Origin of the sequence: Sphaerobacter sp. (assembly GCF_019683595.1) — a bacterium.
Lineage (GTDB): Bacteria > Chloroflexota > Chloroflexia > Thermomicrobiales > Thermomicrobiaceae > Sphaerobacter.
This window is the reverse complement of record NZ_JADGHZ010000004.1, coordinates 1-56,155: the sequence shown is the minus strand read 5'-3', so window position 1 is coordinate 56,155 and position 56,155 is coordinate 1. Positions and strand designations below refer to the sequence as shown.

At 67.4% G+C, this 56,155-nt stretch carries 51 protein-coding genes, 5 tRNA genes, 1 pseudogene and 1 other annotated feature; of the genes and pseudogenes, 34 read left to right on the top strand and 23 right to left on the bottom strand.

The genetic code is table 11. From position 1 onward, the window contains the following. Both IRZ30_RS01095 and ruvX read left to right on the top strand, forming a co-directional pair. Positions 1–790, top strand: a pseudogene (locus IRZ30_RS01095) (hypothetical protein); the annotation flags it as partial. Next, entirely contained in the window at positions 762–1,193 is a 432-nt protein-coding gene (gene ruvX, locus IRZ30_RS01090; RefSeq protein ID WP_294082015.1) for a Holliday junction resolvase RuvX, read from the top strand. The pseudogene IRZ30_RS01095 and the gene ruvX, both read left to right, overlap by 29 nt. 58 nt (positions 1,194–1,251) lie before the next feature. Here the strand turns inward: ruvX and IRZ30_RS01085 are convergent, their stop codons facing one another. Beyond that, positions 1,252–3,045, bottom strand: coding sequence for a DUF262 domain-containing protein (locus IRZ30_RS01085; protein WP_294082014.1), 1,794 nt, complete (start codon positions 3,043–3,045; stop codon positions 1,252–1,254). A 458-nt stretch (positions 3,046–3,503) separates the two neighbouring features. Between IRZ30_RS01085 and IRZ30_RS01080 the strand changes: the two genes are divergently transcribed. The 11 genes from IRZ30_RS01080 (at position 3,504) to purH (ending at position 13,392) form a co-directional block, all read left to right on the top strand. Continuing rightward, the gene (locus IRZ30_RS01080; protein ID WP_012872044.1) at positions 3,504–3,788 is read left to right on the top strand and encodes a cyclic-di-AMP receptor; all 285 of its coding nucleotides are present in this window, start codon (positions 3,504–3,506) and stop codon (positions 3,786–3,788) included. 76 nt (positions 3,789–3,864) lie between these two features. After that, positions 3,865–5,007, top strand: coding sequence for a site-2 protease family protein (locus tag IRZ30_RS01075; RefSeq protein WP_294082007.1), 1,143 nt, complete (start codon positions 3,865–3,867; stop codon positions 5,005–5,007). A 154-nt stretch (positions 5,008–5,161) separates the two neighbouring features. Further along, the gene (gene hflX / locus IRZ30_RS01070) at positions 5,162–6,421 is read left to right on the top strand and encodes a GTPase HflX (protein WP_294082005.1); all 1,260 of its coding nucleotides are present in this window, start codon (positions 5,162–5,164) and stop codon (positions 6,419–6,421) included. A 202-nt stretch (positions 6,422–6,623) separates the two neighbouring features. After that, entirely contained in the window at positions 6,624–6,989 is a 366-nt protein-coding gene (locus IRZ30_RS01065; protein WP_294082002.1) for a roadblock/LC7 domain-containing protein, read from the top strand. A gap of 29 nt (positions 6,990–7,018) precedes the next feature. Then, on the top strand, positions 7,019–8,110 hold the full coding sequence (gene purM / locus IRZ30_RS01060) for a phosphoribosylformylglycinamidine cyclo-ligase (protein ID WP_294082000.1): 1,092 nt from the start codon (positions 7,019–7,021) through the stop codon (positions 8,108–8,110). Between the two features lie 35 nt (positions 8,111–8,145). Beyond that, positions 8,146–8,685, top strand: a complete 540-nt coding sequence (locus IRZ30_RS01055) for a roadblock/LC7 domain-containing protein (protein WP_294081997.1) — start codon at positions 8,146–8,148, stop codon at positions 8,683–8,685. 22 nt (positions 8,686–8,707) lie between these two features. Continuing rightward, complete coding sequence (locus tag IRZ30_RS01050; protein ID WP_294081995.1) at positions 8,708–9,283, top strand: ADP-ribosylation factor-like protein; 576 nt, start codon at positions 8,708–8,710, stop codon at positions 9,281–9,283. Positions 9,284–9,425: 142 nt separating this feature from the next. Further along, entirely contained in the window at positions 9,426–9,683 is a 258-nt protein-coding gene (locus tag IRZ30_RS01045) for a MoaD/ThiS family protein (RefSeq protein ID WP_294081993.1), read from the top strand. Positions 9,684–9,715: 32 nt separating this feature from the next. After that, positions 9,716–11,029, top strand: a complete 1,314-nt coding sequence (locus IRZ30_RS01040; RefSeq protein ID WP_294081991.1) for an acetamidase/formamidase family protein — start codon at positions 9,716–9,718, stop codon at positions 11,027–11,029. A 155-nt stretch (positions 11,030–11,184) separates the two neighbouring features. Then, a complete protein-coding gene (locus IRZ30_RS01035; protein WP_294081989.1) occupies positions 11,185–11,835 on the top strand; it encodes an HD domain-containing protein in 651 nt (216 codons plus the stop codon). A 27-nt stretch (positions 11,836–11,862) separates the two neighbouring features. Next, a complete protein-coding gene (gene purH / locus IRZ30_RS01030; protein WP_294081988.1) occupies positions 11,863–13,392 on the top strand; it encodes a bifunctional phosphoribosylaminoimidazolecarboxamide formyltransferase/IMP cyclohydrolase in 1,530 nt (509 codons plus the stop codon). Between the two features lie 598 nt (positions 13,393–13,990). On the opposite strand, the gene IRZ30_RS01025 is transcribed toward purH, so the two are convergent. From IRZ30_RS01025 to IRZ30_RS01000, 6 genes are all read right to left on the bottom strand, one after another. After that, the gene (locus tag IRZ30_RS01025) at positions 13,991–14,611 is read right to left on the bottom strand and encodes a hypothetical protein (RefSeq protein ID WP_294081987.1); all 621 of its coding nucleotides are present in this window, start codon (positions 14,609–14,611) and stop codon (positions 13,991–13,993) included. Continuing rightward, the gene (locus IRZ30_RS01020; RefSeq protein ID WP_294081986.1) at positions 14,595–15,776 is read right to left on the bottom strand and encodes a DNA double-strand break repair nuclease NurA; all 1,182 of its coding nucleotides are present in this window, start codon (positions 15,774–15,776) and stop codon (positions 14,595–14,597) included. Before IRZ30_RS01020 ends, IRZ30_RS01025 begins: the two co-directional genes overlap by 17 nt. A gap of 53 nt (positions 15,777–15,829) precedes the next feature. Next, positions 15,830–16,039, bottom strand: coding sequence for a DNA-binding protein (locus IRZ30_RS01015; RefSeq protein WP_294081985.1), 210 nt, complete (start codon positions 16,037–16,039; stop codon positions 15,830–15,832). A gap of 32 nt (positions 16,040–16,071) precedes the next feature. Next, the gene (locus tag IRZ30_RS01010) at positions 16,072–17,304 is read right to left on the bottom strand and encodes a zinc-dependent metalloprotease (protein WP_294081983.1); all 1,233 of its coding nucleotides are present in this window, start codon (positions 17,302–17,304) and stop codon (positions 16,072–16,074) included. Between the two features lie 149 nt (positions 17,305–17,453). Beyond that, a complete protein-coding gene (locus tag IRZ30_RS01005; protein WP_294081981.1) occupies positions 17,454–19,673 on the bottom strand; it encodes a peptidoglycan binding domain-containing protein in 2,220 nt (739 codons plus the stop codon). Between the two features lie 121 nt (positions 19,674–19,794). Continuing rightward, positions 19,795–20,832 carry a glycosyltransferase family 2 protein gene (locus IRZ30_RS01000; RefSeq protein WP_294081979.1) on the bottom strand — a complete coding sequence of 346 codons (1,038 nt, stop codon included), beginning with the start codon at positions 20,830–20,832 and terminating at the stop codon, positions 19,795–19,797. 193 nt (positions 20,833–21,025) lie between these two features. On the opposite strand from IRZ30_RS01000, the gene IRZ30_RS00995 reads away from it, so the two are divergent. The 4 genes from IRZ30_RS00995 (at position 21,026) to IRZ30_RS00980 (ending at position 21,828) form a co-directional block, all read left to right on the top strand. Further along, the gene (locus IRZ30_RS00995) at positions 21,026–21,409 is read left to right on the top strand and encodes a RidA family protein (RefSeq protein WP_294081977.1); all 384 of its coding nucleotides are present in this window, start codon (positions 21,026–21,028) and stop codon (positions 21,407–21,409) included. Between the two features lie 141 nt (positions 21,410–21,550). Next, positions 21,551–21,638 (top strand) — tRNA-Leu (locus IRZ30_RS00990). Between the two features lie 14 nt (positions 21,639–21,652). After that, positions 21,653–21,725: transfer RNA gene (locus IRZ30_RS00985), tRNA-Val, on the top strand. A 30-nt stretch (positions 21,726–21,755) separates the two neighbouring features. After that, positions 21,756–21,828: transfer RNA gene (locus IRZ30_RS00980), tRNA-Phe, on the top strand. A gap of 145 nt (positions 21,829–21,973) precedes the next feature. Here IRZ30_RS00980 and IRZ30_RS00975 read toward each other — a convergent pair. Beyond that, positions 21,974–22,222, bottom strand: a complete 249-nt coding sequence (locus tag IRZ30_RS00975) for a hypothetical protein (RefSeq protein WP_294081975.1) — start codon at positions 22,220–22,222, stop codon at positions 21,974–21,976. A 192-nt stretch (positions 22,223–22,414) separates the two neighbouring features. Further along, a complete protein-coding gene (gene acs / locus IRZ30_RS00970) occupies positions 22,415–24,394 on the bottom strand; it encodes an acetate--CoA ligase (protein WP_294081974.1) in 1,980 nt (659 codons plus the stop codon). 410 nt (positions 24,395–24,804) lie between these two features. Here acs and coxB point away from each other — a divergent pair, with 410 nt between their 5' ends. The 6 genes from coxB (at position 24,805) to IRZ30_RS00940 (ending at position 32,585) form a co-directional block, all read left to right on the top strand. Then, complete coding sequence (gene coxB / locus IRZ30_RS00965) at positions 24,805–25,839, top strand: cytochrome c oxidase subunit II (protein WP_294081973.1); 1,035 nt, start codon at positions 24,805–24,807, stop codon at positions 25,837–25,839. Positions 25,840–25,930: 91 nt separating this feature from the next. Then, positions 25,931–27,766 (top strand): cytochrome c oxidase subunit I, encoded by a 1,836-nt coding sequence (gene ctaD / locus IRZ30_RS00960; protein WP_294081972.1) that lies wholly within the window; start codon positions 25,931–25,933, stop codon positions 27,764–27,766. Between the two features lie 14 nt (positions 27,767–27,780). Beyond that, positions 27,781–28,407: a cytochrome c oxidase subunit 3 gene (locus tag IRZ30_RS00955; protein ID WP_366945299.1), complete on the top strand. Its 627-nt coding sequence runs from the start codon at positions 27,781–27,783 to the stop codon at positions 28,405–28,407. A gap of 93 nt (positions 28,408–28,500) precedes the next feature. Next, positions 28,501–28,803 carry a cytochrome C oxidase subunit IV family protein gene (locus tag IRZ30_RS00950; protein ID WP_294081970.1) on the top strand — a complete coding sequence of 101 codons (303 nt, stop codon included), beginning with the start codon at positions 28,501–28,503 and terminating at the stop codon, positions 28,801–28,803. Between the two features lie 233 nt (positions 28,804–29,036). After that, positions 29,037–31,100 (top strand): sodium-translocating pyrophosphatase, encoded by a 2,064-nt coding sequence (locus tag IRZ30_RS00945; RefSeq protein WP_294081969.1) that lies wholly within the window; start codon positions 29,037–29,039, stop codon positions 31,098–31,100. A 396-nt stretch (positions 31,101–31,496) separates the two neighbouring features. Then, on the top strand, positions 31,497–32,585 hold the full coding sequence (locus IRZ30_RS00940; protein WP_294081967.1) for a hypothetical protein: 1,089 nt from the start codon (positions 31,497–31,499) through the stop codon (positions 32,583–32,585). A 19-nt stretch (positions 32,586–32,604) separates the two neighbouring features. Here IRZ30_RS00940 and IRZ30_RS00935 read toward each other — a convergent pair whose 3' ends face one another. Genes IRZ30_RS00935 through IRZ30_RS00925 form a run of 3 tightly spaced genes read right to left on the bottom strand, consistent with a single transcriptional unit; the run spans position 32,605 to position 37,565 of the window. Continuing rightward, the gene (locus IRZ30_RS00935; RefSeq protein ID WP_294081965.1) at positions 32,605–35,226 is read right to left on the bottom strand and encodes a transglutaminase domain-containing protein; all 2,622 of its coding nucleotides are present in this window, start codon (positions 35,224–35,226) and stop codon (positions 32,605–32,607) included. Between the two features lie 39 nt (positions 35,227–35,265). After that, complete coding sequence (locus tag IRZ30_RS00930; RefSeq protein WP_294081963.1) at positions 35,266–36,552, bottom strand: DUF58 domain-containing protein; 1,287 nt, start codon at positions 36,550–36,552, stop codon at positions 35,266–35,268. Continuing rightward, on the bottom strand, positions 36,549–37,565 hold the full coding sequence (locus IRZ30_RS00925) for a MoxR family ATPase (RefSeq protein WP_294081961.1): 1,017 nt from the start codon (positions 37,563–37,565) through the stop codon (positions 36,549–36,551). The genes IRZ30_RS00930 and IRZ30_RS00925 overlap by 4 nt, the downstream gene beginning before the upstream one ends. 382 nt (positions 37,566–37,947) lie before the next feature. Between IRZ30_RS00925 and polA the strand changes: the two genes are divergently transcribed. The 11 genes from polA to IRZ30_RS00870 all read left to right on the top strand — a co-directional run bounded on the left by polA (position 37,948) and on the right by IRZ30_RS00870 (position 50,832). Further along, the gene (gene polA / locus IRZ30_RS00920; RefSeq protein WP_294081959.1) at positions 37,948–40,695 is read left to right on the top strand and encodes a DNA polymerase I; all 2,748 of its coding nucleotides are present in this window, start codon (positions 37,948–37,950) and stop codon (positions 40,693–40,695) included. Between the two features lie 94 nt (positions 40,696–40,789). Next, positions 40,790–41,041: an FmdB family zinc ribbon protein gene (locus IRZ30_RS00915; RefSeq protein ID WP_294081957.1), complete on the top strand. Its 252-nt coding sequence runs from the start codon at positions 40,790–40,792 to the stop codon at positions 41,039–41,041. 298 nt (positions 41,042–41,339) lie between these two features. Then, positions 41,340–42,743, top strand: coding sequence for a cysteine--tRNA ligase (gene cysS / locus IRZ30_RS00910; protein ID WP_294081955.1), 1,404 nt, complete (start codon positions 41,340–41,342; stop codon positions 42,741–42,743). A 2-nt stretch (positions 42,744–42,745) separates the two neighbouring features. Further along, entirely contained in the window at positions 42,746–43,504 is a 759-nt protein-coding gene (gene rlmB, locus IRZ30_RS00905; RefSeq protein WP_294081953.1) for a 23S rRNA (guanosine(2251)-2'-O)-methyltransferase RlmB, read from the top strand. A 265-nt stretch (positions 43,505–43,769) separates the two neighbouring features. Continuing rightward, on the top strand, positions 43,770–44,321 hold the full coding sequence (gene rplI, locus IRZ30_RS00900) for a 50S ribosomal protein L9 (RefSeq protein ID WP_294081951.1): 552 nt from the start codon (positions 43,770–43,772) through the stop codon (positions 44,319–44,321). Positions 44,322–44,342: 21 nt separating this feature from the next. After that, complete coding sequence (gene dnaB, locus IRZ30_RS00895; RefSeq protein ID WP_294081950.1) at positions 44,343–45,686, top strand: replicative DNA helicase; 1,344 nt, start codon at positions 44,343–44,345, stop codon at positions 45,684–45,686. Positions 45,687–45,709: 23 nt separating this feature from the next. Then, on the top strand, positions 45,710–46,444 hold the full coding sequence (locus IRZ30_RS00890; RefSeq protein WP_294081948.1) for a DnaD domain protein: 735 nt from the start codon (positions 45,710–45,712) through the stop codon (positions 46,442–46,444). Continuing rightward, positions 46,347–47,141, top strand: coding sequence for an ATP-binding protein (locus IRZ30_RS00885; protein WP_294081946.1), 795 nt, complete (start codon positions 46,347–46,349; stop codon positions 47,139–47,141). Before IRZ30_RS00890 ends, IRZ30_RS00885 begins: the two co-directional genes overlap by 98 nt. A 136-nt stretch (positions 47,142–47,277) precedes the next feature. Further along, positions 47,278–49,431: a tetratricopeptide repeat protein gene (locus IRZ30_RS00880; protein WP_294081944.1), complete on the top strand. Its 2,154-nt coding sequence runs from the start codon at positions 47,278–47,280 to the stop codon at positions 49,429–49,431. Between the two features lie 101 nt (positions 49,432–49,532). Beyond that, positions 49,533–50,438: a diadenylate cyclase CdaA gene (gene cdaA / locus IRZ30_RS00875; RefSeq protein WP_294081943.1), complete on the top strand. Its 906-nt coding sequence runs from the start codon at positions 49,533–49,535 to the stop codon at positions 50,436–50,438. After that, the gene (locus tag IRZ30_RS00870) at positions 50,428–50,832 is read left to right on the top strand and encodes a CdaR family protein (RefSeq protein ID WP_294081942.1); all 405 of its coding nucleotides are present in this window, start codon (positions 50,428–50,430) and stop codon (positions 50,830–50,832) included. The genes cdaA and IRZ30_RS00870 overlap by 11 nt, the downstream gene beginning before the upstream one ends. A 459-nt stretch (positions 50,833–51,291) precedes the next feature. Here the strand turns inward: IRZ30_RS00870 and IRZ30_RS00865 are convergent, their stop codons facing one another. From IRZ30_RS00865 to IRZ30_RS00815, 11 genes are all read right to left on the bottom strand, one after another. Next, on the bottom strand, positions 51,292–51,894 hold the full coding sequence (locus IRZ30_RS00865; RefSeq protein ID WP_294081941.1) for a response regulator: 603 nt from the start codon (positions 51,892–51,894) through the stop codon (positions 51,292–51,294). Positions 51,895–51,975: 81 nt separating this feature from the next. Next, positions 51,976–52,052 (bottom strand) — tRNA-Pro (locus tag IRZ30_RS00860). Positions 52,053–52,168: 116 nt separating this feature from the next. Continuing rightward, the gene (gene rplL / locus IRZ30_RS00855) at positions 52,169–52,567 is read right to left on the bottom strand and encodes a 50S ribosomal protein L7/L12 (protein WP_294081940.1); all 399 of its coding nucleotides are present in this window, start codon (positions 52,565–52,567) and stop codon (positions 52,169–52,171) included. A gap of 54 nt (positions 52,568–52,621) precedes the next feature. Next, on the bottom strand, positions 52,622–53,158 hold the full coding sequence (gene rplJ / locus IRZ30_RS00850; protein ID WP_294081939.1) for a 50S ribosomal protein L10: 537 nt from the start codon (positions 53,156–53,158) through the stop codon (positions 52,622–52,624). A 49-nt stretch (positions 53,159–53,207) separates the two neighbouring features. Then, positions 53,208–53,362 (bottom strand) — a sequence feature (ribosomal protein L10 leader region). A gap of 30 nt (positions 53,363–53,392) precedes the next feature. Further along, positions 53,393–54,118 carry a 50S ribosomal protein L1 gene (gene rplA / locus IRZ30_RS00845; protein ID WP_294081938.1) on the bottom strand — a complete coding sequence of 242 codons (726 nt, stop codon included), beginning with the start codon at positions 54,116–54,118 and terminating at the stop codon, positions 53,393–53,395. Between the two features lie 75 nt (positions 54,119–54,193). Next, on the bottom strand, positions 54,194–54,619 hold the full coding sequence (rplK, locus tag IRZ30_RS00840; protein WP_012872088.1) for a 50S ribosomal protein L11: 426 nt from the start codon (positions 54,617–54,619) through the stop codon (positions 54,194–54,196). A gap of 93 nt (positions 54,620–54,712) precedes the next feature. After that, positions 54,713–55,261 (bottom strand): transcription termination/antitermination protein NusG, encoded by a 549-nt coding sequence (gene nusG / locus IRZ30_RS00835; RefSeq protein WP_041399813.1) that lies wholly within the window; start codon positions 55,259–55,261, stop codon positions 54,713–54,715. A gap of 64 nt (positions 55,262–55,325) precedes the next feature. Continuing rightward, positions 55,326–55,559, bottom strand: a complete 234-nt coding sequence (gene secE / locus IRZ30_RS00830) for a preprotein translocase subunit SecE (protein WP_273032579.1) — start codon at positions 55,557–55,559, stop codon at positions 55,326–55,328. A gap of 152 nt (positions 55,560–55,711) precedes the next feature. Beyond that, positions 55,712–55,784: transfer RNA gene (locus tag IRZ30_RS00825), tRNA-Trp, on the bottom strand. Between the two features lie 31 nt (positions 55,785–55,815). Further along, a complete protein-coding gene (rpmG, locus tag IRZ30_RS00820) occupies positions 55,816–55,986 on the bottom strand; it encodes a 50S ribosomal protein L33 (RefSeq protein WP_294081907.1) in 171 nt (56 codons plus the stop codon). A 69-nt stretch (positions 55,987–56,055) separates the two neighbouring features. Continuing rightward, positions 56,056–56,155: hypothetical protein (locus tag IRZ30_RS00815; RefSeq protein ID WP_294082019.1), on the bottom strand; the 100-nt coding region annotated here is incomplete at its 5' end.

Below are 56,155 nucleotides of genomic sequence, written 5' to 3'. Positions count from 1 at the left end.
CGTGACCGTCCCGGCCGCCGACCCCTTCGGGTCCCTGGCGCTCGGCACGGCAGGAGTCACCGTCATGGCGGCTGAACCGGGACCGGACGGCAACGCCGACGCCGGCACCATCGTCGGGCAGTTGGATAACGGCCTTTACTTCACCAACCGCGAGCCGATTCAGGGCGGCACCATGAAGCGGATCGCCACCGTCAGCGAGGCGGACATCGCCGCGCTCCGTGAGGCGGCCGAGGCCGACCTTGCCGCACGCGCCGAGGCGGAGTTCCGGGCGAAGATCGACCCCGAGCTCAAGCTCGTCCCCGGCTCCTTGCAGGTGGAGGATCCGGTGTTCGAGTTCAGCCACCAGGTCGGCCAGGACGCCGAGAAGGTCTCCGTCCACGCGAGCCAGACGGTCCGCGGCAAGCTCTACAACCCGGCACAGCTCGACGCCCAGGCCCGCGATGAAGTCGGCCGTCGGCTGGCGGCCCAGGCGGGCAACGGAGTGATCCTGCTCGGCCCGACGGTGACCGTGAGCGACCCCACTCCCCTCAACGAGGAGCAGACCGCCTTCCGCGTCCACGCCGAAGCGGTGGTACGCACCGTGATCACCACGGAGCAGCAACAGGCACTCATCGAACAGGTCACGGGCAAGAGCATCGAGGAAGCCGAGCAGACCCTGGAGGCCATGCCCGGCGTGGCCCAGTATCACATCGAGCAAGGCCCCGACTGGCTGCCGCGGCGCATGCCGCAGATTCCGTCACGTATACGGGTGGAAGTCACCAGTGGCGAGCAACTCCCAACCGGGTCGTAGACTGGTCGCACTCGACGTTGGGGAGCGTCGCGTCGGCGTCGCCGTCAGTGACGAGCTTTGGTTGGTCGCCAGCCCGGTCGAGTCGGTCGACATGAAACGTGACGGCATGGACCGCCTCGTCGCGTTGATCGAGCGCTACGACCCGGAACGCATCGTCATCGGCCTCCCGATCGGCATGTCCGGCCGGGAGGGCCCCCAGGCCGCCGCAACCCGTGCCTTCGCCCAGCAACTGAGGGACCGTATCGACCTCCCCATCGTCTTCTGGGACGAACGCCTGACCACCTTCATGGCGGATCAGAGCCTCATCGAAGCCGGCCACCGCCGCGCCCGCCGTAAGCAACACGTCGACGCCGTCGCCGCCGCTCTCATCCTCCAGAGCTACCTCGACTCGCAGCGGGGGTGAAGTGAAGTCGGGGCCGCCTCGACCACCTAGTCACCGGAGCAGGCGGCCGCGCGCTGATTCACAGACTCTCGAAGTACGACCGAATCTTCCGAGCCATCAGCTTGCGGCGCTCCGACAGGAATGCGGGGTAGTCCTCCACCGTCATATCCTCCACTCCCTCAGGAATGCAGTGCATCCGGAGGTTTTCGCGGAGCACGTCAGGGTCAGTGATGTTCCCGTAGCGTCTCGGCCCGCCCTGACACTGCTCTCGCAGCTCGCGGAAGTAGACACGCGGCTCCTTGCTGCCGATGGCGATATTGATCTCGCTTTGGGTGACCGCGTAGTTGGCGATCTGGTTGTACTGCCCACGGGACATTCCGTGACTCTTCAGGAAATGGCGCGGGAAGATGTGGTGCAGGTCCGACTTGACCTCGATCAGGTCGCGGACGCTGATGTCCTGGGAGAGGAATCCCCGATCGTTCATCTTGACTTGCGCCGCCTGGAACACACGGAAGTAGGGGCTCGACGCGACCGAGGTCGTCATCAACTGCGGCAGAAGCGACTCCCAAAAGGTGTCGGACAGCTCCGCGTGGATGACGTTCTCCGCGTAGGTGGCAATACCCTGCTCTTGGATCTGGCGAATATCGTAGTCGATGGCGGTCTCAGGTGCTGCAGAGTATCGGCCGGTCAGGATAGACATGATGAACCAACGGCGCACGTACCTCTCAATATCCGCATCTGGGATCCTCGCATCGCGGAGCGTGAGGTAGAGGATATAGGCAAAATTGAGCGTATTCTGCGAACTAACCATCGAGGAGTCGACGAACCCCGCCGAGCGGATGATCATGAGGAAACGCTTAAAGTGCGTTTCGTTCATGAAGCGCAAGATCCCTTTCTTCAGTTTGGCGAACGACTCCTCGACGATGGCCTCCTCGTACTGGCGCGTCTCAAAGTTTCGCCCGGAGAGCAGCGCCACGAGCTCTTCCAGGCGGCCGCGTCGGAACTCGGAGGTAAATGCGACCCGAAGCATGTCCGTATAGGACGGATCGTACAGATCATCATTCTCCTGTCGCAGCCAACTCAGGTGCGGGAAGAACTCGCTCCGGGCGAACTCGCGGTCGGCCTGAACCGTGTCGAAGAACTCGGGCGCAACAGCCAGGTGGCAGAAGTAGTCGATCGCCTTGCGCAGCATGTTCCCGCCGTATGTTTCATTGACAGCGATCTTCGACATCGCGAAGTCGGCCTGGCTAAGCGGGACGCCTTCTGAGTTCACGCGGATAAAGATCTCGGTGACAGTTTCGATGTCGAGGTCGTGATCGAGTTCAATCAGGCCGATCTGGTTGGCCGTGATCCCGAGCAGCGCCTCGATGCTGCGGAACACCTCGTCACGGCTGGTGCCCGGATTCCGGTCACAATAGGTGTTGACGAGGTCGAACAAGCTCGTCTGCGGGTCAAACACGACGGCGATGTCAGGGATCCAGGCAGCATTCTTCTGAATAGCAGGGTTACTAACCTCAAACTGCCGGCGTCCCGGGTGGAACGCGATGCGAAGGCGTACGCGCTGGTAGTTCTTGTCGATCACCTCGCGCCCAAGCAGCGCCGCCATGAGCGCCGTCACTCGCTGCTGACCGTCGATGAGGATGCGCCTCCCAGCGGATACGGTTCCGTCCTTGAGCTTCACATCCGGATTGCGCCAGGTGATGAGGTAGCCTACGGGATAGCCCTGGAACAGCGAGTCCAGCAGGTTTCGCACCTTAACTGCGTCCCAGACAAAGGGCCGCTGGATCTCAGGGATCGCGATGTCTCCCGACTCAATCCAGGTGAACAGGGAGCGTACCGCCGCCTGGGTGACGGAGTAGCGCATGTTTGCCATTCGTCCTCTTCCTCCACCTTACCGGATGCGGGCTCCGGTGCACTCAACGTCGGGCGCCGCCGCGTGCTCATCCGGGAGCAGATGGATACCGTCACGTCGGCCCCAGATATCCCTCCGACGGATATGGACAGTGTGCTCATCGCCCGTGCCCCCGTGCTCAAGCGGCCGCACCGCGTGTTGAACTGCGGCTCAGCATCGAGTCGGTTAGAAGGCTGCACCCAGGTCCTGCTGGGTTCTGGTGCGCTACCTGCTCATTGTTGCATAGCTACTGTCACTGCAACAATGGATCAGCCGCCGGAGGCACGGGGACGTGCAGATCGGACGTGCCGCTCATGCGGACAGGAACCCGCTGGCAACCGCCGCAAGGGCTGCACCAGGACCGCCTCCATTGACGCCCCTTCTCGTGTGAGCCTATAATCGCGGAGCGCGACGGGTCGTCGGAGCGGGGAGAGGAACGCATGAAGCTGATCATTGCTGTCGTTCAAAACGAGGACGCCGATGCGGTTATCGACGCCCTCTTAGAAACCGACTTCCGTGCGACCCGACTTGCCAGTACCGGCGGCTTCCTGCGGCGTGGCAACACCACCATCATGATCGGCGTGCAGGATCATCAGGTCGATCAGGTGCTCGACGTGATCCGGCACGAGGCCAGGGCTCGCGCCCAGCAGGGTGAGGGCACCGAGGTTCAGACCTCTGCTGCCACCGTGTTCGTGCTCAACCTCGAAGACTACCATCGGCTCTGATCGGCACTCCACGCCGCCCGAGCCGGGGTGACCGCCGTCCCGCGCGCCGTCGATCGCTGGCCAGGAGGGAGCGGGAATGCATCCCCGACTCGCCCTCGCCGTCCGCCTCCTCGGCTCCTCGCTCGCCATCCCGTTAGGGTGGCTGTTCGCCACGCTGGCCGCGGCAGGCTTCACCCTGACCGCCCTCAGACCGTCGGCAGACTCGTCCATCGGCGTACCGCACTGGTACATCGCCGGAACCCTGCTGGTTGCCGGCGCCTTGGGCTCGCTCCTGCTCCACGAGCTCGGGCACGCGGCGGTGGCGCGCCGGCTGGGCCATGATCCCGGCCGCCTGGCGCTCTACCCCTTCGGCGGAGCACGGGCCGGGTTCAACGATCCGGGGACTCCCCGCCAGAACACCCTCGTGGCCCTGGCCGGGCCGCTGACCTCGCTGTCGCTGGGCCTGATGCTCGCGCTGCTCTGGTGGGTGCTCCCGGCGGAGCCCGTGCTCCTACGGCGCGATGTCGGCTACCTGGCCGTTGTCAACGTCGCGCTGGCCGGGATCAACCTCCTCCCCGGGTATCCCCTCGATGGAGGTCAGGTCTTCCGTGCCCTGGTGTGGTACCTGCACGACGACTACACCATCGGCACCCGCGCCGCCGTCGTCTACGGGCAGTTGATCGCCTTTATGGCCTTCGCCGGAGGTCTGGCGCTCCTCAGCAGCGGGCGTGACCTCGCGGTCTGGGGCTTGTGGTTGATCCTGGTCGGCTGGGCCATGAGCCGGACTGCCCGCGAGGAGATGGCGCGCACGTTCTTTGTCGTCGCGGGCGCCGAGATTTCGGCCGGGGAGATCGTGGCCGGGATCAACCCGCGCGTCGACGCAGGGCAGTCGATCGATGCCGCGCTCGATGTTCTCCTGGCACAGGAGCCGAGCGGGCCTGCGCTCGTCGAAGAAGGCGGTCAGACCGTGGGGATCCTGCCGCTCGACCGGCTCCGCCGCTTCCGGCGCGCGGAGTGGCCGCACCGGACCGTGTCCGAGGCAATGATCCCCCTGGCCGGCCTGCCGCGGCTGGAGGACGACACCAGCGTCCGCGATGTCCTCGACTGGCTGTTCGAGGTCGACGCCGGGGTGGTGCTCGTCACCCACGGCGGCGAGGTCGTGGGCGCGATCGACCGGCGCCTCGCCGTGACCCGTCTCCTCGACCGTGCCCGAGCGCGTAAGCGGCTTGTCCACCGCTGATCCGGTTCAGCCGGCGCGACCACCGATGGTATACTTTGGTCGCACTGAGCAACCTGATGCTCCACCGTTAGATGCAGACGCAACCCCGACGATTCGGAAGGAAGGCGAGACTATCGGACGGAGACTACAAACCAACCCCACCGCCGAGCGCGCGTTGCTGGTCGCCGTCGACTGGCGCAACGATGGGTGGGATCTGGAATCTTCGCTGACCGAACTGGCCCACCTGGCCGAGACCGACGGCCTCGTCGTTGTGGGTTCCTCAACCCAGCGCCTCCCCAAGCCCAACATGACACACTACGTCGGCGCCGGGAAGCTGGAGGAGATCCGCGCGCTCAAGGAGACCCTGCACTACGACGTCGTCCTCGTCAACGACGAACTGTCCCCCGGCCAGCTCCGGCACCTGGAAGATGCGCTCAACGCCAAGGTGATCGACCGCACGGCGCTCATCCTCGACATCTTTGCCCGCCGCGCACAGACGCACGAGGGGCGCTTGCAGGTCGAACTGGCCCAGCTCGAGTATCGACTGCCCCGACTGACCCGCATGTGGACGCACCTGTCGCGGCAGGCGGTCGGTGGCGTCGGTCTGCGTGGTCCCGGTGAGACGCAGTTGGAGGTGGACCGCCGGCAGGCACGCCGCCGGATCGCGCTGATCAAGGACCAGTTGCAGGAGGTCCATCGCCACCGCGAGCTCTACCGGAATCGGCGCCGGCGTCAGAACATCCCCGTCATCGCCCTCGTGGGCTACACCAATGCCGGGAAGTCCACGCTGCTCAACCGGCTGACCGACGCGGGTGTCTTGGCCGAGGATAAGCTCTTCGCCACGCTCGACCCGACCACGCGACGGGTGACGCTCCCAAGCGGGCGGACGGTGCTGATGACCGATACGGTGGGCTTCATCCATAACCTGCCCACCTTCCTGGTCGCTGCGTTCCGGGCCACGCTCGAGGAGATCCTGGAGGCGAGCGTCATCGTCCACGTGATGGACGTGACGCACCCGAAGGCGGCAGAGCAGGCGGAAACCGTCCGGACGGTGCTGGAGGACCTGGGCGCGGACTGCCGACCGATAGTGACCGCGCTCAACAAGATCGACCGGCTGGGTGACGGCCTCACCCCCGATCGGATCGCGGCGGACCTCAACCTCCCGCCGACCTACGTGCCGATCTCAGCGGCGACGGGGGCTGGGGTGGACCTGCTGCTCCAGCGGGTCGAGGACATCCTCACCCAGCAGCAGCGGCTGGTGCCGGTCCGCGTGGTCGTGCCCTACAGCGAGGCCGGGCTGGTGGACCTCTTCCACCGGGCCGGGAAGGTCGACAGCGAGCGCTTCGGCGAGCACGGCACATTGCTCGCCGGGCACCTACCCGTCGACCTGCTGCCACGGTTCGAGCCATACCGGGAGACGGCCGGGACGCGCTGACTCCTGCTGTGCCATACTCACCGCTGGCCGAGGAGGTACCGGGGCGGCGCGGAAATGACCCGCGTCGCCTCGATACCGGTGGGCGTCGCTAGTACTTAGGTTCGAATCATTCCTTCAGGACAAGTCGGTACCTAGAGGAAGCCCTACCCCGTCGCTATAATCGAGGCGCAAGTTACGAGGTCGTCAGCGACAAGGAGCCGAAATGACGGGGTCGCTTGGGCAAGCACTGCAAGCTCTACGAGATGCCAGCGGGCTGCTGATGGTGTCAGTTGTCGGCGCGGACGGCCTCGTGGTCGAGGCCGCTGCCGATCCCGGGGTCGATGTGGAGTCGCTCTCGGCGATGGCCGTGAGCGGCCTGCTGATGATGGACGCCCTGGGGCAGGAACTGGAGGAAGGGTCGGCGCGGCAGGCAATCCTGGAGTACGGCGAGAGCGTCGTCATCCTCACGCCGCTCGATGACGACCTGCTCCTGGTGACCGTGGCCCGCGGCGACTTCAACCTCGGCCGAATGCGCCTCATCATCCGGCGCTTCGTCGATCAGATTTCCAGCGCCGTCGCCGCGATCTGAGCGGGGGCGGGCGCACCACGGGAGCCTCGGTGAGCACGGAAAAGCCAGCCCACGGTGGCAAGGCCAGCTATCGGGACGCGGGTGTCGATATCGACGCCGCCGACGCCGCGAAGGGGCAGATCGCCAGACTGGTCTCCGCCACGCACGGACCGCAGGTGTTGCGAGGCGTCGGTCACTTCGGCGCCTTCTTTCAGGCGCCAGGGCCGGACAACCCGTTCGTCCTGGTGTCGAGCGCCGACAGCGTCGGCACCAAGATCCTCGTCGCCGAGATCGCCGGCCAGCACGAGTCGATCGGCGTCGACCTGGTCAACCACTGCGTCAACGACATCCTGGCCTGCGGCGCCCGGCCGCTCTTCTTCCTCGACTACATCGCCGCAGAGCGGTTCCCCGAGGGCCTGATCGAGGCGCTGGTGCGCGGGATGACCGAGGCTTGCCGGGACGCCGGTTGTGCCCTGATTGGCGGTGAGACGGCCCAGCTCCCGGGCATCTACCAGCCCGGAACCTACGACCTGGCCGGCTTTATCGTGGGAACCGTGCACCGCGACCGCATCGTCGACGGGGCCACGATCCGTGCCGGCGACCTGCTCGTCGGCCTGCCCAGTTCCGGCCTGCACACCAACGGGTACAGCCTGGCACGAGCGGCGTTCGCGCTCGATCCCAAAGACCCGGCCGCCCGCGAGCGACTGGCAAGCACGCCCGCGTGGGCCGACCGGCCGCTTGGGGCGCTCCTGCTGGAGCCGCACCGATCGTACCTGCCGGTCGTCGAGCCGCTGCTCGAAACGGGGGTGCTCCGCGGCATGGCCCACATCACCGGCGGAGGGCTCGCGGGGAACATCGGGCGGGTGATCCCGGAGGGGCTGGAGGCCGTGATCGACGTCCGCACCTGGGAGCCGCCGGCACTGTTCCGCGGCCTGCAACAGGCGGGCGGCATCGACTCCGCCGAGATGTACCGTGTGTTCAACATGGGCGTGGGATTCGTGTTAATCGCTGCGCCCGCGGACGCACAGCAGCTCGCCGCCCAGCTCGAAGGCGCACACATCATCGGGGAGGTCCGGGCGGCCCCACAGGGGCAACCGGCCAGAGCGCGCTACGTGGGACTGGCCGATGCCGGCGGCGCTTGACGCGCCCCGGCACCCGACGCGAGCGGGAGGCCTTGATGATTCCGTTTGACCGGGCACTGAGCAACCTGGTCGTTACCGAAGAGGACACGGCGCAGATCACAGCGTGCCTGCAGCGGCTCATCGCGGACTCCGGAGCCAGCTACAGCATGGTGCTGGACCGCGCCGGGCAGATCCTCGCCTGGGAGAGCGACAGCATCAGGCCGGAGATGCAGCATCTGGGCGCGCTGCTTGCCGCGACCTACGCGTCCACCCGGGAGATGGCCCGGCTGCTCAATGAAGACGGCTTCCGGACCCTGCTCCAGGAGGGGCTCCGGGAGAAGATCTTCACCGAGACGGTTCAGGACGACTGGCTGCTCGTCGTCATCTTCGATCACCAGGCCCACCTCGGGCTGGTCAAGGTGCTCGCCAAGCGGGCCACGACCGTGCTCTCCGGCATCCTGGATCTCGTGCGGGAGCGCAGCATGCAGGCCCAACAGACACCGCGCCTCGCGCAAGTGCGCAAGGCGACCACCGATACCATCGACCTGCTGTTCAAGGATGACTCGAGCGGGACGAAAGACCCTTCGAGCAAGTAACGGCGAGGAAGCGGACACCGAGATGGCGCTGATCAACGTCGCGGCCCGCGAAATCCACGGCAAGATCGTCTACTACGGCCCGGGCCTCTCGGGCAAGACGACTAACCTGCAGTACATCCACTCGCGGATCCCCAGCCACACCAAGGGGGAACTCCTCTCCATCGAGACGGAGACGGAGCGGACCCTGTTCTTCGACTTCCTCCCGCTCGATCTGGGCAAGGTGCACGGATTCACCATCCGCTTCCACCTCTATACCGTGCCGGGGCAGGTGCTCTACGAGCGCACCCGCGTGGCGGTGCTCAACGGGACCGACGGCGTCGTCTTCGTCGCCGACGCCCAGCGAGACCGCCTGGCCGACAACCTGCAAAGCCTGCGGGAGCTGGCTCAGAACATCACCGCGCAGGGCAAACGCTTCCTCGATTTCCCGCTGGTGATGCAATACAACAAGACCGACCTGCCCGATGCCCTCCCCACGCCCGTACTCGACCGCTACCTGAACACGATCAAGGCTCCCCGCTTCGAGGCGGTCGCTGTAACCGGCAAGGGCGTCTTCGAGACCCTGCGCGCCATTTCCAAGCTTGTCGTCAACAAGCTCTAGCGACCGCACACCGAGCCACCGCCCGGGACTTGCCGACTGGTGCAGCACCAGCGCGGCCCGGTTATACTGACCTGTAACCACACGGTTCACCGAGGGGCGTGCGACGCCATCGCCGAGTCGACAGCACGGAGGAGCGGCGCGCATGGAGGTATACGTCCGGCTGGGGCCCGGTCTCTCCCAACTCGCCGGGGTTCCACGGCTCACCGTCACGCTGGAACCGGGTGCCACCGTGCATGATCTGCTGAGCCACCTCCGCGAGCGCTACCCTGCGCTGGAGGCAGCGCTCGGCTCGTCCCTGCCGGTCGTCCGGGGCACCTCCGTCGCCGGCGACCATCCGCTGGCGCCCGACGATGAGATAGCATTCCTCAAGCCGGTGTCGGGTGGCTCGGCAGGTCGCTGAGCCGAGACGCATTCCGCAAGGGAGGGCGCGTCATGGCCATCAAGGTCCAGGCAGGACACGAGACCGTCTTCGTCGATACCTTCACCAACGGCATCCTCAGCCCGACCGGACCGATGCTCGGCCCGGTTCGGGACGGTGGCCACATCGTCGCCAACACCGCACCCGGCTGCTGGGGGCCGATGATCACCCCGGCCATCCGCGGCGGCCACGAGGTAACCCAGCCCGTCGCCGTCGAGGGCGCCGAGGTCGGCGACGCGATCGCGATCCGGATTAAGGACATCGTGGTCACGTCGATCGCGACGGCCTCCGGCAACGATCAGGTCATGACTGGGCGCTTCCTCGGCGACCCGTACGTCGCCGGGCGCTGCCCCGAGTGCGGCACGCTCTACCCCGAGACCCGCATCGAGGGCATTGGCCCCACGGCCGTCCGGTGCGCCAACTGCGGCGCCGACGCCACCCCCTTCACCTTCACCAACGGCTACACCATCGCCTTCGACGAGAATCATCAAGTCGGGGTCACCCTGCACCAGCAGGCGGCCGAGTCAATCGCGCGCGACGCCAAGCGCTACGCCGCGCTGCCGGAGAAGTCGATCCAGAACCCGATCCTCACCTTCGCGCCGCACGACCTCGTTGGGGTGGTGGCCCGCATGCGCCCCTTCATGGGCCAGCTCGGCACCACGCCGGCGATCGACATGCCCGACTCCCACAACGCGGGCGACTTCGGCTCCTTCCTCGTCGGTGCACCCCATGAGTACGGCATCACTGTCGACCAGCTCGCGCACCGCACCGACGGCCACCTCGACGTGGACGCCGTGCGCGCCGGAGCGATCCTGATCTGCCCCGTCAAGGTACCGGGCGGTGGCGTCTACATGGGTGACATGCACGCACTCCAGGGCGACGGCGAGATCGCCGGGCACACCTGCGACGTGTCGGGCGTCGTGACGCTCCAGGTGCACGTCATCAAGGGCCTGAACATCGACGGGCCGATCCTGCTGCCGGTCGCCGAAGACCTGCCCTTCCTGGCCAAGCCGCTGACCGCCGAGGAGCGCGCTCGCGCCGAGGCGGTCGCCCGCGCGTGGGGCATCCCGGCAATTGAGGAGTCGGCACCGATCTCGGTCATCGGCACCGGGCCGGACCTGAACAGCGCGACCGACAACGGCCTGCAGCGCGCGGCCGACCTCCTTGAGATGACGGTTCCCGAGGTCAAGAACCGCGCGACCATCACCGGGGCGATCGAGATCGGCCGGCACCCGGGTGTGGTGCAGGTCACCTTCCGCGCGCCGCTCGACCGGCTGGAGAAGCGCGGCCTGCTCCCCTTCGTCCGGGATCAGTACGGGATCGGCTAGGCGCAGGCAACCGCGATGACGAGCCCGCTCCTCCCCGACAGCCCAGGGGCGGAGCGGGCTCTAGTCTGCTCTGCCCTGGTCGCGCGGGACGATTCCTGGCATGATCGTGCCAGCGAGTGCCGACCCGTGTCGGACGAGGGGAGACAGCGCCGCGCATGAGCGCGTTTGAAGAACATCAGCAGTCACCTGAACACGATCCCGCCTTGCGGCGGGCTGAAGCGGCCGCCACGCTGGAGACGCCCGACCCGGAGCACAGCCGGCACGTCGCCGTGCTGGCCCTGAGCCTGTTCGACCAACTCCGTGAGCCGCTCAACCTGCCCGCCGAGGGGAGAGATCTCCTCGCCGCCGCCGCGCTGTGGCACGACGTCGGCCAGCGGATCCGGCTTGCGGACCACCACCGCCTCAGCTACGAGGTGATCCGCGACAGCGTGGCGCGCGAGTTCACCCCCGAAGAGCGACTGGCGATCGCCAACATCGCCCGCTACCATCGGGGCGCCTCCCCGTCGCTGGAGCACACCGGCTACCGGAGCCTGCCGCGCAGCCTGCGACCCATGGTGACCCAGATGGCGGCGCTCCTGCGCATCGCCGAGGCGCTCGACGCCTCGCATCTCCAGGTGGTCCAGGCAATCCGGTGCGTGGTCAGTCGGACCATGGTCACGGTCTACGTCCGCGCCCGCGAATACCCGATGATGGAGGTGGAGCGAGCGCACGCCCGCAGTGGCCTGTTCCGCGATGTGTTCCAACGCGACATCGTGTTCATGCCCGAGATCCGGACCGGCGAGCCGGATGTGCGGCCGACCGCCTGACCGGCGACGGAAGGAGTTTGCCCACCAATGCGCGCCCTGTTGAGCGTGTGGGACAAGACGGGGATCGTTGACATCGCGCGCCGCCTGCACGAGATCGGCTTCGAGCTGATCTCAACCGGCGGCACCCTGCGGGCCATCGCCGACGCCGGCATCCCGGTCCGCGCGGTGAGCGACGTGACGGGGAGCCCGGAAATGCTCGGCGGCCGGGTCAAGACCCTCCACCCGGCCATCCACGGCGGGCTCCTGGCGCGACGCGACCGCCCAGACCAGATGGCCGAGCTGGCCAGCTACGGCATCGGCACGATCGACTTAGTGGTCGCAAACCTCTATCCGTTCGGCGAGGTGGTATCCCGGCCCGGGGTGACGCTCGACGACGCGCTGGAGCACATCGACATCGGCGGGCCGACGATGATCCGCGCCGCGGCCAAGAACTTCCCGGCAGTGCTCGTGCTGGTCGACCCAAGCGACTACGAGCCGGTGCTGGACGCGCTCGCCGCGGGCGGGCTCGACGGCGTGCCGCTCGACATGCGCCGGAACCTGGCCGCCAAGGCGTTCGCACACGTGGCCGCCTACGACAGTGTGATCGCCGCCTACCTCCGCCCAGCCGGCGGCTTCCCCGACCATCTACCGCTGGCCGGGGAACGAATGGCTACCCTACGCTACGGCGAAAACCCGCACCAGGAAGCGGCGATCTACCGCCTGTTGAACCCGCGCGGAACGCGCGGAGTCGCCGCCTGGCGGGTCCTAAGCGGCAAGGAGATGTCGTACAACAATTACCTCGATGCGGTCGCCGCCTGGACCGCTGCCGCGGACTTCCCCGGACCGGCCGTCAGCATCATCAAGCACAACCTTCCCTGCGGCCTTGCCACCCACGAGGACCTCTCCCAGGCCTTCCTAACGGCCCACGCCAGCGACCCGGTCTCCGCCTTCGGCGGCGTCGTGGCCCTCAACCGCCCGGTCGATGCGCACACCGCCAGCCTCATCACGGACCATTTCTTCGAGGTCGTCCTCGCGCCCGCCTTCAGCCCAGACGCGCTGGAGGAGCTTCGCCGCAAGAAGAACCTGCGCGTCGTCGAAGTGCCCGACACCGGGATGGAGGATCCGCTGGAGGTGCGGGTGCTCGACGGTGCGATGCTGGTGCAGACGCTCGACCGGGCCGAGCCCGACCCGGCATCGTGGAAGACCGTCACCCGGCGCGCCCCGACCGAGAGCGAGCTGAAGAGCCTCGCCTTTGCCTGGCGCGCGGTGCGGCACGTCAAGTCCAACGCCATCGTGCTGGCCATCGGCACCGCGACCGTCGGGATTGGCGGCGGGCAGCCGAACCGCGTGGATGCGGTGCGCATCGCGGTGGAGCGCGCGGGAGCCAGAGCGCGCGGCAGCGTCCTTGCCAGCGACGCCTTCTTCCCCTTCCCGGACGGCGTGGAGGCCGCCGCCGAAGCCGGGGTGACCGCGATCGCCCAGCCGGGTGGCTCGGTGCGCGACGCGGAGGTCATCGCCGCTGCCGATCGTGCCGGCATCGCCATGGTCTTTACCGGCATCCGCCACTTCCGCCACTGACGCGCCGTACTACCTGAACCGGTACCAGCCATGCACGTTACTCCCCGCCCCCCAGTGGGGGCGGGGAGTAGCCTCGTCGGCAGGTGCCCGGGAAAAGGACCGCAGCGTTGGTATGGCGCCGGAGGGTGACGCGTGTCCGGAGATGGGTGGTGCGAAGGATCCCGCCACTCGGCGCGTGCCCGGGGCTTGAGCCCCGGGCTGACAAGGAAAGCCGGCTGAAGCCGGCTGGGGCGACGCAGGGCTGGCGCCTTGGCAGGATGGATCCCGCCACCCGGCCTGGACCCGGCGGCTTGAGCCCCGGGCACGTGCAGAGCACGTACGCTTACATACCTGGTCACACCCTATTGGCCCTGGGCACGCCCCGAGCGGCTGGTCCTCCTCACCACTCGGTCGGACGACCGTCCTCAGCCGGCTTCAGCCGGCTTCCGTTGTGAGCCCGGCGGCTTTAGCCCCGGGCACAGATCGCGGCGTGAGAACCTTCTCGCTACCTATCGCGGATCCGTTCGACATTCGCCCGAATCGGCTGAGGAAGGCACGAAACGAGGCGGAGAGCATGCCGGAAAAATTCGGCAATGTCCACTAATCCCAGACCCGGTCCCTACCCGTCCGGATCGATCGCCTCCAGGAGGGGGAGTACACGGTCGTAATCGTTCTTCAGAAGGCGCGCGATCTCGCGTGCAGCCATTTCGAGCCACGGGCGGTCGTCACCGCGCGCCTCGTACACCTGCCGTAGGTGCGCCGCCACAAGGTGGTCGGTCGGTACGGCCGCGTCGGCCGCTACCAGCAGCGACAGGTAGCGCGGATCGCCGGTCAGGTCTCGCAGGTCGTCGCCCTCGACCGCTTCAACCGAGTAGTGGAGCGGCGGGGGGAGCGGCGGGAGCATCCGCCGGATCGCGCCGCCGCGGCGATAGGCAACGGGCAGCGCCTCAAACGTCGTGCGCAGGATCTGCGTCAACTCGGGGTGGCGGCGGTAGACCTCGTCGTCGCGGATCTGGTCCGAGCCGCGACGAATGGCCCGCCGGGTCTCGTCGATGCCGGCCGTCTGCCCGAACGACACGACCGCGTAGATCGTGTCGCCCACGCCATTGGCCACGCGCACAACCGACCCGAGCGGCGGCAAGTCGTGCAGCCGGTCGCTCTCCACCCACAGCCGCACCGTGCTGGTCTCGATCACCTCCCCGAGCCGCTGCGGTGCCGATCCGTTAGACGAACCGACCACGCTTACTCCCGTCCTTCCCGGTGCTCAGCGCGACGATCCCATGCTCCGCCAGTGCCTGCTCGATCAGCACCTCCACCGCCCGGCGCTCCTCGGCGCGGATGACGGCCAGCTCGTGAGCCTCCTGCAACGCCGGAGGGTATCCCCGGCCACGCTGGCACTGATCGACGAGGATCGCGTGCGTCCGGTCGAGCAAGTCGACATCCTCGGCCACCCAGCGCGGGATCTCGACGCGCGCGATCTCGGTGCCGGTGTGCAGGTAGAAGAAGTGGATGTGGAAGTCCGGCCCGTACTGCTCCAGGATCTTGGAGGTGCTGGCGAAGACCTGCGTCCGCTCACCCGGCGCCAGCCCCGCCGCCTGCTCGAACAGGAAACGGTCGGTCACGTCGGGCAACCGGTCGCAGGCCGGCACCCGGCCGTGCGGGATCTGCGACCGGCAGTGGTCGCAGTTGACCGGCAGCCCCCGCTCCGGGTAGTCACAGATCGACACACGCAGCGTGTTCACCACATCGGTCGAGCCGGGGGCGCTGATGTAGGCAGCGACCGGCACCCCGGCATCGCGCAGGCGCGCCAGCGTCTCCAGGAAGGGATCCAGCACCCACTCCACCACGAAGTCGGGCTGGCTCTCCAGCGCCCAGAGGATGAGCGTCCCGTCCTGGAGCGCGAGCGCCGGGCATGGCAGGTCCGTCGCCTGCTCGGCCACCGCCCGCAGCTCTTCGGTGGCCCGCTTCAGCCCCAACACCGTCCCGTTCACCGGGATGCGCCGCACGGTGTGCGGCACGTACAGTTCCTCCTCCTGGTAGTAGAGGTGCGGCTCGGTGGCGAACTCGGCGCGCGGTTCGTCGCCGTAGCGGAGGAGCACCTTGCCGATGTTGATCAGATAGAAGCGGGCTGGGCTGTGCCGGTCGGGGAGGATGAATGACCCGTCGCTCGCCACCACGGCGAAATCGCCGTCGATTGTGGGCGCTGGGATGTGCGCGCGAAAGTCCCCGTCGGTCCGGGCCAGCAGCCAGGACGTCTTCGCCTCGGCGAGCCGCCCGCGGAGGTCGGCGGTGTCGACCGCGGCGTAGGCCTCGCGCAGCTCCGTCAGGCCCTCCAACCCGTCGCCACGCTGGGTGGCGACCATGCGGTTGAGTTGATCCGCGATGCGACTGAGGTCCAGTGTCATCGCCGTCCCCCGATTGGACCCTCGCGGCGCTGTGCTGTGGCGTGCCTGCGCCCCTACCCCTCGCGGGCACGCAACCAGTCGAGGACGTCCGCGCGGCGAATGCTCACGATGTCGGTGCCGACCATGCGAGCCTTGAGCTCACCGCCATAGATCGCGCTCTCCAGCACGTAGGGCCGCAGCTCCAGCAGCGCGGCGAGCTCCTCAAGGGTGTATTCATCCTGCCGCAGCAGGCGCTCGGCCGAGGTGATGTCCGGCTTCTCCATGGCTGCCCCCGTCTCCGGCCGTGTTCGCACGCCTAGAGCGGCGCCGGGTGCTGCGCCGTCGAGACCCGCTCGATCCACTGGTCCGGATTGCGGATCTCGTCCATCGTCGGCAGCATCCACGGCCCCTCCCAGAGCCGCCGCGCGAAGTCGTGCCCGCGCTCCCGAACGACGTGGTTGACGAACGCTTCACCTTGCCGGTACTGCTCCATCTTTATGTCCAGACCGGTCAGGCGGGCGAACAGGTGCTCGGCGGGCGTCCGCTGGTGCTGGCGCCGCTCGAAGCGCCGCGCGATCACCTCGTAGCTCGGGATCAGATCCTTGCCCACGGCGTTCATGACGTGGTTGCTGTAGCCCTCGACGACCGACATGGTCGCCTGCATCTGGTTGAAGAGCGCGCGCTGCTCGGGCGTCATGACCAGCTCGATCCAGCTCCCGTTGGTGCCTTCGCGGCTGCGTGCCCGATCCCAGAAGGCGCGCAGGCCGTCAATGCCGCGCTTGAGATGCTCGATGTCCTGGCCCAGGAATTCGAAGTAGCGCTCGATCATGCCGTTCATGTGCTGCCGCAGCCAGGGGTGTGACTCGAATTCGAAGGCATGCGTGACCTCGTGCAGCGTCAGCCAGAGCCGGAAGTCTTCATCGGGAAGACGCAGCGCGCGCTCGACCGAGGTGATGTTCGGTTGCACGAAGTACAGCTTGCCGCCGGTCAGCGGCTCCCGCCCGAGGAGCGCCAGGTCGTACTGTCCCAGGACGCGCCGCGCGAGGTAGCCGAGGAGGAACCCGATCTCCGCGCTCAACACTGTCTGGTTCAGGCCGCCCCAGAGCAGGCTGATCGTGCGCGGGCCGCGCTGCTCGCCCAACGGGTTGAGCGCCTCCAGCGGCTTGAACATGTCGCGGAAGCCGTCGATGTTGGCGTCGATCCAGTCGATCCGGTCGAAGGCGTACACCCGGTCCAGGGTGCCGGGCAACTCATCGCCGGTGTAGGCCGCGACCAGGGGCACCGCACGCTCGACGAGCTCACGGTAGTAGCCATTGAGCCCTTCGCGGTCCACCCCCTCCAGGCTCGACTCGCGGTTCAAGCTGACGGCGACGCTCCGCACCTGGCTCCAGTTGATGAGCGGCGGTGGCTCGCCTGGCGCGGTGATCTCGCGCGTCGCCTGCCGGGCCTGCTGCTCGCGCATGCGATTGCCCGCCCACACGCCGACCGCGGCTCCGATCAGGAGGCCGATCGAGATGAGTCGCTTATCTGGGGATGTCGATCTTGCCAATGGGGTGCGCCTTCCCAGTGCAGCCTGTGGCACGTCAGTCGTGCGGGCTCGGACGCATAGGAGACATGCATGAATCGTACCCCTCGCGTCCACACCGGGTCAACGCAGCGCGCGAGCGGTGCCACGGTGCTACCGGAGCACCGCGCGGCCTAGCCCGTACCGACCAGGGTCACGTTCGCCGACGGGAGATACTGGCTGCGCAGCGTCAGATCGTCGATCACTTCGTCGCCGCGCAGCACCTGCCGGTGGATGCTGACGTCGAAGCCGTCCTGCGCCCGCTCCACCTGGAGACTGGTCCCGGCCGGAAGCTGGTCCGACTCCCGGTACTGCATCGTCTCGTCGGCCTTGACCACGTTGGTCACCACCGGGTCGTCGACCCGGACCGTCCAGCCCGGATCGGTGCCCCAGATCTCGACGCGGACCCATTCGCCGTCCGCGGTGGCGACGATGGCGATCCAGTCGTCGGTCGTGTTCTTGAACTTGAGGTCAAGCCCGAAGTCGGTGTCGACGGTCGCATCAAGGCCGGTCAGGCCGCTGGGCGGCTGGCCGTAGAAGGGCAACCAGTACAGGTGCCAGTTGCGCTCGACGATCGGCAGCCCCGCCCAGAAGGCCGCCTGGAACACCGTGGTCGACACCTGGCACACCCCGCCGCCGACCGACGGCACCGTTGACACGCTCCCGTTGCTCGTCCCGACGATCCCGTAGCCGACCTTGTACCCCGAGTTGAGATCGATCGCCCCGACCGTATCGACAAACGAGTAGACGCCGCCCGGCGGGATCAGGGCGCCGTTGGCCCGCTCCACCCCCAGTTCGACGTTGTGGCGGCGGTTCTCCAACGCTCCCGCATAGTAGGTCGCGGCGCTGGCAAGAACCTCCCGGATCTGGACCGTGCCGGCCATCGCCGCCGTCACCTGCGGCTCGACCGGTTGCGTCACCAGTTCGGCCTGCGATTGGCCGGTCTCCAGCGCGCGGGCGATGTTGGCCGCGGAGGCGTCGAGGTCAAGTGTCCGTCCCGCCTGCTCGGGAGACCGCACGACCACCTGCCCATTGATATACCGCAGGTCCGCGTTGCGCATCGGGATCTCGACCTCTGCCGCGTGGCGCTGCAGCACCTGCCGCAACGCATCCATGTCGACCTCGGGCACCAGCCGGGGCTCCTCGCCGTGCACGGCGGTGAAACGAATCGCCTCAGCCAGCTCTCCGGGCTCGAGGTGCTTGCTGCCGTCCGGCCAGGTCACGGTCAGTCCGTTGGTCACCAGCGCGGTCGCTTGCTCAGCGGCGGCCTCCGCCTGGGCGTCGCCGATCGGCGCCGCGACCTGGCGGGTCCGGAGCTCAATCCGACGCTCGCCGTCGTCCAGCCCGGCGAGAATCGCGTCCACCGTGGCGTCGACATCGAGGGCTTCACCCGTCCCGGCGGACTGAACCACGAAGCGTTGGCCGTCCCAGACCGGCGTCGCGTCCCGACCAGGCTGCCCCACCCCGTCGGCAAGGCTCGCCACGCTCGCGCGCAGGCGCTCCCGGTCGATGGTCAGTTCTTGGTTCTTCCGCGACCCGTCGGTGGGCACGGTCAGCATCTCACGCAGGGTCCCCGGGTCGAGCACCCAGCTCCGGCCGTGGTACGTCAACAGCACCGGCTCGGCGATCAGCTCCTCGGCTCGCTCCAGTCCGCGCTGGAGCGCGTCGGCATCCACCTTCGGCGAAATCGAAATGGTGACGACTGGAACCGGCTCGGTCGAGAGCTGCTGCACCCGGCGCCGAATCTGGTTGGCGGTCGCCACGACGTCGATCGCGACGCCGTCCTCCTCCGGCACGACCACCAGTCGCCCGTCGCTTCCCTCTTCGTAGCGAGCATCGCGGGCAGGGCGGGTCACCTCCGGTGCGATTGCTTCCAGCTTCCCGTACACGGCCTGCTCGTCGAGCGACACCGCCAGCGGCACCTCGTAGCCGCCCAACAAGCCGCGCAACCAGGCGCGGCTGTCGGCCCAGAGGTCGCCGCTGCGCCCCCAGCGCCAGGCCGCCTCGGCCGTCGCCCCAGGGTCCACGGCGATGCCGAGGTCCGCCAGCGGCACCTGCCAGCGGTTATTACCGGCCTGAAGCTCCACCGCGGCCGGCAACGATGCCTTCACCGCCGCCTCGATCCGCGCCTCCGCTTCGGCCTGGTCGAGGTCGCTGAGGGGCACACCAGCGGCGCTGACGCCGCGGTAGATGGTCGGACCGTGCGTGCGACCGTACGCCAGCACGGCGATTCCCGCCAGCGCGATCACGGCAGCTAGGACCGCTACTCCGGTCAGGACGGGCGTTGCGAAGCGGATGGCCGGGACATGTCCACGCGCCACCACGGCGTGCTGCTGTGTACTGTCGGTGATCACCTGGCTGGTGGCCCTTCCCATCCCGTGACGATTGAACCCGCCCCGGCCATTCCGTCCCCGGCCGGGAACACTCGCGCGACGCTGATTGGTCGCGGTCGCCAGGCTATTCTACATGGCAGGGCTACGCCCGTGGCACCGCCCGCTCTCCCGACCACGCCCGTGCGCCGTCGACCGCCAGCTCCGCGGTCAGCCGCCGCACGCGCAGCAATTCCGTGGGCGGAAGCGGCGGCTTGAGCCAACGGCCGACCTCCTCGACCGGCACCGTCGCGGCGGCCTGGATCACGCGGCGTTCCCGCAGCCTGGCAGGCAGGCCCATCATCCCGCGGAACCGTCCGTCCAGCGCGGCCCAATCACGCCGCACCAGCGCGTAGCCTCCTGCCATCGCCTCGTAGCGGAGGACGGCCCATCCCCACTCCATCAGGAGCCGCGTCGGCATACAGCGGGCGATCACCCAGAGGCGGTTCCGCGCCAGCAGCCGCCGCTTCCAGGGAGATCCCTCGACCGATGAGGCCGAGTAGAAGTGCCGTACCACCGCGTCCGGCGCGTGGACCACCTCCCAGCCGCGCAGGCGCAAGCGCCAGGCGAGGTCCACGTCCTCCAGATACATAAAAAATGGCTCGGGGAAGAATCCCACATCGTCCAGGGCCGCCCGCCGGTAGGCAACCGCCCCCGCGGAGGCCCCGAAGACGGGCGCAGGTGCGGCCAGTGTCGCCCGGGGCAGGCCGACGCCGCGGTCGAGCGCAAGGCCGTCCCGGTAGACCTCGATCCCCGCCGAGGCCACGATGTCGGGCGCACCGGCGAAGACCATGGTCGCGGCCACCGCGCCCACGGCGGGGTCGCGCTCCAACGGCTCAATGATGCGTGCGATGAAGCCCGGCTCGGCGACGGTGTCGTTGTTGAGGAGCACCACCACTTCGCCGCGGGCATGGGCGATACCCAGGTTGTTCCCCGCCGCGAAGCCAAGGTTGCGGCCGGCTTCCACCAGCCGCACCTCGGGAAACTCCACCGGCAGGAGTCGCGTCGTCTCGTCTTCAGAGCCGTTGTCGACCACGATGATCTCGTCGGCCGGACGCTCCTGCTCCCGCAGGGAGGCCAGACAGCCGCGCAGCAGCGGCCACCCGTTGTAGTTGACGATGACGACGGAGGTCGATGGAGCCACCACCCGCTCCCGCTTCCCGGTTTGCCCGAGCTGGAGATCAGTATAGCCAACTGCGTGCCGTGGCGTCCGGTGTTCGAGAGCGTGTTACGATGGGCGCCGGACTGCCGGTTGGAACGCCAACCGGCGGCGTTCGGACTGTGGCGCCCTCGTGATCCGGGCGTTCCCCGCCGACGAGCGGGGGGATGGGAGGAACATGAGCAAGCAGATCATCGCGACCGATCAGGCACCGGCGGCGATCGGGCCATACTCGCAGGCGGTCCGCCTCGGCAACCTGGTCTTCACCGCCGGGCAGATTCCGCTCGACCCGGCGACGGGCAAGCTGGTCGAAGGGGGGATCGAGGAGCAGACCCGGCGCGTGCTGGAGAACCTGAAGGCCATCCTGGCCGCGGCGGGCTCGTCGCTCGACCGGGTCGTCAAGACGACCTGCTTCCTGGCCAACCTGGACGACTTCGCCGCCTTCAACAGCGTCTACGCCACCTACTTCAGCGAGAACCCGCCCGCGCGCAGCACCTTCCAGGTCGCCAAGTTGCCCGCGGGTGCGCTGGTCGAGATCGAGTGCATCGCCGAGTGCGAGTAGCGACTAGCCGAGCCGGCCGGAGGGGGCTCCGTGCCCTCCCGCGCCGGCTCTCCATCGCGCTCCCGCAGGGGCCGGTATCCTTGACACGTCAGCCGACGGACGACTATAATTCCATGCGCTTGCCGCAAGGCAGGGGCCCATGCCGAGGTGGCGGAATAGGCAGACGCGCTAGCTTGAGGGGCTAGTGCCCGTTTAGGGCGTGGGGGTTCAAATCCCTTCCTCGGCACCAACACCGCGAGGTGCGGGCGATTAGCTCAGTTGGTAGAGCGCCACGTTTACACCGTGGATGTCAGAGGTTCGAGCCCTCTATCGCCCACAACTGCGCGGGATGACCCGGCGACAGCCCGCCGAGGTAGCTCAGTCGGTAGAGCACGGCACTGAAAATGCCGGTGTCGCCGGTTCGATCCCGGCCCTCGGCACCGCATGCAGCGACGCCCCGGTGATATCCACCGGGGCGTTCTGCTACCCGCGAACCGTCTTCGGGACGGCCGCCCTACCTCGACACCATTCGGTGCAGCACGCACGGTGACCACCCGGCGGGCTCATCGCCGCCGGGACGGCGCGTCAGACGCGCCGCCGGGTGATCGTCCATGCCAGCAGCCCGGTCACGCCGAGCGCGAGCAGCCAGACCGCAATCATGATCGCAGTGACAAAGGCGTGGGCGAACGGCGCCACTTCCCAGAACGAAGGCATCACCCAGCCGAGGGCTACGGCCACGATCATGACCACTGCCACCACCAGACCGACCAACAACAACAGCAGCATGAACACGCTCGCCCGGTCGACCCCCGGCTGATGTCCGTCTTGGCTCATGGCGACCACCTCCGCCGCGGTGACCGCACGCCGTGCGCCACCAGCCCGGGCCCGCACCAAAGCCAGCCACCTCCATGTCAGCCTGCGCGGCGGCGAACGAGACCGACGCGACGAGCCGGATGAAACAACGGGGCCGGGCGTGCGCACGCCCGGCCCCGTTCCGAGGCACCGTGGAGGCAGCGGCTGGGACCGCTACTCGCCCGCAGCCTCGCTCGCAGCGTAGCGCTGCTTGATCTCCTCCAGGACCGAGGGATCGGTCAGCGTCGTCGTGTCACCGATCACGCGGCCCTCGGCGATGTCGCGCAGCAGCCGCCGCATGATCTTGGCGCTGCGCGTCTTCGGCAGCTCGGCCGTGAAGTAGATCCGGTCCGGCCGGGCGATCGGCCCGATCGTCTCGGCCACGTGCTGCCGCAGCTCCTGCGCCAGCTCATCGGTCGGCTCCACACCGGCGCGCGGGGTGACGAACGCGGCGATCGCCTGACCCTTCACGTCGTGGCTGACGCCGATGACGGCCGCTTCGGCCACTGCCGGATGGCTCACCAGCGCGCTCTCCAGCTCCATCGTCCCCAGCCGGTGACCGGCGACGTTGAGCACGTCGTCGAGCCGTCCCATGATCCAGAAGTCGCCGTCGGCGTCCCGCTTGGCGCCGTCCCCCGACACGTAGACCGTCGGTCCGAATTTCGAGAAGTAGGACTGGACGTAGCGGTCGGGGTCGCCCCACAGGGTCCGGAACATGGCCGGCCAGGGCCGCCGCAAAACGAGATAGCCGCCCTGATCGACCGGCACCGAGTTGCCCTGCTCGTCGACGATGTCCGGCTCGATGCCCGGGAAGCCGCGAGTTGCCGAGCCCGGCGTCAGCGTCGTGAGGCCCGGGAGCGGGGTGATCAGGATCATACCGGTCTCGGTCTGCCACCACGTGTCGACCACCGGGCACCGTCCGCCGCCGATGTGCTCCCGATACCAGACCCAGGCCTCCGGGTTGATCGGCTCGCCGACCGTGCCCAGCAGCCGCAACGACGACAGGTCGTGCTTGGCCGGGTACTCGGGACCCCAGCGCATGAAGCTCCGGATCGCCGTCGGCGCGGTATAGAAGATATTCACGCCACGGCGCTCGACGATATCCCAGAAGCGATCCTTATCCGGCCAATCGGGCGCCCCCTCGTACATCAGGCTGGTGGCACCGTTGGCCAGCGGTCCATACAGGATGTAGCTGTGCCCGGTGACCCAGCCGATGTCCGCCGTGCAGAAGTAGACGTCCTCATCCTTGAGGTCGAAGACCCACTTGGTGGTGAGCGCCACACCGAGCAGGTACCCGCCGGTGGTATGCAGCACTCCCTTGGGCTTACCGGTCGTGCCCGAGGTGTACAGGATGAAGAGCGGGTGCTCAGAGTCGAGCGACTCGGGCGGGCAATAGTTCCCCTCCACCTGGGCCATGGCGTCGTGCCACCAGATGTCGCGGCCCTCCCGCATCTCCACGGGATGCTTGTCACGCCCAACGCGCTCGACCACCACCACGCGCTCGACCGAAGGCGTCTGCTCCAAGGCCTTGTCGGCGTTGTCCTTGAGCGGCACGATCCCGCCGCGCCGGTAGCCGCCGTCAGCCGTGATCAGCACCTTGGCCTCGCAGTCGTTAATCCGATCCGCGAGGGCGCTCGGGCTAAAGCCGCCGAAGACGACCGAGTGCGGCGCGCCGATGCGGGCACAAGCCAGCATGATGATCGGCAGCTCGGGGATCATCGGCAGGTAGATGGCCACCCGGTCCCCGGTCTGCACACCCAGGTTCTTGAGCATCAGCGCCGCGCGGTTCACTTCGCGGTAGAGGTCCTGGTAGGTGAGGATGCGCTCGTCGCCGGGTTCTCCCTCCCAGACGAGAGCAGCCTTGTTCCGGCGCCAGGTCTTGACGTGGCGGTCGACACAGTTATAGGAAGCGTTGAGCTTTCCGCCGACGAACCACTTGACCCAAGGCGGGTTCCAGTCCAACACCTTGTCCCAGCGCTGGTCCCAGTCGAGCATCTCCGCCGCCTCGGCCCAGAATCCCTCTGGGTCCTTCCGGGCACGCTCGTAGACCGCGGGGTCGTTGATGTTCGCCTGAGCGGCGAAATCCTCCGGGGGCGGGTATCGCCGCGTCTCCGTCAGCAACCCGGTTATGGTGCCCATCGGGTCAGTCGACATGACTCACTCCTTCCACGGTCCACACGCGGGGAATGCTTCCTCATTGGCGATGCCAGACGGTGCCACGGTGCCCCAGCGGCGACCTCCATCCAGTCCCAGGAAACCTCTCAGGCGTATCTTAGTCCATATTCCGGATCCGAGAAAGGCTTCGCGCACCCGCGGGGCCGCCTCGCCGTTACGGCATGTTTCGCCTGCGGTTCTTGCGCGATTCCGAGTCCTGAAGCCCAGCAATGCTACTCTGAGTAGCACGGGCGTGACAAAGGCGTGACATCCGCGTATCACAGCTTGTGAACGGCATAACAAAATAGTGACACTCCGCGCTGACCCTGGTAGCATAGAAAGCAATTGGTCGGAGGCGCTGCCCCGAGCGTGAGGGGGTGCTGTGTGCCAGGAGGGGGAGCAGGAGGATCATGACGGGTCTCAGGAGAACGGCCCGGCGGGCGCTTTTCGCGTCGCTTGCAGTCGCCCTCGTCCTTGTTGGTGGATGCGTCGGCGGCACACCGCAGGCGGCGAGTGACCCCGCGGCGGACAATGCCAGGAAGATCTGGGATCTGTTCATGCCGATCTTCTGGATGTCCGTCGTCGTCTTTGTGATCGTTCAGGGCATCATCATCGTCGCGATCATTCGATTCCGCCGGCGGCCGGGCGATCCAGTTCCGCACGCGATGCACGGCAACACCAAGCTGGAGATCGCGTGGACCCTGGCGCCGGCCCTGATCCTGGCGGCGATCGCAGTGCCCACCATCACCACGATCGCGGATCTCGCGCGCAATCCGGGCGACGAGGCGCTGACGGTGCGCGTGATCGGTCAGCAGTGGTGGTGGGCCTTCGAGTATCCGGACAGCGGTGTCGTCACTGCGGACGAGCTCCACGTTCCGGTCGGTCGGCCGGTGCACCTCGAGCTCGAGAGCAAGGACATCATCCACAGCTTCTGGGTGCCCCGCCTCGCCGGGAAGCAGGACGTCGTCCCCGGGCGGACCAACACGATCAACTTCACCGCGGACGCCGTCGGGGAGTACTCCGGGCAGTGCGCGGAGTTCTGCGGCGCCCAGCACGCCAACATGAAGTTCCGGGTCATCGTCCAGACCGAGGAAGAGTTCGAAGCCTGGCTTCAGCAGCAGCAGCAGCCTGCTGTTGAGCCGCAGCCCGGCAGCATCGAGGCCCAGGGCAAGGAACTCTTCATGACCAACTGCCGGGGCTGCCACACGATCCAGGGCACCGAGGCCGAGGGCAAGGTTGGACCGGACCTGACGCACTTCGGCAGCCGCCAGACGATCGCCGGTTTGGTGGTGCCCTACAGCACGGACAACCTGAAGCAGTGGATTCACAACGCACCGTCGGTCAAGCCGGGTCAGCCCGGTCGGTCGATCCAGATGCCCGCCTTCACGGCGCTGACCGACGATGAAGTGAACGCCATTGCGGCCTATCTGGAGAGCCTGAAGTGAGCTGGGCGGTTGAGCACCGAGACGTGCACGACGGGGTAGCAACGATCACGATGCGGCGGCCCGCGCCGCGTCGGCGAGGGGGAATGTAGGAATGGCGCAGTCAGCGTTCACGCTAGAGCGCTCGGCACCGCAGGAGACAGCGCTCTCGCGGCTGTGGAGTTGGCTCACCACCGTTGATCACAAGCGGATTGGGAAGCTCTACTTCTTCACGTCGCTCTTCTACTTGCTGGTCGGCGGCCTGCTGGCGCTGCTGATCCGCACGCAGCTCGCCGTGCCCAATAACGACTTCCTGAGCCCGGACACCTACAACCAGGTGTTCACGATGCACGGCGCGGTCATGATCTTCCTGGTGGTCATGCCGCTCAACGCGGCGTTCTTCAACTACTTCGTGCCGCTGTTGATCGGCGCGCGCGACGTCGCGTTCCCGCGGCTGAACGCCTTCAGCTACTGGGTGTTCCTCTTCGGGTCACTCCTGTTGGCCGCCAGCATCGTCCTGAGGACGGCGCCCAACGCCGGGTGGTTCGCCTACGCCAACCTGACCAACAACACCTTCTCCCCCGGCCACAACCTGGACTACTACTCGATGGGGCTCCAGGTCCTGGGCATCTCGTCGATCGCCTCGTCGCTCAACTTCGTGGTCACCATCATCAACATGCGGGCGCCGGGGATGACGATGATGCGCGTCCCCATCTTCGCCTGGATGACGCTGATCACCTCCGGGTTGCTCCTGCTGGCGCTCCCGTCCTTCAGCGTCGGCCTGATCGAGCTGGCGTTCGACCGCCTCTTCGGCGCCGTCTTCTTCGAGCCATCGGCCGGTGGTGACCCGGTCCTGTGGCAGCACCTCTTCTGGATCTTCGGTCACCCGGAGGTCTACATCCTGATCCTGCCGGCGTTCGGCTACATCTCGGAGATCCTGCCGACCTTCACTCGCAAGCCGCTGTTCGGCTACCCGTTCATGGTCTACTCCGGCATCGCCATCGCCATCCTCGGCTTCGGCGTCTGGGCGCACCACATGTTCACCGTCGGCCTCGGCACGGTGCCCAACGCGGTGTTCGGCACGACGACCATGCTGATCGCCATCCCCACCGGGGTGAAGATCTTCAACTGGCTGGGGACGCTCTGGGGCGGCTCGATCCGCATCTCCACGCCGCTCCTCTTCGCCGTCGGCTTCCTGGGCATGTTCACCATCGGTGGCATCTCGGGCGTGATGCACGCCTCGGTGCCGATCGACTACTGGCAGACCGACACCTACTTCGTCGTCGCGCACTTCCACTACGTGCTGTTTGGTGGCGCGCTGTTCGCCATCTTCGGGGCCATCTACTACTGGTTCCCCAAGATGTTCGGCCGCATGCTCAATGACAAGCTCGGCCAGGTGCAGTTCTGGATCATGCTGGTCGGCTTCAACCTGACCTTCTTCCCGATGCACCTGCTGGGTATCGACGGCATGCCGCGCCGCATTTACACCTACACCGAGGAGATGGGCTGGGCCACGTGGAACCTGGTCGAGACCATCGGCGCCTACATGCTCGGTGTGGGTGTCCTGTTGATGGCCTACAACATGTTCACCTCGCTCCGCTCGGGCCAGCCCGCCCCGGCCGACCCGTGGGACGGCCGCACGCTGGAGTGGTCCATCCCCTCGCCGCCGCCGGTCTACAACTTCGCTGAGGTGCCGGTGGTCTCCAGCCGCGACGAGCTGTGGGAGCGGAAGCTGAAGAAGCAGGCCGTGCCGGCGGCCGTCAAGGGCGGTAGCGGCGAGGAGGCCGAGGGCATCCATCTGCCGCCGCCGTCGATCGTGCCCATGATTGCGGCATTCGGTCTCGCTCTTGCCGGCGGGTCCATGGTCTTCAAGGAATGGATTCTCGTCGGGATCGGCCTCGCGATCTTGCTGTTCAGCATCATCGCCTGGTCGCTCGAGCCGAACGAGTAGCCCGGTGGGCGTGAGTGAGGAAGGATGAGAGAACGGTGAGTCACGCGAACGCAGCCGCGGCCCACGCGGACGCGCACCGGACATCAACCGGGCTGTCGCACAACAAACTCTTGATGTGGACCTTCCTGGCGTCCGACTGCATGTTCTTCGGCTCCCTCATCATGACCTACATGGTCTACCGGGGCCGGAGCGTCACCGGGCCGTATCCGGACGAGATCTTCAACATCCCGTTCACGTCGGTGAGCGCGGCGGTGCTGCTCCTCAGCAGTCTCACGATGGTGCTGGCGCTGGCCGCTCTGCAGCGGGGCAAGGTCAAGGTCTTCCGGGTCTGGATTCTCGCCACCGCGTTGCTCGGGACCCTCTTCCTGGGTGGCCAGTACTACGAGTTCACCGAGTTCTCTCAACACGGTCTCGGGCTCGGCACCAACCTCTTCGGGTCATCCTTCTTCGTCCTGACCGGTATCCACGGCACGCACGTGGGTCTGGGCATCATCTGGCTCCTGACGCTCTTCGCCCTCTCCTTCCGGGGGCTGGTGCGCCAGGACAACGCGGAGAAGGTCGAGATCGCGGGTCTCTACTGGCACTTCGTCGACATCGTCTGGATCGTGATCTTCACCTTCGTCTACCTGCTGCCCTACTAGGGCTTCGCGGCGCGGCGGGGGTGTGCCCCCGCCGCGTAGTCACACCGGTCGGTCCAAGCGCCAGACCGGACGTGAAGGGAGAGACAGAGAGGCATGAGCCATCCGGGTGGTGAGACGTCCGTCGAGCACGCGCATCCAGGAGCAATCACATACGTCAAGGTCGCTGCCATCCTGGCGATCCTCACGATCACCGAGGTGTCGGTCTACTACATCCCGGCCTTGATGACCATCATCACTCCGGTCCTGATCGTGCTGTCGATCGCCAAGTTCTTGCTGGTTGTGGCGTTCTACATGCACCTGAAGTTCGACTCCCGACTCTTCACCGGCATCTTCGCGTGGGGTATGTTCGTGGCTATCGCAATCGTCTTGGCGATGATCGCCCTCTACGCGTACTAGTCACCCCACCGTGACGCCGCGAAGCGCGTCGGGTACACTCCATGCGAGCGCGCGTCTGCAGGCCGCTAACCGCGGTTCGGGCAGACATGATGCGTGGACAGCAGCGCGGGCCGAACGAGCCCGCGCATCGCACGTTCGGGCGCCCGTCGGGGTAGTCACACCGGCCACGGCAGGCTGCCCTCAGGTGGCAAGGGAGCGTCAATGGTCCTGCGAGTGGGGGGAGTGAGACGTCTGTGGATACCGTGACTGTCGCGCTTACCATCGCGATCGTCGCAGGGGTGGCCGCCATCCTCTACGGCCTGTTCCTCGTGCAGTGGGTTCTCAGGCAACCGCGCGGCGAGTCGCGCATGATCGACATCGCACAGGCCATCCAGGAGGGCGCTGAGGCCTACATGCGGCGCCAGTACACGCTGGTCGCGATCGTTGCGGTCGTCATCACACTGCTGCTTGGCCTGCTCATCAACTGGTCGACCGCGATCGGCTTTGTGGTCGGCGCGGCGTCGTCCGCTGCGGCCGGCTTCATCGGCATGAGCGTGGCCGTCCGGTCGAACGTGCGCACCGCCGAGGCGGCCAAGTCGGGTCTCGCTCCCGCACTGCGAGTCGCATTCCGCGGCGGCACGGTCACGGGCCTCTTCGTCGTCGGGCTCGGCCTCCTCGCGGTCTCCGTCTTCTACACCATCACGCGTGATGTCGGTCCGCTCGTTGGCCTGGGCTTTGGCGGCAGCCTCATCTCCGTCTTCGCTCGCATCGGCGGCGGCATTTACACAAAGGCTGCCGACGTTGGGACCGACCTGGTCGGTAAGGTCGAAGCCGGCATCCCCGAAGACGACCCGCGGAACCCGGGCGTGATCGCCGATAACGTGGGCGACAACGTCGGCGACTGCGCCGGCATGGCCGCCGACCTCTTCGAGACCTACGCCGTCACTGCCGTCGCCGCGATGCTCCTCGGCAACCTCGTCTTCGATACCGAGGCGGCGGTCGTCTACCCGCTCGTGCTGGGCGCGGCCTCCATCTTCACCTCGATTATCGGCACCTTCTTCGTCCGGCTGGGCAACAACGGGTCCATCATGCGCGCCCTGTACCAGGGCGTCATCGCCGCGGTGATCCTGGCCGCCGTCGCCTTCTTCCCGCTCACGCTCTGGCTCATGGGCGACAACCCGATCATCGGCGATCAGCCGGTCTCGCTCTTCGGCCTCAGCTTCAGCCTGTCTGCCACGGCCAAGCTCTTCCTGAGCGCGATCGTCGGCATCATCGTCACCATGGGCGTCGTCATCATCACTGAGTACTACACCTCGGAGCGCTACGGCCCCGTCAAGCACATCGCCGAGGCGTCGGAGACCGGCCACGGCACCAACATCATCGCGGGCCTCGCCGTGTCGATGCGCTCCACCGCGCTCCCGATCGTCCTCATCTCGTTGGCGATTTACGTCGCCTACGGGCTCACCTCGGTGCCGGGTGACCTGACGTCCGGTCTGTACGGCATCGCGGTCGCCGCCATGGCGATGCTCTCGATGGCCGGAATCATCGTCGCCATCGACTCCTTCGGGCCGATCACCGACAATGCGGGCGGCATCGCCGAGATGGCCGAACTGCCCGACAGCGTCCGCGACGTGACGGACCCGCTCGACGCCGTCGGCAACACCACCAAGGCCGTCACCAAGGCCTACGCCATCGGCTCCGCCGGGCTGGCGGCACTGGTGCTGTTCGCTTCGTACTTCCTCGAGATCACCGAGAAGATCGCCTTCGATCTGTCCAATCCGAGGGTGCTGATCGGTCTCTTCATCGGCGGCGCCCTCCCCTACTACTTCGGCGCCATCCTGATGGAGGCCGTGGGCAAGGCCGGTGGTGCGGTGGTCGAGGAAGTCCGGCGACAGTTCCGTGAGATCCAGGGCCTGCTCGAGGGCCGTGCCCGACCGGAGTACGGCCGCGCCGTCGACATCGTGACCCGCCAGGCGCTGCGCGAGATGATGCTCCCGGCGCTCCTGCCGGTCGTGGTTCCGATCATCATCGGCGTCACCCTCGGCAAGGAGGCGCTGGGCGGCCTGCTGATCGGCTCGATCGTCACCGGCCTGTTCGTGGCCATCTCGATGACCACCGGCGGTGCGGCCTGGGACAACGCCAAGAAGGCCATCGAGTCCGGCCTCCACGGCGGCAAGGGCAGCTTCGCCCACCAGGCTGCGGTCACCGGCGATACCGTCGGCGACCCCTACAAGGACACGGCCGGCCCGGCGATCAACCCGATGATCAAGATCGTCAACATCGTCGCCCTGCTCATTGTCGCCTTCATGGGCTGGTAGTCAGTACGTACGCAGGTTTTCAGGCCCTGGCGTGATCGCACAGAGCGCGCCAGGGCCTGAACTTTCGTCACATCCCGTTCCATCCCCGTTACACGCGCGCCCGCGTGCGCGCATGAGGCGATCCCAGCACGGTAGGTACGATGGTGATGGCCGCACCAGCGGCGGCAAATGCTCGCGCTGTCGCGCGAGCGTGCCGAAGGCGGCTGCGACAGCAGCGGCGTCACGCTCGTCCGGCCGCCAGCCCCGTTCCGAGCACCGCGCTCAACCCGTCGTCCAACGCCGTCGCCCAAGGATGTCTGCCGTCTTCCCCGACCGTCTTTGACAGGCCGGCGACCGAGCAGTAAGCTGAGCGCTGGTTAATCGCCGATCACTCATTGTCCCGGAGAGAGGTGGGTCTTGCGGGAAACCCCTGCATCAGTCGGCGAGTCGTCGCCGAGTGCGACGTCTCCCGCGGTGGGACCGCACCCATCATCGAGGCTACATCGACTCGGCCCGGCGCTGGTCCTGGCGGTCCTGGCCCCGGTGGTCGCCGAGCTCCTCTTCGGTGCCACCCCGATCACAAACCCCGGCGCGTTCCTGCCCGATTTGGCGGTCTACGGTGGCGGGGCGCTGCTCATCCGCGAGGTCGTCCGGCGCCGCTCGCTCGGCTGGGCATCGATCATCGTCCTCGGCGTGGTCTTCGGCATCGTCGAGGAGGGCCTCGCCCTCGAGTCGCTCTTCAACCCCGACCTCTTCAACGCCGGTGCGTTGGGCGGGCGCGTGCTCGGGGTCAACTGGGTGTGGACGCAGTGGACGCTGGGCTACCACGCGATCTGGAGCATCTCCATCCCGATCCTGCTGGCCGAGCTCCTCTTCCCCGCCCGGCGCGGCCGCTCGTGGTTGGGGACCACCGGACTCATCGTCGCCGCCGCCGCGTACGTCTGCGGCGTCGCCGTCCTTGCGGCTATATTCCGGTTCGTCGTCGCCGCCGACTTCGCAGCCTCCCCGATCGCGCTCGCGATCGCCAGCCTCGTGGCCGCCCTGCTGGTCCTCCTCGCGCTCCGCTGGCAGTGGTCTCCCGTTGACACCGCGCGACCGCAGCCGGCTCGCGATGTCCCGTCGCCGGTGCGCGTCGGCCTGCTCGCCTTCGTGGCCGCGGCGGCCTGGTTCCTTCCGCTCGTGGATCTGCCTCAGCGGCTGCGAGCCGGGGGCTGGGTGTTGGTGCCGATGATCGTGGCGTTGGTCGTGGCCGCGATCGCGGCTCGGTTGATCGCCCGCTGGGCGATCACGGGGAAAGCATGGAGCGACGTGCACCGCCTGGCTCTTGCCATCGGTGCGCTGCTCGTGAGTATGCTCTACGGCTTTTTCTACGTGACGTCAGGCAATGCAGTCGACCAGGCGGGGCAGGCGGTGGCGAGCATCGTGGCGCTCACGCTCCTCGCCCTCTTCGCTCGCACACTGTCCCAGCGCGGCGTCGCGGAGAGCCACCCCACGCACGAGCCCTAGGGGCATCCGCGAGACACCCTCAGTCCTGACCGTCATCATCCCCGCCGTGGCGCCGGCGCCAGCGACGCACCAGCCCGTAGCGCAGCAGGAGCCCGCGCAGCCGCTGCCACGCGGCACGGGCCCGGTTCAACTCGTTCTCCGTCGGCGGCCGCTGGCCGTACCGCTCCCGCACATACAGATCGGTCAGCAGGCGGATGTGCGGCCGCGCCCCCGGCAGGTGGCGGGAAACGACCGCGGCGTACTCGTACGGGGTCATGGAGGTGCGCGTCGGCAAGCCGCTCCAGCCCGTGGCCCGCTGGACCTTGCTGAAGAACCGGGTCGTTGGGGACATCCCGCGCGTGCCGCGCATCCACAAGAAGGAAAAGAGCGTGATCCCCAGCACCACCGCCAGGACCAGCCCGCGTGCAATCCACTCCGCGCGGGTCGTCTTGTCGGGGAGCGGCGCCACCGACCCGCCCGCCGCGCCGAAGCCCTCGTTCAACTCCATGAGGATCTGCGCCTCACGGTCGAGCGGGATGTTGTCGCCGGAGATGGCACTGCCGTTCGCGGTAGACGCCGGAGTTGCTTCCGGCGTCCCGCGCTGGATCGCTCGCCGCGCCGCCGTCGGTTCGAAGGGGATCCAGCCGTACTTCGGGAAGTACACCTCGACCCAGGCGTGGGCGTTGCGGTCACGGTAGAGGTACCCGCCCGAATTGGAGTCGAACTCAGCGGGATAGAACCCGACCGCGACCCGCGACGGGATGTCGAGGATGCGGAGCATCTCGACCATCGCTGAGGCGTAGTAGGTGCAGTAGCCCTGGCGCTGCTCGAAGAGGAAGTAGTCGACCAGATCGCGACCGGCCGGCGGGGCCGGCACGTTCTCGTTGTAGGTCAGGTTCTGACGCAAGTACTCCTCGATGGCGGTCGCGATGTCGTACGGATTGTCCTTGCCCTCCGCGAGCTGCTCGGCCAACTGCCGCGTCCGCTCGGAGTAATCCGGCAATTGCAGGTAGCGCTCGGTGATCTCCGCGGGATAGTCCGTTCCGGCCGCCCGCAGGTCATCGGCCGTCGCCTCGCTGACCAGCGAAACGATCTCGTAGGTTTCTCCCGCCCGGAGACCATCCCGCGCGTAGAGCGCGTCCACGTCGTCGTAAACCGGCAGCGGCCCGCTGAAGCTCAGCGCGTGGACGCGGTAGTCGCCCGGGTCCGGCTCGAACCGCACGCGGATGCCGATCCGGCCGAGCTGCTCCACCTGATCCATGATGGCGCGTTGCTGCTCGGGGATGCCGAACCGCGCCGGGGTCGATGGAGCCGCCGACGCGTCCGGAGTCGCCGTCAGGGCTTCCTCCCCTTCCACCGTCTCGCCCTCCGGAACCGGTGTCGGCGTCGGCTCGGGCGGGGTATAGTCAGCTTCCTTCAGCAGTTCCACCAGCGGCCAGAGCACGTGCGGGGTTGTCTCCTCGGTGGCCGACTGGACGTCCAGGACCTCCCGACGGTAGTTGTGCCACCCAACCTGCAGGCGGGTTGGGACGCTGGCCTGGGCGGCGACCTCGGTTGAGTAGACCACCGCGCCTCGCGGCTGGTACACCTCGATGGAGTACTTCGCCTCGCTGCGTGCGTCGCCCGAATTGGCCGAGCGTGGGAAAGGTTGTCCCGCATCGAACTCAAGCAACGGCGCGTACGAGGCCGCCCGGGAGTCGAGGTCCGACTCCCACGCCCGTCCATCGAAGGTGCTGTAGCGGTGCGCGACCAGGTAGGGGGCGCCGTCTCCCTTGACCAGCACCACGGGCTCATCGCTCAGCCGGAGCGGCCCGCCTAACTCGAAGCGGTCGCCGAAGCTCGCGAAGCCGCCGATGCCGACTCCGCCAGGACCGCGCAGCGAGGAGAACCAGGAGTTAAACGTGTTCTCCACCTGCCGCCAGGGTCCGTTGATCCGCTGCCAGCCGGCCTGAATTTGCTCACTCTGCATCGATAGCGGAACCAGCCACCCGCCGGCGATCACCAGCAGCGCCAGGTAGCTTCCCACCCATAACCCGCGCCAGGCGAGCGTTTCGGGGTACGGGACCGATAGGCTGCGCCAGGTTAGCTCGCGTTGGCTGACGGTGAAGCGCATCAGCAACAGGATGGCGGCGAAGAGATAGAGGACCACCAGGCTGTGGGAGATGCGCTGCGAATAGCCCATGTTCAGTAGCAGGATCACACCGGGGAGCAACAGCGTCAGCCAGACCCAGCGGGAACGGAAAACGAACCAGACCGAGATGTAGCTGAGCACCCACAGCAACGAGGCCATGAGCAGGACGAACAAATAGAGATCGTCCGCGCGCTCACCGTGCCACACCGCGCTGGACCACAGCTCCCAACGCTCCCAGAGATACGCCAGCTTCTCGCGGCGGCCGCCGAGCGTGTCGCTCAGGAAGCCGGTCATCTGGTAGAGCACGACAACGGAACCCAGCAGCAGCGCGACGATATGTGCAGCCAGGGAGGGCAGGCGGCGAATGTTGGAGAGCACCAGCCCGACCAACAGCCCGACGAGGGTGATGGTCGAGAGGATGTGCAGTCCGTCCGCCCAGTCGGCCAATTGCACCGACCAGGTCGCGGTGAAGACCACCAGGACGATCAGAAAGAAGGTGGTCCAGCCTTCGCGAATCGCGAACCGATGCATGTCGCTCCCATCCCGGCAGCCGTGGGGCGCTTCACCCGCCTACGGCGTTTTCCTGCCTGCCCCCATCGTGGCCGCCTGCGTTGCCAGGGCTCGCCCGATGTCGTCGCCGTATTTCAGGAGGTAGGTGGGGATGCCGATCGCCGTCAGGTCGCTCACGACCATCAGGCTGCTCTCCCCCCCATTGAACGTGCTGCTCTCGATCATCACGACGACCACGCCGACACCGCGGGCATTCAGGTTCATGAGCACCTGTGCCCACCGCTCGTCAGTAGACGGTGTCACAACAATGACGGTCGCGTTGCGGTCGAAGTTCCCACCCTCGGCGAGCAGCGTCTCCGCCAGCGGCTGGGTCCCATCGGCCCGCACCACCGCCAGGAACTCCAGGATCTTGACCATCTGCCGCCCACCCCGATCGGTCGGGACGGTCGTCGACTGGCTGTTGTTGGTGATCAGGCCGACGTTGCGGTTCTGGTCGAGGAAGTGGCGCGCCAGCGACGCGGCGGTGGTGACGGCGTACTCTTCTGTCGAGTCGAGCCAGAAGGCGAGCGGGATCTCCTCCGCTCCGCGGCCGGCAGCCCGCGGGTCGAGCGGCGGCATGTGATGGCCGGCCCGCACATGGTGACGCGCTTCCAGATCGAGCACGATCCAGACGTCCGCCGTCGGGTCGAGCTCGAACTCCTTGACCATCAACTGGCCCGTGCGTGCCGTGGCCGTCCAGGCGATGCGGTTGAAGGCGTCGCCGGGCAGGTACTCCCGCACCCCGGCCGCGTTGGGCGTGACGAACTGCGTCCGGCGCTGGAGCGAGTTACCCCCCGGCAACTCCCCCACCGGGAGCCGGAAGCCAGAGAGATCGACGGTCGCCGGATAGACCAGCAACTCGTGGACGTAGGGCACCAGGCGGCTCACTGGGAACAGGCCGAACGGGTCGCCCGACTGCAACGTGAGCGGACCAACCCGAAAGCGACCGCGCCGGGAGCACCAGGTCTCGACCCGCCAGCGGTTCGAGTCGCGTGGACGCAGGTGCACCACCCGGCTCATCCGATGGCCGGGTACGTCGGAGTGGTCGATCAGCTCGACCCAGAGCTTCGCCAGGCGGCTGAGGTTCTGAATGCGCAGGCGCTCGACCAGCGTCTGACCCACCTGCGCGCGGTCAGCTTGAGTCTCGCGGGTGACGACCAGGCCACGCAGGCTCAAACGACTCCAGATGAACGCCACCACGAACAAGCCCGCCAGGACGAAGAAGACCTTTTCCAGAACGTCCCAGCGGCTCAGCTCCGCGAGCACCAGGACAATGACGATGAGAGCGGCCAGCTTCAGGGCGTTCACGAGTTCGTCCCCGTACCCCGCGCGCTGCGTCCGCTACGCCAGCCAATCGTCCGCTCCGGGCTGGGCGAGGTAGGTCGTGCTCCCGGTACCGGCAGGCTCATCAAGATCTCGCGCACGACCATGCGCCCGTCCACGTTCTTCATCCGCGCCGACGGGCTGACGATCAGGCGGTGCGCGAGCGTCGGCTCGGCTAGATCCTTAATGTCATCCGGAATCACGTAGTCCCGACCAGCCATGGCCGCCCAGGCCCGCGCCGTGTTGTAGAGCGCCAACGAGCCGCGTGGACCTGCGCCGAGGTAGACGTCGTCGTGCTCCCGGGTGGCCTCGACGATCGTCACGATGTACTCCTTGAGCGAGTCATCCACGAAGACCCGCTTCACCATCTCCTGTCCGGCCAGCAACTCGTCGATCCCCACCACCTGCTCGAGCAGGTTAAGCGGGTGCGTGTAGTGCTGCCGGTTGAGGATCTCGACCTCGCCGCGGTGCCCCGGGTAACCAAGGGAGATACGGATCAGGAACCGGTCGAGCTGCGCCTCGGGCAGCGGAAACGTCCCCTCGTACTCGATCGGGTTCTCGGTCGCCAGGACGATGAAGGGGTCGGGCAGCCGGTGGGTCAGCCCGTCGACCGTGATCTGGGACTCCTCCATCGCCTCCAGGAGTGCCGACTGCGTCTTGGGGGTCGCGCGGTTGATCTCATCCGCCAGGACGATCTGCGCCACCACCGGGCCGGGGCGAAATTCGAACTGCCCGGTCCGCTGGTTGAAGATGCTCACCCCGGTGACGTCGCTGGGCAGCAGGTCCGGGGTGAACTGGATGCGCTTGAAGCTTGAGCCGATGCTCCGAGCGATGGCCTTTGCGAGCACGGTCTTGCCGACACCCGGCACGTCCTCGATCAACACGTGCCCGCGGCACAGCAGCGCCACGAGCACGAGTTGCACCTCGCGTCGCTTGCCGACGATCACGCGTTCCACGTTGGTGATAATCCGCTCGGAAAGTGCCTGCACCGGCTCCATGATGCCCTCTATCTCCCTTGGCCGGAGAGTGCCGAACGCGAGCGGCCACGTGGAAACATCACGGCCGCGCCGGCGTGCCATCTCGCCTGAAACTGTGAACCATCGATCCGTCGAGCGGGAGGCGATTCAAGATCACTACCGGCTCACAAAATCGGGCGGAGCAATTCCAAGACCATCCCAGCACGACGCTCTGCATTATATCAATCAGCCCCGAAGCGAACTGAGAACGTACCTCGCTTTGCGGGAGATGACCGAGGTGTCAGACACCCGGCATCGTGGATCCCGCTTCCCCACTCTTACGCTCGATGCCTGCCACCGGTTCTCGTGCCCGCGCGGGCAGACATTCCCGTATACTTGTTGCTTGCGGAGAGGAGCGGGGTGAATGAAGTCTGCGCACGATCCTGCAGGGCGAACGATCATGCTCGTGGACGGCCACGGCCTGGCCTACCGGGCCTTCCATGCCCTGCCCGACACACTGGCGACTGCATCCGGTGAGCCGACCAACGCGGTCTTCGGCTTCACCTCGATGCTGCTGGATGCCCTGCGCTCCTATCACCCCGACTACGTCGTGGTGAGCTTCGATGTCGGGCGCACCTTCCGCCACGATCGCTATGAGGAGTACAAGGCACACCGCGCCCCGATGCCCGACGACCTGCGGCGGCAGATGGAGCGGATCCACGAGGTCCTCGCCGCACTCAATATCCCCGTCTTCACCCGCGAGGGCTACGAGGCGGACGACGTCATCGCCACCCTGGCGCGCCTTGCCGCCGAGCGCGGCATGACGGTGCTGGTGGTGACCGGCGACAGCGACCTCCTCCAGTTGGCCGACGGCGGCGTCCGCATCATCCTTCCGGGCCGACTGCGCTTCGGGGACTACCGCGTCTTCGACCGCGAGGCCGTGATCGAGCGCTATGGTTTCCCGCCGGAGCGCATCCCCGAATACAAGGCGCTCGTCGGCGACACGTCGGACAACATCCCCGGCGTCCCCGGGATCGGCGCCAAGACCGCGACCGCCCTGGTCCAGGCATACGGCAGCCTGGAGGAAATGCGCGAGCACATTGACGAGATCAAGCCGCCCCGCGCCCGCACGTCCCTGGCTGAGCACTTCGAGCAGGCCCTCCACGGGCGTGAACTCGCCACTGTGGTCCGCGATATCGACCTTGAGCTCGACCTCGACACCTGCGTCCTCGGTGACTACGACCGCGACCGGGTGCTGGAGGTCTTCCGTGAGCTCGAGTTCCGCACGCTGGTCAACCGGCTGCCGGAGCCGACCCGGCCACAGGTGACGACGGCCCCGCCGGCGCCACCCGCCGAGCGAACGATCGTGCGCTACGACAACCAGCTCGGCGACCTGCTGAAGGAGCTGCGCAGCGCCCCGGCTATCGCGCTCGACGTCGAGACGACCTCGACCGACCCGATGAGCGCACGGCTGGTCGGCATCGCCCTGGCCACCAGCGGGCAGCGCAGCTTCTACGTGCCGGTCAACCACGCGAACGACGACGAGCAGCTCGACGCGGATGAGGTGCGAGAGGCGCTCTCACCGCTCCTGGCCGACCCCAACACCGTCATTTACGCCCACCACGGCAAGTACGACGCGCTCGTGCTGGAGCGGGCCGGTTACCCGCGGCCACACATCGCCTTCGACACCATGATCGCGGCCTACCTCTTGGGCGAGAACGCCCTCGACCTCAAGTCGCTGGCCTTCAACCGGCTCGGTATGGAGATGACCGAGATCACGACGCTGATCGGCCGCGGCCGGAACCAGCTCACGATGGACCTCACCGACGTGCAGGCAGCGGGCGATTACGCGTGCGCCGACGTCGAGGCGACCTACAAGCTGGTCGAAGTCCTCCAGCCCGACCTGGAGGCACAGCAGCAGGAGCGCCTGTTCCGCGAGATCGAGATGCCGCTGATCGACGTCTTGATCGACATGGAGAAAGTCGGCATCGCCGTCGACGTCGACCTGCTGCGCGATCTCTCCCGGCAGCTCTCAGTGCAGCTTGCCGAATTGGAACGAGAGATCTACGGTCTGGCCAAGCACGAGTTCAACATCAACTCCACCCGACAGCTCGGGACCGTGCTCTTCGACGAGCTGGGCCTGCCGACCGGCCGGCGCACCAAGACCGGCTACTCCGTCAGCCAGGAGGTGCTGGAGAACCTGCGCCACGCGCACCCGATCGTCGACTGCATCCTGGAGTACCGCCAACTGCTCAAGCTGAAGTCCACCTACGTGGACGCCCTGCCCGAGCAGGTCAACCCGGAGACCGGCCGCATCCACACCTCCTTCAACCAGACCATCGCGGCCACCGGGCGGCTCAGTTCGACCGACCCGAACCTCCAGAACATCCCGGTCCGCACCGAGCTCGGCCGGTCGGTCCGCCGTGCGTTCATCGCCGACAACCGGCCGGGGTATCGCCCATTCGATGAGGAAGCCGTGCTCCTGTCGGCCGACTACAGCCAGATCGAGCTGCGGCTCATGGCGCACCTGAGCGGCGACGAACGGCTCGTCCACGCCTTCCGCGAGGGACAGGACATCCACGCCGCAACCGCGGCGGATGTCTTCGGCGTCCCGCTGGAGCAGGTCACGCCCGACATGCGCCGGGTGGCCAAGACGGTGAACTTCGGCATCATGTACGGCATGCAGGCCTACGGGCTGGCGCGCGACACCGGGATGAGCCGCCAAGACGCGCAGCGCTTCATCGACCGCTACATGGCGCGCCTGCCCGGCGTGCGCGCCTTCCTGGAGCGCACGAAGCGGCAGGCCCTGCAGCAGGGCTACGTCACCAGCATGTTCGGCCGGCGGCGCTACACCCCCGACATCGACTCCTCCAACGTCAACCGCCGGCTGGCTGCCGAGCGTATGGCGGTCAACATGCCGCTGCAGGGCTCCGCGGCCGACATCATGAAGATGGCCATGATCCGCGTCCACGATGAGATCCGTCGCCGCGGCCTGCGCAGCCGCATGCTCTTGCAGGTGCACGACGAGCTGCTCTTCGAAGTGCCGCGCTCCGAGCTGCGGACCATGGCCGATCTGGCGGTCGAACTGATGGAAAAGGTCGTCACGCTCAACGTACCGCTGGTGGTTGAGGTTGCCGCCGGGGCCAACTGGGACGAGTTAGAGCCGCTCTAACTCAAACTTAGTGACACCATCTTGCTCTAGCATCGGATTATGGATAGAATTACAGATAGTTTGCTCGTAGTAGGTCAGAGGAGGTCCGAGCGGGATGCCGATCTATGAATACGCATGTGGGACGTGTGGCCACACCTTCGAGCGCAAGCAGCGGTTCAGCGACGAGCCGGTCAGCGAGTGCCCGAAATGTGGAGCCCAGGTTCGTCGCGTCCTTCATCCCGCCGGGATCATCTTCAAGGGCTCAGGCTGGTACATTACCGATAGCCGGAAGTCGAACGGCTCGAGCGATTCCAGTGACAGTGCGAGCACGTCGAGTGCGAAGGAGACAAGCGCAGCGGCTAACTAACAGCCCCGGCGCGACCGCTATGAGCAACGGCCACACAAACTCCTCATATCCGCATTACAGCGTTCTATGCTTTTGCTCCTGTCGTTAGGGAGTATCGGCTCCGCCGATACTCCCGTCGCGGCATACCTTTTGCCTTCTGCTATCCAACGTCGCTGACCCGTCACGGGCCAAACCGCTCAACATCTCAGCACCCACCCGCGCCCGGCTGCAGCCGGCAGCGACACCGGACTGCAGGAGGATACGGCTGTGATTCCGGCGGCCCGTCCGTTCGGCCGCGGCACCGCAACAGGAGACGAGCATGACGCTGAGACTGACCGACACTCGCACCGGGGAGAAGCGCCCGTTCGAACCGATCGAGCCGGGCGTGGTCCGCATGTACGTCTGCGGCCCCACCGTCTACGACGATGCGCACATCGGCCACGCGATGTCCGCCATCGTCTTCGACGTGCTCCGGCGCTACCTGGAGTACTTGGGCTACCGGGTCATCCATGCCCAGAACTTCACCGATGTCGACGACAAGATCATCCAGCGCGCGGCCACGCTCGGGATCGAACCCCGCGAGCTGGCCGAGCGGCTGATCGAGGACTGGCTGCGCGATACCGCCCGGTTGAACATCAAGCCCGCCACGATTTACCCCCGCGCCACCCAGGAAATCGACACGATCATCGAGATGATCGAGGGGCTGATCGATGCGGGGCACGCCTACGCGGTCAAGGGGGGTGACGTCTTCTTCCGCGTCGACTCCTTCCCCGGCTACGGCAAGTTGTCGCACCGCTCGCTCGACGAGATGATGGCCGGCGCGCGGATCGACGTGGACCCCCGCAAAGAAAACCCCATGGACTTCGCCCTCTGGAAGGGGGCCAAGCCCGGCGAGCCTGCATGGGACAGTCCCTGGGGTCCCGGTCGTCCCGGCTGGCACATCGAGTGCAGCGCGATGATCTACCGGCACCTGGGCGACCAGATCGACATCCACGGCGGCGGTGCCGATCTCATATTCCCCCACCACGAAAATGAGATCGCCCAGTCCGAGGGCTTCACCGACCGTGAGCCGCTGGCGCGCTTCTGGGTCCACAACGGCTTGCTCCAGCTCGGCGGCGAGAAGATGAGCAAGTCGCTGGGGAACCTCATCACTATCCGCGAGCTGCTGGAAAAAGGGGACGGCGAGGCCTTCCGCTTCCTGGTCCTCAGCTCGCACTACCGCAGCCCGCTCACCTTCAGCGATGAGGCAATGGAATCGGCCCGGCGGGGACTCGCGCGCCTGCAGAGTGCCGTGCGCGACTTCGACCCGGCCACCGCGCCTGAAACCGCACCGGATCACCCGCTCGCCCGCTTGGCGGACGAGACCCGCACGGAGTTCCGGGCCGCGATGGACGACGACCTCAACACGCCGGTCGCGCTATCCCACCTGTTCGAACTGTCGCGCGCCATTAACCGCGAGCGCGACGCCGGCGCGCCCGCCGACGCCGTGGCATACGCCCAGAGCGTCCTCAAGGAGCTCGCCGGGGTTCTCGGGCTGACGCTGGAGACGGCCCCGCAGCGCGATGAGACGATCGAGCCGTTCGTCGACCTGCTGCTGGAGGTCCGCGCCGAGCTGCGCAAGCAGCGCTTGTGGGATCTGGCCGACCGGATTCGAATCCGGCTGGGTGAGCTGGGCATCCGCGTCGAGGACACGGCCCAGGGCAGCACCTGGCGACGGGAGTGACGATGCGCGAGCGACCGCGTGGGACCGAACTGCTTTACGGCCGCAACGCCGTGATGGAGGCCCTGCGCGGTCGCCGCTCCCTCCGCCGCCTGTTCGTCGCCGAGAGCTCGGCCCGGCAGCCGCGGGTCGCCGCCATGATCCAGGCGGCCGAACAGCGCCGGATTCCGGTCAGGCTCCTCTCCCAGCGCGACCTTGCCGAGATGCTGCCAGATGTCAACCACCAGGGCGTCGCCTTGGAAGCGGGTCCCTACCCGTATGTCGAGTTCGAGGACCTGCTCCGGCAGGCGGAGGGGCGCCCGATCCTCGCGCTCGACCACATCCAGGATCCGCAGAACCTCGCCACCCTGATGCGCACCGCCGAGGCGGTGGGCGTCGGTGGGTTGCTCCTGCCCGACCGGCGCGCGGCGGGGGTGACGCCGGCGGTGGTCAACGCCTCGGCGGGAGCCGTTGAGCACCTGTGCGTGGCGCTGGTTGCCAACCTTGGGCGGGCACTGGAGGAGTGCCAGGAAGCCGGCTATTGGGTGGTCGCCCTGGAGGCCGGCCCCGAGGCCCATACGCTCTTTACGGCCGACCTGCCGGAGCCAACCGTGCTCGTCGTCGGCTCCGAGGGAAAGGGCATCGCTCCGACGCTCCTCCGCCGGGCCGACGTCCAGGTCGCGCTTCCGATGCAGGGAAGGGTCGAATCCCTCAACGCCGCCGTGGCCGGCTCGATCGCCCTCTACGAGCTGCTGCGCCGCCGACTGGCCGCCGACAGCGACTGATCGCCACCGCGTCGGCACGAGCACGGTGGGCCACCGGTGCCCTCCCTGCGCAAGCGACCGCCACGCCGGCGAGGAATTCCGCACCCGCATTGCAATCCGCCCGTACGCTCGGTATCATAATGATGGAGGGAGTGGTGTTCGTACACGCGAACACCTGTTTTTGGCGCCGGTTTTCCCGTTTGTGACCGGCGCGTCTTCGTTGACAGAGTGCCGTGCGGGTCGCGCCGCGCGCCGCACCGCGACGGCGACAGAGAGGCATCACAGCATGAAGGTCATCCTCCTGCAGGATGTCCCCAAGTTGGGGAGTGCGGGGGCGATTGCGGACGTCTCCGAGGGGTATGCCCGCAACTATCTGATTCCGCAGGGTCTGGCCGAGATGGCGACCCCGGGCCGCGTCAAGGAAGCCGAGCAGCGCCTGGCCGCCGCGGCGCGGCGCCTCGAGCGTGAGGAGCGCGCCAAGCAGGCGCTAGCCGACCGCATCGAGGGCACGCGCATTCAGATGCTCGCCCGCGTCGGGGAACAGGGGCGACTCTACGGCTCCATCACCGCACAGGACATTGCCGAGGTGCTCACCGCCAAGTTCGGTGAGGAGATCGACCGGCGCAAGGTTCTCCTCGAGGAGCCGATCCGCACGGTTGGGGAGCACCAGGTGACGGTCCACCTCGTCGGCCGGCTGCGGCCCACGGTGACGGTCGTCGTGGTCCCCGAGGGCGGCGAACCGGTTGCCGCCGGCGACGCCGAAGCGAGCGCTGCCGGCGAGAATGGCGCGGCGAGCGCCCAGGACGAGACGGCTGGCGAGGAGTCGACCGAGTCCTAGGGTTGAGCGAGGAGCGAGGCGGTGGCCACGCAGGCGGTCGAGCGACTTCCGCCCCACAACCTGGAGGCCGAGCAATCGGTCCTGGGCAGCCTCCTGATCGACCGCGATGCGGTGATCAGGGTCGCCTCGTTCCTCAAACCCGACGATTTCTTCCGTAGCGCCCACGCGACGATCTTCCAGGCGATCGTCGACCTCTACAACCGCCGCGAGCCGCCTGACTTCGTCACTGTTGTCGACGAGCTGGAGCGGCGCGAGCGGCTTGAGGAGGTCGGTGGCGTCGCCTACATCACCGAACTCATGAACGCGGTGCCGACGGCCGTGCACGTCGAGTACTACGGCCGCATCGTCGAGCGCACCGCGACGCTGCGCCGGCTCATCGAGGCCGGCAGCGAGATCGTCCGCATCGGCTACGACGAGTCGCTCGACATCGACGAGGCGCTGGAGCGGGCCGAGCAGGCCATCTTTGACGTCTCGCAGCGACGGAGCACGCGCGACTTCACTCCGATCGCCGAAATCCTCGAGCACTACTTCGACAAGCTCGACGCCATCCAGCACCAGCGCGGGACCGTCGTCGGCGTGCCGACCGGCTTCGCCGACCTGGACAAGCTGACCGGCGGGTTGCAGCGGTCGGATCTCATCATCCTCGCCGCGCGCCCGTCGGTAGGCAAGACCTCATTCCAGCTCGGCATCGCGCACAACGCAGCCGTGCAGTATGGCAAGACGGTCGCCATCTTCAGCCTCGAGATGTCGGCCGAGCAGCTCGTCCAGCGCCTCCTGGCGATGGAGACCGGCGTCGACTCGCACCGGCTGCGCCTGGGGTTGATCAACGACGACGAGTGGGACCAGATCTCCCGTGCGTTCGGCCGGCTGGCGGAGGCCAAGATCTTCATCGACGACACGCCGAGCATCAACATCATGGAGCTGCGCAGCAAGGCGCGCCGCCTCATGGCCGAGCACGGCGTCGACCTCATCATCGTCGACTACCTCCAGCTCGCCCAGGGCCGCCGGGCGGAGAACCGCGTCCAGGAGATCTCCGACATCTCCCGCAGCCTCAAGGGGCTGGCTCGCGAGTTGAACGTCCCGGTGCTGGCCCTCTCCCAGCTCTCGCGTGCCGTCGAGTCCCGCACCGACCATCGGCCGATGCTCTCCGACCTGCGCGAGAGCGGGTCGATCGAGCAGGATGCCGACATTGTCATGTTCATCTACCGCGAGGACGTGTACGACCCGGACACCGAGAAGAAGGGCATCGCGGAAATCATCGTCGCCAAGCACCGCAACGGGCCGACCGACACGATCTCGCTCCGCTTCTTCGACCGCACCGCGCGGTTCGCCGACCTCGAACTCTACCGTGAGCCGTCGTCGTAGCACGACGGGCTGGGAAGGCTCAGATGCACCACGAGGCCGGGAACGACCCGGACGCCAGGATACCCGTCCCTCGCCAGTTCTTTGAGGAGCTGCTCCCGGCGATGCGCGACATCGCCGAGATCAAGGTAATGCTGACCCTCTATCGGCTCCTCGCCTCACCCGACTGGCGCGACGGGGTCGTGCCCGAGAGTGCGCTCTACACCGACCAGCACCTGCTGGAGGGGTTGCGCCTGACCGGCGCCGCACTCCTGCCGCTCGACGACATCCGCCGCGGCATCGAGCTGGCGGTCGCGCGTGGCGCGCTGCTGCGTTTCCGGGTCGTTGGCGACGACGGCGGGGAGGCGTGGCTGATGCCGGCCACGCCGGAGAACCGCCTGCGGCTGGGCCTGCTCGAACAGGGTCTCGCGCCACTGCCCTCCGTTGTCGGCGCGCGCGAGCCGGCGGTGCGGGTCGAGCGGGAGCGGCCCAACGTGTTCCGGCTCTACGAGCAAAACGTCGGGCTGGTGACTCCCATCATCGCGGACCAGTTGATCGAAGCCCTGGAGCTGTACCCGGAGCAGTGGATTGAAGACGCCATCCAGGAAGCGGTAAGCTACAACCGACGGCAATGGCGATACATCCAGCGGATCCTGGAGCGCTGGGCCACCGAGGGGCGTGGCGATGAAGCGGATCGGCGATCTGGACGTCCTGCACCAGCTTTCGACCCGGAGAGGCACCTCCGCGGCAAACATGCCCCCATCTTCCGACGACCACGATAGCTGCCCCATCTGCAAGGGGGCCGGGTTCCTGCGCGTCGACGCACCGGTCGGCAGTCCCAACTTCGGGCGGCTCATCCCCTGCGAGTGCAAGATCGCCGAGCGTGAGGAGCGGCGGCACCGTGAGATCGCGGAGATGAGCAGCCTGGGCGCGTTTGAAGGGCAGACCTTCGAGACGTTCGATCCGGACGTGCCGGGCGTGCGCGAGGCGTACGAGGCGGCGCTGGCCTACGCCGAAAACCCGGATGGCTGGCTCTTCCTCCTCGGCGGCTACGGCTGCGGGAAGACCCATCTGGCGGCTGCCGTGGCGCACTACGTCATCGCCCACCAGCGGATGCGCGCTCTCTTCCTGGTCGTGCCGGACCTGCTCGACCACCTGCGCGCCACCTTCGCCCCCGACCAGGGCGCAACCTACGACGCGCGCTTCAACGCCATCCGCACCATCGACCTCCTGGTCCTCGACGACCTGGGGACCGAGCACACGACTCCGTGGGCCCGCGAGAAGCTGTTCCAGATCATCAACTTCCGCTATAACGAGCGGCGCCCGACCATCATCACCTCCAACCGCAACTTCGATGAGCTCGATCCACGGGTTGCCTCCCGCCTGAGTGACCCGCGGATCTGCCACGCCGTGCTCATCCCGGCGGGCGACTACCGCGTGCGCCGCGCCAGCACCCTCCGGCGTTTCCCCGGCCGGTAGGAGCGCACCGGGTACACGGTCCCAGACCACATCCGCACCTTTGTACTATCCAGCGGCGCGGCCTGCGCTCGTATACTGCCAATGTGCCGGGTTTCCTCGGCGCCCGATACCGTTGTGAGAAAGGACCCCGGGAACCGTGGAGCACTTCGACGAGCCCGCCCCGACGAGGTCCGTGTCGGGCGACTCCGAGCGACTGCGCGAAAACGTCGAGCACGCCGCAGCGCTCATCGCCGACGGCCAGGAAGACGACGCCATCTCCCTGCTCCGGGCCGCGCTCGAGGCCGGCTACCCGGGTGCCGACGCGCGCGTGCTGCTCGGTGAGATCCTGCTCCGCCGGGGAGACCCGACCGGACGGACGCTGCTGGAAGCCGCGACATCCGACCCCACCTGGGGCGACCGCGCCCAGGCAAGCCTGCGAGCCACCCGCGGCACGGTGGATGAGCGAACGGCCGCGCGGTCACACGCCCCGCAGCAGCCACGTCGAAGAGCGCTGCTCGGGCCGCTGGCGATCGGTCCCTTCTCACACACGAACCGCCTGCCACCGACTGTAGCGCGTGTGATGGCCGAGGCAGATGCGGACGTGGCGCGTGGGCGCCTTGAGAGCGCGCTCGATCTGACCGTCTATGCCGAGACACTGGCCCCGGAGGATCTCTCCCTCTTCGTGCGCCACGCCGAACTCCTCGTCGCCACGCAGCGCCCGGCGAAGGCGCTGACGCTGGCCGACACGATCGGGCGACTCGCGGCGCTGCGCGGCGAAACCGAGCATGACCTGGCTCTGGCGCGCGTCGTCGCGCACGCCGCCCCCACGCTGGACAACGTGCTGGGCCTGGCACGCGCCTCGCTGGCCGCCGGGGACGCCTCGCTCAGCGACACTTACGTCCCTGCCGCGGCCGCCGCCCTCTTGGAGGCAGGCAATCAACCGGCGGCATTGGAGCTAGCGCGGGAGTGGTACACCCAGGCGCAGGGCAGCCCGCTCGCCCGCCTCATCTACGTCCGTGAGTTGCTGCGCGCCGGCCAGGTGGCCGAGGCGGCCGATCTGACTCAGGACGTGGGTTTCGACGCGGCCTCCATCGTGGCGGCCCTCGCCGTCGCCGCCGCCACCGGCGCGGAGGCGCAGTGGTCCCTCATCGCGCGGCTGGCGCGGGACGCCGCATCCGGGCGCGTGGACCGTATCGAGGCCCAGCGACTGCTCAGCGACGTGGCGGCGGTGTTGCCGGCGGGCACAACCATGCCCGTGCTACGCGCGTTGCTGGCGTTGGCCGTGGGCGACGCACGCGAGGTGACCGCCCGGCTCACGGGGTTCCGGCCGGCCGACCGCGTCAGCGCATTCGTTGCCGCGGTGTGCACGCTCCGCTCCCAGGGTCCGGACGCCGACGCGGCGTCCGTGCTCCCGCCACTCCGGGCCGCCTTCGACCTCGCCGCTCACCCCGACGTCGCCGCATTCGTGGCGGAGCATTCCCCCTTCGATCCCCCCGTCACGGCGGCATCCTTGGGTGAGAGCCTTGCCAAGCTGCTCGTCGAGCGCGGTGAGTTCCACGAGGCCCTCGCCGTCTACGAACGACTGCTCAAGCAGTACCCAGACAATCACCGCTACGCCCGCGCCCACGCCGAACTGGTCGGGCGCGCCGGTGAGACGGCCGAAGCCCTCGCCCAGCTCGACGCGTTGCGCGAGCAGGAGGAAGCCGCCGGGCGGCACGCCGAGGCGGAGAAGACCCTTGAGACGATGGTGCGCATCGCCCCGAACCATCTCCCGCTGCGCGAGCGCCTGGTCGAGGTCCATCTCAAGCGCGGCCGGCTGGCCGAGGCCCTCCGCGAACTCTTCACCCTCGCGCAGTTGCTGGAGCGGTACGGCCGTGCGGCCGAGGCGATCGCGCACCTGCGCCGCGCTGCAGAGATCGCCACGCTGACCGGCGACTGGGAGAAAGTCGAGCCGATCTACGACTACATGATCCGCCTGGCGCCTGAGGACATCGGGTTGCGGCACGCCGCCGCAGCCACCTTCGTCCAGCACGGCCGCATCGCGGAGGCCAAGGCCCAGCTCCAGGATGTGGTCAAGATCGCGAGTACCCAGGAGGACTACGACGAGGCCATCGCGGCACTCCACCAGATCATCGCGCTCGACCCGGCAGACCCGACGCCGTACCACCGGCTCGGCGAGATCCTCGCGGCCGTGGGCGAGTACGGACAGGCCGAGCGGGTCTACGGGCGTCTCGCGCAGCTCGTGCCTGACGACCCGGCGATCAAGGCGAAGCAGGCGGCGCTGGCCGCCCTCGCCAAGGGACAACCATGATCGTGGGCGCCGCGTCAGCCCGCGCCCCGTCAGGGTCCGCCGCGGCGCCGTGGTACAATCCAATCAGCTAGCTGGGCAATTCCGTCGTCAGGGTGCCGCACATGCCCGAACTCCCGTGGATCTTTACTCGTCTCGATTTCCGGGCCGTCATCGACATCTTCGCCGTGGCCCTGATCTTCTTCGGCGTGCTCTGGGTCGCGCAGGGCACGCGTGCCACGCAGTTGATCCGCGGGCTGCTGATCCTCATCGTCGTCGTCGTCGGTGTCGCCAATATCTTCAATCTGACAGCTCTGAAATGGCTGCTCGACAAGGCGCTCCCGGCGCTCATCATCTCCGTGCCGGTCGTCTTCCAGCCGGAGCTACGCCGGGCGCTGGAGCAACTCGGGCACACCGGCTCCTGGCTGCGGCCACCCTTCACCGCCGCCGCTGAGACCGACCTGGAACGCACCGTCGAGGAGATCTCCCGTGCCGCCGTCCAGCTATCGCGGCACCGCTACGGTGCCCTCATCGTGATCGAACGGGAGACGGGGCTACAGGATTATGTCGACCGTGGCGTGCCACTCGACGCTACGTTGACCCGGCAGCTCCTGATCAACATCTTCTATCCCAACTCGCCCCTGCACGACGGCGCGGTGATCGTGCGCAACGACCGCATCCTCGCGGCGAGTTGCGTGCTGCCGCTCAGCGACAACGTTGCCACCGGCGGTCAACTCGGGACGCGCCACCGCGCCGCCATGGGGATCACCGAGGAGTCCGACGCCATTGCCGTCGTCGTCTCGGAAGAGACGGGGCAGATCGCGGTCGCGCACAACGGGCGGCTCTACCGCAACCTTGATCCGGAGCGGCTGCGCAAAGTGCTGCGCACGCTCCTGCGGCTCGACCGCCCCGAGCGCACGATCCGCCGGCGCGTGCGTTTGAATGGACCGCCACCGTCGAACGACGGGCTTGGCGATGGCCGTGAGCGAGCACCCGAAGATGGAGCGAGGACTGTAACGCGTGCCGACTAGCCTCCGCCAGTTCCTCGACACCGGGAATCTCTTCCGGTTTATCCTGGCGCTGATCCTGGCCTTCGCGCTGTGGGCCTGGGTGACCAACGAGCAGGACCCGGAGATCAGCAAGGTTCTGCCTGCGGTGCCGGTGGTCGCCACCGACGTGCCCGACGGCTTCGCGGTCATCGGCACACTCGGCACGGTCGAGATCCGCCTGCAAGGCCCCCGCAGCCGGATCAACGCACTGGAAGAGGGGGCCGTCCGGGCCACCGTCGACCTCAGCGACATTGAGGAGCCGGGACTCCACCAGGTACGAGTCTCGGTCGACGTGCCGTCCGGCGTGCGCGTCCGCAGCGTGCAGCCCTCACAAATCACCGTCCAACTCGAGCGCGCCACCGGCTCAGGGTCCTGATCCCTCACCGGCACCAGCCTGCGCGTCAAGGCGACGACTTCGCCCCCCGCAAGGGACGCGGTTGCCGAACCGATCCCCGACCGTCCCCGTGCATTGCTCCCCTCTCCCAACATGAACGTTGCCGAATGAATCCTGTCTCCCCATCACCCGCTCCCGCGCTGTTGTCATCCTGAGCGGAGCCGGCCGGCGTGGGGCGTCGGGCGGCGGAGCGAAGGATCTCGCGTCGGACCGGCCACGTACCGGGGCCTTCCTCCGCTGCGTCAGGGCCGACTGGCCGCAGCTCCGGCTCCGCTCGGGATGACAGCAACCGGGATCGGGGTTGGGGTGAGAGCTGCTCACCCGGAGCGACGCTATGCCCAACGACCACGGTCCGGGTGTGGGCACGCGGCGATAGCCGGCAGAATACCGGCTCTCACCCAGAATGCGCGGATGCTGCGTTGTGGTTGGACTCGACGTGGCTTAGGAGGACCGGGTCTCGACCTGGTGCGTGAGGAGGATGGCCTCGGCGACCTCCCGCATCGACTTGCGGTTGTCCATGCTCGTGCGCCGCATGCGGTTGAAGGCTTCCGCCTCCTTGAGGCCGTGGACCTCCATCAGGATGCCCTTGGCGCGCTCGATCAGCTTGCGCGTCTCCAGCGCGTCCTTGAGCTGCTCCACCTCGTTCTCCAGCCCCTTGAGGTCATGGAACCGTGCCAGGGCCAGCTCGATGACCGGCATCAACTCGCTCTCGCGGAAGGGCTTCACCAGATATCCGGAGACGCCCGCTCGCTTCGCGCGCTCGATGAGGTTCTGCTCGCTGTAGGCAGTGAGGAGCACGACCGGCGCGATCCGGCTCTGGGTGAGCCGCTCGGCGGCTTCGATGCCGTCCATGTCGGGCATCTTGATGTCGAGGACGACGAGATCCGGGTGGAGCTTCTGAGCGAGCTCGATGGCCGTGCGTCCGTCGGCAGCCTCGCCGACGACATCGTAGCCGAGGTGCGTCAGCATCTCGCGCAGATCCATCCGGATGATGGATTCATCGTCGGCGATGATGATTCGCGCTCGGCGCGACGCACTCTCCATATCCCCACTCTCCGCTCGTCTGACGAGGGAAACCCGCGCCGGGGTGCGGAGGCGACGCAGTCACCCGGATATGCATGATGTTGGTCGGGGCGAGAGGATTCGAACCTCCGACCACCGGTACCCCATACCGGTGCGCTACCAGGCTGCGCCACGCCCCGAAACTACGCGCAGTATAGCACAGATGTGCCCCGCCTCACAAAGGGAGCGGCCCACCCCGCGGAGGTATCCACGGGTGGGCCGCTGTCGATTCCGCCACGATGGTCGGCGAAGGTCGTTACTTGACCTCCACCTTGGCGCCGGCCTCCTCGAGCTTGGCCTTGGCCGCCTCGGCCTCCTCCTTGGACACGCCCTCCTTGACGGCCTTCGGAGCGGACTCGACCAGATCCTTGGCCTCCTTGAGGCCCAGGTTGGTCAGCTCGCGGACGGCCTTGATAACCTGGATCTTATTCGGGCCGACGTCGGCCAGCACCACGTCGAACTGCGTCTTCTCCTCAGCCTCCTCGGCCGCGGCCGCCGCACCCGCAGCGCCCGGCGCCGCCGCCACCGCGACCGGCGCGGCAGCCGTCACGCCGAAGCGCTCCTCGAGCGCCTTGACGAGCTGCGACAGCTCCAGCACCGTCATCTGCTCGATGGTGCTGATCAGTTCTTCCATCTTCTCCTGGCCCACAGCCATGTCTGGTCCTCCTATCGTGTCTCTACCGTCGTCTGCTCGTACGCTCTGCCGTTACTACGCCGCCGACGCCTCGCCGCCACCCAACTGCTCGGCACGCGCCTGGAGCACGTACTGGAGCGAGCGGATCGTGCCGGCCAGCACACCGACCAGGCCGTACAGCGGCGACTGAAGACCGCCGACGACCTTGCCCAGCAGCACCTCCCGCGGCGGGAGTGTCGCCAGGCGCTCAACTTCGGACGCCGGAATGACCTGCCCCTCCAGCACCGCGCCCTTGATCTGGAGGATGCGGGACGTCCGCACGAAGTCGTTGATGATCTTCGCCGGCTGCACGGGGTCGTCCATCGCGACCACCAGGGCCGTCGGCCCTTCCAGGAGCGGGTGCAGCTCCTGCAGCCCGACGCGCTCCGCGGCGATCGCGGTCAGCGTGTTCTTGACGACGCGGATGTTCGACTGGTGCGGCCGCAGTTGCGCCCGCAGGCCCTGCAGGTCCGCCACGTTCAGGCCGCGATAGTCGGTCAGGATCGAGAGCGTCGCGCCGGAGAGCATCTGGCTGATCTCTTCGACCTCTTGCACCTTCTTGGGGGTGGGCACCGTCTTCACCTCCTCTCTGTCCCGGGTTGCGTGTGTCGTATGCAGTGTTCCGACCAAACAAGAACCCCGCGCCATGAGGCGCGGGGCGGAATCACCAATCATAGCGCGGGACAGCCCGCGTCGGTGGTCACTTCCCGCGCGCCTCGGCTGGATGATTAAGTGCTCGCGCACCCCAGCGGTCTACGGCGCACGTCGTCTATTCGATCGGTATCCGACGGCCCGGCCGGGCAGCGGCTAGGCGACGAAGTTCGACGCCTCCTCCGTTGCCTTCGCAACGTCGACCGGGACGCCGGGGCCCATTGTACTCGTCAGCGTGATCGAGCGGCAATACGTCCCCTTGGCGGCCGCCGGCTTCGCCCGCATCACGGCGTCCACCAGGGCGTAGAGGTTCTCGACCAACTGCTGGTCCTCGAAGCTCTCCTTGCCGATCACGGCGTGGATCAGCCCCGTCCGGTCGTTGCGGAACTCGACCCGGCCGCGCTTCAGCTCCTGGATGACCGCCGGCAGGTCTTCCGCCGCGCGGACGACCGTACCGGAGCGCGGGTTGGGCATCAGGCCGCGCCGGCCAAGGATGCGACCCAGGCCACCGACCTTGCCCATCTGGTCCGCCATGGCGATCGTGGCGTCGAATTCGAGCCAGCCGTCCTGGATCTTCTTGACCAGATCGTCGCTCCCCACGTAGTCGGCGCCGGCCTCCTGCGCGATACGCACCGCCTCACCGGCGGCGAAGACCAGCACGCGCGGCTCCTTGCCCGTGCCGTGGGGCAGGACGACGGTGCTGCGTACGTTCTGATCCGCCTGGCGCGGATCGATGCCGAGCCGGAAGTGGGCTTCGATGGTCTCGTTGAAGTCGGCGAAAGCCGTCTTCTTGACGAGCGCGACGGCTTCCGCAGGCGTATAGAGACGGCCGCGCTCGATCAGCTTGGCTGCCTCGAGATACTTCTTCCCTCGCTTGGGCATTCTTGTGCTCCTCGTGGTCCTGGCGGGGCGCCGGCCCCTCCCACACGTGCGACATCACCAGCCGGAACGACCCGGCTAGTCGACGACCTCGATCCCCATGCTCCGCGCGGAGCCCTCGATCTGCTTCATCGCGCCTTCGAGGTCCACCGCGTTCAGGTCGGGCATCTTGATCTCGGCGATCTCGCGGATCTGGTCCCGCGTGACCCGGCCCACCTTGTTGCGGATCACGTCACCGGAACCCTTCTCGATCCCCGCAGCCCGGCGCAGGAGATCGGCGGCCGGGGGCGTCTTGGTGACGAAGGTGAACGAGCGGTCCTCGTAGACCGTGATCACCACGGGGATGATCTGGCCGGCCAGATGGGCGGTGCGCTCGTTGTACTCCTTGCAGAAGTTCATGATCGCCACGCCGTGCTGGCCGAGGGCCGGGCCGATCGGCGGCGCCGGAGTCGCCTTGCCGGCCGGAATCTGCAACTTGATGTACGCGCGGACCTTCTTAGCCACGGTACGTCAATCCTCCCTGGTGGTTCAAACGGGGATGAACCCCTCCCACATGCACAACCCGCCGGCACCGGCCGGCGGGTCTATCCGCTAACCCTACGCTTCGCGCTCGACCTGAAGGAAATCCAGCGTCACCGGGGTCTCGCGCCCGAAGAACGACACGAGCACCCGGACCTTGCCCTTCTCCTGGTCGATCTCGTCCACAGTGCCGCGGAAGTCGCTGAACGGCCCGTCGATGATGCGGACCACATCGCCCACCGCCAACGACACCTTGACCCGAGGCGCCTCCGCCTCCATACCGCGCATGATGGCCTGGACCTCGTCCTCGCCCAGCGGCGTCGGCTTGTTGCCCATACCGACGAAACCCGTGACACCGGGGGTGTTGCGGACGACGTACCAGGAATCGTCGTCCATAATCATCCGGACCAGGACGTAGCCGGGGAAGACCTTGCGCTGCACGCTATGGCGCTGGCCGGAGCGGATCTCGACCTCTTCCTGCGTCGGCACGACGACCTCGAAGATCTTGTCGGCCATGTCCATGGTCTCGATCCGGTGGAGCAGGTTCTGGCGGACCTTGTTCTCGTATCCCGAGTAGGTGTGGACCACGTACCATTGGCCCCGCTGCTCGCCGGCCCCCTCGGCCATGGCTTCCTCTTCGCGCCGCCGCGCCAGGCGCGCGCGAAGCGTTCGTGCCGTCATGTGCGACCTCCTAGAAGATGCTCCAGAGTCGAACGAAGGCCGCGTCCACCCCGCCTAGCAGCAACCCGAGGACGACCGAGATCGCAATGACGACCAGGGTCAGGTTTCGGGTCGTCTCGCGGTCGGGCCAGGTGATCTTCTTCATTTCGGCCACGGTGTCACGCGCGACCCGCTGCAGCGCAGCGACCCGGGCTCGCGGCTGCGGTTCATTGGCTCGCGTTCGCGTTCGTGTCCTCGTCGCCATGTATCCTTCCTCATGAGAGCCGCGCTGCTGCCCGGGCCAGGCAAGCCCGCACGCTGATGGCAGACAAAAGGGCGGAGCCCATCGGCTCTGCCCCACTACGACCCCCACTGGGCATTCGCAGCGCGTCGGCTTCTCCCCGATGGGGGAAGCGGCAGGGCCGGCAGGACTCGAACCCGCAACCTGCGGTTTTGGAGACCGCTGCTCTACCAGTTGAGCTACGACCCTGTGCTGCGTGCCGCGCCTGAGCGCGCGGCGCTTAGCGCGTCTCGCGGTGCAGCCGTACGCACCGGCAACGTGGGCAGAACTTTCTTAGCTCAAGCCGCCCGGGATCGTTCCGCCGATTCTTCTGCGTCGTGTAGTTCCGCTCTCGACACTCGGTGCACTCGAGCGTGATCACGTGCCGGTCGGCCTTCGCCTTCTTGGCCATGATACCACATCCCCGTGCTGGATGCGAGGGCCCGCCAGCCTAGCCGACGGGCCCCCGCCTCTCGCTTCTCTACTCGATGATCTCGGTGACGACGCCGGCGCCCACCGTGCGACCACCCTCGCGAATGGCAAAGCGCAGCCCCGCCTCGATCGCCACCGGCTGGATCAGC

Coding starts and splice junctions, on each gene's coding strand:
- IRZ30_RS01085 (WP_294082014.1), bottom strand. CDS start 3,045: ATGGCAAACATGCGCTACTCCGTCACCCAGGCGGCGGTACGCTCCCTG.
- IRZ30_RS01080 (WP_012872044.1), top strand. CDS start 3,504: ATGAAGCTGATCATTGCTGTCGTTCAAAACGAGGACGCCGATGCGGTT.
- IRZ30_RS01075 (WP_294082007.1), top strand. CDS start 3,865: ATGCATCCCCGACTCGCCCTCGCCGTCCGCCTCCTCGGCTCCTCGCTC.
- IRZ30_RS01065 (WP_294082002.1), top strand. CDS start 6,624: ATGACGGGGTCGCTTGGGCAAGCACTGCAAGCTCTACGAGATGCCAGC.
- IRZ30_RS01055 (WP_294081997.1), top strand. CDS start 8,146: ATGATTCCGTTTGACCGGGCACTGAGCAACCTGGTCGTTACCGAAGAG.
- IRZ30_RS01050 (WP_294081995.1), top strand. CDS start 8,708: ATGGCGCTGATCAACGTCGCGGCCCGCGAAATCCACGGCAAGATCGTC.
- IRZ30_RS01045 (WP_294081993.1), top strand. CDS start 9,426: ATGGAGGTATACGTCCGGCTGGGGCCCGGTCTCTCCCAACTCGCCGGG.
- IRZ30_RS01040 (WP_294081991.1), top strand. CDS start 9,716: ATGGCCATCAAGGTCCAGGCAGGACACGAGACCGTCTTCGTCGATACC.
- IRZ30_RS01035 (WP_294081989.1), top strand. CDS start 11,185: ATGAGCGCGTTTGAAGAACATCAGCAGTCACCTGAACACGATCCCGCC.
- purH (WP_294081988.1), top strand. CDS start 11,863: ATGCGCGCCCTGTTGAGCGTGTGGGACAAGACGGGGATCGTTGACATC.
- IRZ30_RS01020 (WP_294081986.1), bottom strand. CDS start 15,776: ATGACACTGGACCTCAGTCGCATCGCGGATCAACTCAACCGCATGGTC.
- IRZ30_RS01015 (WP_294081985.1), bottom strand. CDS start 16,039: ATGGAGAAGCCGGACATCACCTCGGCCGAGCGCCTGCTGCGGCAGGAT.
- IRZ30_RS00995 (WP_294081977.1), top strand. CDS start 21,026: ATGAGCAAGCAGATCATCGCGACCGATCAGGCACCGGCGGCGATCGGG.
- IRZ30_RS00975 (WP_294081975.1), bottom strand. CDS start 22,222: ATGAGCCAAGACGGACATCAGCCGGGGGTCGACCGGGCGAGCGTGTTC.
- acs (WP_294081974.1), bottom strand. CDS start 24,394: ATGTCGACTGACCCGATGGGCACCATAACCGGGTTGCTGACGGAGACG.
- coxB (WP_294081973.1), top strand. CDS start 24,805: ATGACGGGTCTCAGGAGAACGGCCCGGCGGGCGCTTTTCGCGTCGCTT.
- ctaD (WP_294081972.1), top strand. CDS start 25,931: ATGGCGCAGTCAGCGTTCACGCTAGAGCGCTCGGCACCGCAGGAGACA.
- IRZ30_RS00950 (WP_294081970.1), top strand. CDS start 28,501: ATGAGCCATCCGGGTGGTGAGACGTCCGTCGAGCACGCGCATCCAGGA.
- IRZ30_RS00935 (WP_294081965.1), bottom strand. CDS start 35,226: ATGCATCGGTTCGCGATTCGCGAAGGCTGGACCACCTTCTTTCTGATC.
- IRZ30_RS00925 (WP_294081961.1), bottom strand. CDS start 37,565: ATGGAGCCGGTGCAGGCACTTTCCGAGCGGATTATCACCAACGTGGAA.
- polA (WP_294081959.1), top strand. CDS start 37,948: ATGAAGTCTGCGCACGATCCTGCAGGGCGAACGATCATGCTCGTGGAC.
- IRZ30_RS00915 (WP_294081957.1), top strand. CDS start 40,790: ATGCCGATCTATGAATACGCATGTGGGACGTGTGGCCACACCTTCGAG.
- cysS (WP_294081955.1), top strand. CDS start 41,340: ATGACGCTGAGACTGACCGACACTCGCACCGGGGAGAAGCGCCCGTTC.
- rlmB (WP_294081953.1), top strand. CDS start 42,746: ATGCGCGAGCGACCGCGTGGGACCGAACTGCTTTACGGCCGCAACGCC.
- rplI (WP_294081951.1), top strand. CDS start 43,770: ATGAAGGTCATCCTCCTGCAGGATGTCCCCAAGTTGGGGAGTGCGGGG.
- IRZ30_RS00890 (WP_294081948.1), top strand. CDS start 45,710: ATGCACCACGAGGCCGGGAACGACCCGGACGCCAGGATACCCGTCCCT.
- IRZ30_RS00885 (WP_294081946.1), top strand. CDS start 46,347: ATGAAGCGGATCGGCGATCTGGACGTCCTGCACCAGCTTTCGACCCGG.
- cdaA (WP_294081943.1), top strand. CDS start 49,533: ATGCCCGAACTCCCGTGGATCTTTACTCGTCTCGATTTCCGGGCCGTC.
- IRZ30_RS00865 (WP_294081941.1), bottom strand. CDS start 51,894: ATGGAGAGTGCGTCGCGCCGAGCGCGAATCATCATCGCCGACGATGAA.
- rplL (WP_294081940.1), bottom strand. CDS start 52,567: ATGGCTGTGGGCCAGGAGAAGATGGAAGAACTGATCAGCACCATCGAG.
- rplA (WP_294081938.1), bottom strand. CDS start 54,118: ATGCCCAAGCGAGGGAAGAAGTATCTCGAGGCAGCCAAGCTGATCGAG.
- nusG (WP_041399813.1), bottom strand. CDS start 55,261: ATGGCCGAGGGGGCCGGCGAGCAGCGGGGCCAATGGTACGTGGTCCAC.
- secE (WP_273032579.1), bottom strand. CDS start 55,559: ATGGCGACGAGGACACGAACGCGAACGCGAGCCAATGAACCGCAGCCG.
- rpmG (WP_294081907.1), bottom strand. CDS start 55,986: ATGGCCAAGAAGGCGAAGGCCGACCGGCACGTGATCACGCTCGAGTGC.